Annotated in this window: 63 protein-coding genes, 9 tRNA genes, 5 rRNA genes and 2 other annotated features (2 of these 79 cut by a window edge); all 77 genes read left to right on the forward strand. The window is 45.9% G+C overall.

All coding sequences use genetic code 11. The features are described 5' to 3' along the window. Window positions 1-1446 (forward strand): 23S ribosomal RNA (locus tag CP943_RS00665) (it extends 1484 nt beyond the left edge of the window). Window positions 1447-1579: 133 nt separating this feature from the next. After that, window positions 1580-1695 (forward strand): 5S ribosomal RNA (rrf, locus tag CP943_RS00670). A gap of 20 nt (window positions 1696-1715) precedes the next feature. Next, window positions 1716-1791 (forward strand) — tRNA-Val (locus tag CP943_RS00675). Window positions 1792-1812: 21 nt separating this feature from the next. Then, window positions 1813-1888: transfer RNA gene (locus CP943_RS00680), tRNA-Thr, on the forward strand. 35 nt (window positions 1889-1923) lie between these two features. Further along, window positions 1924-1999: transfer RNA gene (locus tag CP943_RS00685), tRNA-Lys, on the forward strand. Window positions 2000-2005: 6 nt separating this feature from the next. After that, a tRNA-Leu gene (locus tag CP943_RS00690) sits at window positions 2006-2088 on the forward strand. Between the two features lie 15 nt (window positions 2089-2103). Continuing rightward, window positions 2104-2178 (forward strand) — tRNA-Gly (locus CP943_RS00695). Window positions 2179-2187: 9 nt separating this feature from the next. Continuing rightward, window positions 2188-2273: transfer RNA gene (locus CP943_RS00700), tRNA-Leu, on the forward strand. A 9-nt stretch (window positions 2274-2282) separates the two neighbouring features. Further along, window positions 2283-2359 (forward strand) — tRNA-Arg (locus CP943_RS00705). A 10-nt stretch (window positions 2360-2369) separates the two neighbouring features. Next, window positions 2370-2446 (forward strand) — tRNA-Pro (locus tag CP943_RS00710). Window positions 2447-2452: 6 nt separating this feature from the next. After that, window positions 2453-2528 (forward strand) — tRNA-Ala (locus CP943_RS00715). A gap of 154 nt (window positions 2529-2682) precedes the next feature. Beyond that, window positions 2683-4232, forward strand: a 16S ribosomal RNA gene (locus CP943_RS00720). Between the two features lie 171 nt (window positions 4233-4403). Beyond that, window positions 4404-7333 (forward strand): 23S ribosomal RNA (locus CP943_RS00725). Window positions 7334-7465: 132 nt separating this feature from the next. Further along, window positions 7466-7581: ribosomal RNA gene (gene rrf, locus CP943_RS00730) — 5S ribosomal RNA — on the forward strand. The 16S, 23S and 5S rRNA genes sit together here with 9 tRNA genes alongside, the layout of an rRNA operon. A gap of 175 nt (window positions 7582-7756) precedes the next feature. Next, window positions 7757-8221, forward strand: coding sequence for a CtsR family transcriptional regulator (locus CP943_RS00735; RefSeq protein WP_020449835.1), 465 nt, complete (start codon window positions 7757-7759; stop codon window positions 8219-8221). A 14-nt stretch (window positions 8222-8235) separates the two neighbouring features. Further along, the gene (locus CP943_RS00740; protein ID WP_003178271.1) at window positions 8236-8790 is read left to right on the forward strand and encodes a protein-arginine kinase activator protein McsA; all 555 of its coding nucleotides are present in this window, start codon (window positions 8236-8238) and stop codon (window positions 8788-8790) included. Continuing rightward, a complete protein-coding gene (locus tag CP943_RS00745; RefSeq protein ID WP_023855926.1) occupies window positions 8790-9881 on the forward strand; it encodes a protein-arginine kinase McsB in 1092 nt (363 codons plus the stop codon). The genes CP943_RS00740 and CP943_RS00745 overlap by 1 nt, the downstream gene beginning before the upstream one ends. After that, window positions 9878-12310 (forward strand): ATP-dependent protease ATP-binding subunit ClpC, encoded by a 2433-nt coding sequence (clpC, locus tag CP943_RS00750; RefSeq protein WP_020449838.1) that lies wholly within the window; start codon window positions 9878-9880, stop codon window positions 12308-12310. Before CP943_RS00745 ends, clpC begins: the two co-directional genes overlap by 4 nt. A 79-nt stretch (window positions 12311-12389) precedes the next feature. Continuing rightward, complete coding sequence (radA, locus tag CP943_RS00755) at window positions 12390-13769, forward strand: DNA repair protein RadA (RefSeq protein WP_105980626.1); 1380 nt, start codon at window positions 12390-12392, stop codon at window positions 13767-13769. A gap of 3 nt (window positions 13770-13772) precedes the next feature. Then, complete coding sequence (gene disA / locus CP943_RS00760; RefSeq protein ID WP_020449840.1) at window positions 13773-14849, forward strand: DNA integrity scanning diadenylate cyclase DisA; 1077 nt, start codon at window positions 13773-13775, stop codon at window positions 14847-14849. Between the two features lie 131 nt (window positions 14850-14980). Further along, window positions 14981-16069, forward strand: a complete 1089-nt coding sequence (locus CP943_RS00765; protein WP_009330350.1) for a PIN/TRAM domain-containing protein — start codon at window positions 14981-14983, stop codon at window positions 16067-16069. 16 nt (window positions 16070-16085) lie between these two features. Next, a complete protein-coding gene (gene ispD, locus CP943_RS00770; RefSeq protein ID WP_020449841.1) occupies window positions 16086-16781 on the forward strand; it encodes a 2-C-methyl-D-erythritol 4-phosphate cytidylyltransferase in 696 nt (231 codons plus the stop codon). Then, window positions 16774-17250 (forward strand): 2-C-methyl-D-erythritol 2,4-cyclodiphosphate synthase, encoded by a 477-nt coding sequence (gene ispF / locus CP943_RS00775; protein WP_020449842.1) that lies wholly within the window; start codon window positions 16774-16776, stop codon window positions 17248-17250. The genes ispD and ispF overlap by 8 nt, the downstream gene beginning before the upstream one ends. 81 nt (window positions 17251-17331) lie before the next feature. Beyond that, complete coding sequence (gene gltX / locus CP943_RS00780; protein WP_105980627.1) at window positions 17332-18789, forward strand: glutamate--tRNA ligase; 1458 nt, start codon at window positions 17332-17334, stop codon at window positions 18787-18789. Further along, window positions 18790-19020 (forward strand) — a binding site (T-box leader). Window positions 19021-19094: 74 nt separating this feature from the next. Next, a complete protein-coding gene (cysE, locus tag CP943_RS00785; protein WP_020449844.1) occupies window positions 19095-19745 on the forward strand; it encodes a serine O-acetyltransferase in 651 nt (216 codons plus the stop codon). Beyond that, window positions 19742-21145 (forward strand): cysteine--tRNA ligase, encoded by a 1404-nt coding sequence (cysS, locus tag CP943_RS00790; RefSeq protein ID WP_105980628.1) that lies wholly within the window; start codon window positions 19742-19744, stop codon window positions 21143-21145. Before cysE ends, cysS begins: the two co-directional genes overlap by 4 nt. A gap of 2 nt (window positions 21146-21147) precedes the next feature. Then, window positions 21148-21564, forward strand: coding sequence for a Mini-ribonuclease 3 (locus tag CP943_RS00795; RefSeq protein WP_035337471.1), 417 nt, complete (start codon window positions 21148-21150; stop codon window positions 21562-21564). Continuing rightward, window positions 21561-22310: a 23S rRNA (guanosine(2251)-2'-O)-methyltransferase RlmB gene (gene rlmB / locus CP943_RS00800; protein ID WP_023855918.1), complete on the forward strand. Its 750-nt coding sequence runs from the start codon at window positions 21561-21563 to the stop codon at window positions 22308-22310. Before CP943_RS00795 ends, rlmB begins: the two co-directional genes overlap by 4 nt. A gap of 5 nt (window positions 22311-22315) precedes the next feature. Further along, complete coding sequence (gene rae1 / locus CP943_RS00805; RefSeq protein ID WP_020449848.1) at window positions 22316-22828, forward strand: ribosome-dependent mRNA decay endonuclease Rae1/YacP; 513 nt, start codon at window positions 22316-22318, stop codon at window positions 22826-22828. Between the two features lie 63 nt (window positions 22829-22891). Further along, window positions 22892-23563, forward strand: coding sequence for an RNA polymerase sporulation sigma factor SigH (gene sigH, locus CP943_RS00810; RefSeq protein WP_003178288.1), 672 nt, complete (start codon window positions 22892-22894; stop codon window positions 23561-23563). Window positions 23564-23646: 83 nt separating this feature from the next. Continuing rightward, the gene (gene rpmG / locus CP943_RS00815; RefSeq protein WP_020449849.1) at window positions 23647-23796 is read left to right on the forward strand and encodes a 50S ribosomal protein L33; all 150 of its coding nucleotides are present in this window, start codon (window positions 23647-23649) and stop codon (window positions 23794-23796) included. 35 nt (window positions 23797-23831) lie between these two features. Continuing rightward, window positions 23832-24011, forward strand: coding sequence for a preprotein translocase subunit SecE (gene secE, locus CP943_RS00820; RefSeq protein WP_003178291.1), 180 nt, complete (start codon window positions 23832-23834; stop codon window positions 24009-24011). 176 nt (window positions 24012-24187) lie between these two features. Continuing rightward, window positions 24188-24721, forward strand: coding sequence for a transcription termination/antitermination protein NusG (nusG, locus tag CP943_RS00825; RefSeq protein ID WP_003178298.1), 534 nt, complete (start codon window positions 24188-24190; stop codon window positions 24719-24721). A 169-nt stretch (window positions 24722-24890) separates the two neighbouring features. Beyond that, a complete protein-coding gene (gene rplK, locus CP943_RS00830) occupies window positions 24891-25316 on the forward strand; it encodes a 50S ribosomal protein L11 (protein WP_003178300.1) in 426 nt (141 codons plus the stop codon). A gap of 101 nt (window positions 25317-25417) precedes the next feature. After that, window positions 25418-26116, forward strand: coding sequence for a 50S ribosomal protein L1 (gene rplA, locus CP943_RS00835; protein WP_020449850.1), 699 nt, complete (start codon window positions 25418-25420; stop codon window positions 26114-26116). Window positions 26117-26166: 50 nt separating this feature from the next. Further along, window positions 26167-26308, forward strand: a sequence feature (ribosomal protein L10 leader region). 69 nt (window positions 26309-26377) lie between these two features. Next, window positions 26378-26878, forward strand: coding sequence for a 50S ribosomal protein L10 (rplJ, locus tag CP943_RS00840; protein WP_003178304.1), 501 nt, complete (start codon window positions 26378-26380; stop codon window positions 26876-26878). Between the two features lie 44 nt (window positions 26879-26922). Continuing rightward, on the forward strand, window positions 26923-27294 hold the full coding sequence (gene rplL, locus CP943_RS00845) for a 50S ribosomal protein L7/L12 (protein ID WP_003178305.1): 372 nt from the start codon (window positions 26923-26925) through the stop codon (window positions 27292-27294). A 139-nt stretch (window positions 27295-27433) separates the two neighbouring features. After that, window positions 27434-28039 (forward strand): class I SAM-dependent methyltransferase, encoded by a 606-nt coding sequence (locus CP943_RS00850; protein ID WP_035337477.1) that lies wholly within the window; start codon window positions 27434-27436, stop codon window positions 28037-28039. A gap of 250 nt (window positions 28040-28289) precedes the next feature. Beyond that, the gene (gene rpoB, locus CP943_RS00855; RefSeq protein WP_020449852.1) at window positions 28290-31871 is read left to right on the forward strand and encodes a DNA-directed RNA polymerase subunit beta; all 3582 of its coding nucleotides are present in this window, start codon (window positions 28290-28292) and stop codon (window positions 31869-31871) included. A gap of 59 nt (window positions 31872-31930) precedes the next feature. Next, window positions 31931-35530, forward strand: a complete 3600-nt coding sequence (gene rpoC, locus CP943_RS00860; protein ID WP_020449853.1) for a DNA-directed RNA polymerase subunit beta' — start codon at window positions 31931-31933, stop codon at window positions 35528-35530. A 120-nt stretch (window positions 35531-35650) separates the two neighbouring features. Further along, entirely contained in the window at window positions 35651-35899 is a 249-nt protein-coding gene (locus CP943_RS00865) for a 50S ribosomal protein L7ae-like protein (RefSeq protein WP_023855916.1), read from the forward strand. Window positions 35900-36003: 104 nt separating this feature from the next. Further along, entirely contained in the window at window positions 36004-36420 is a 417-nt protein-coding gene (gene rpsL, locus CP943_RS00870; protein ID WP_020449855.1) for a 30S ribosomal protein S12, read from the forward strand. 165 nt (window positions 36421-36585) lie between these two features. Then, window positions 36586-37056, forward strand: coding sequence for a 30S ribosomal protein S7 (gene rpsG / locus CP943_RS00875; RefSeq protein ID WP_003178317.1), 471 nt, complete (start codon window positions 36586-36588; stop codon window positions 37054-37056). Between the two features lie 49 nt (window positions 37057-37105). Beyond that, window positions 37106-39184 carry an elongation factor G gene (fusA, locus tag CP943_RS00880; protein ID WP_023855914.1) on the forward strand — a complete coding sequence of 693 codons (2079 nt, stop codon included), beginning with the start codon at window positions 37106-37108 and terminating at the stop codon, window positions 39182-39184. Window positions 39185-39303: 119 nt separating this feature from the next. After that, window positions 39304-40494 carry an elongation factor Tu gene (tuf, locus tag CP943_RS00885; RefSeq protein ID WP_023855913.1) on the forward strand — a complete coding sequence of 397 codons (1191 nt, stop codon included), beginning with the start codon at window positions 39304-39306 and terminating at the stop codon, window positions 40492-40494. 290 nt (window positions 40495-40784) lie between these two features. After that, entirely contained in the window at window positions 40785-41093 is a 309-nt protein-coding gene (rpsJ, locus tag CP943_RS00890) for a 30S ribosomal protein S10 (protein ID WP_003156464.1), read from the forward strand. Between the two features lie 38 nt (window positions 41094-41131). Next, window positions 41132-41761 (forward strand): 50S ribosomal protein L3, encoded by a 630-nt coding sequence (gene rplC / locus CP943_RS00895; RefSeq protein ID WP_020449858.1) that lies wholly within the window; start codon window positions 41132-41134, stop codon window positions 41759-41761. A gap of 27 nt (window positions 41762-41788) precedes the next feature. Beyond that, the gene (gene rplD / locus CP943_RS00900) at window positions 41789-42412 is read left to right on the forward strand and encodes a 50S ribosomal protein L4 (protein WP_020449859.1); all 624 of its coding nucleotides are present in this window, start codon (window positions 41789-41791) and stop codon (window positions 42410-42412) included. Continuing rightward, window positions 42412-42699, forward strand: a complete 288-nt coding sequence (gene rplW, locus CP943_RS00905) for a 50S ribosomal protein L23 (RefSeq protein ID WP_020449860.1) — start codon at window positions 42412-42414, stop codon at window positions 42697-42699. Before rplD ends, rplW begins: the two co-directional genes overlap by 1 nt. Window positions 42700-42730: 31 nt before the next feature. Next, window positions 42731-43564: a 50S ribosomal protein L2 gene (gene rplB, locus CP943_RS00910; protein ID WP_020449861.1), complete on the forward strand. Its 834-nt coding sequence runs from the start codon at window positions 42731-42733 to the stop codon at window positions 43562-43564. A 57-nt stretch (window positions 43565-43621) separates the two neighbouring features. Next, window positions 43622-43900, forward strand: coding sequence for a 30S ribosomal protein S19 (rpsS, locus tag CP943_RS00915; protein WP_003178334.1), 279 nt, complete (start codon window positions 43622-43624; stop codon window positions 43898-43900). A gap of 17 nt (window positions 43901-43917) precedes the next feature. Further along, window positions 43918-44262 carry a 50S ribosomal protein L22 gene (gene rplV, locus CP943_RS00920; protein WP_020449862.1) on the forward strand — a complete coding sequence of 115 codons (345 nt, stop codon included), beginning with the start codon at window positions 43918-43920 and terminating at the stop codon, window positions 44260-44262. Window positions 44263-44265: 3 nt separating this feature from the next. Continuing rightward, window positions 44266-44922 (forward strand): 30S ribosomal protein S3, encoded by a 657-nt coding sequence (rpsC, locus tag CP943_RS00925; protein WP_023855912.1) that lies wholly within the window; start codon window positions 44266-44268, stop codon window positions 44920-44922. A 1-nt stretch (window position 44923) separates the two neighbouring features. Further along, on the forward strand, window positions 44924-45358 hold the full coding sequence (gene rplP / locus CP943_RS00930) for a 50S ribosomal protein L16 (RefSeq protein ID WP_020449863.1): 435 nt from the start codon (window positions 44924-44926) through the stop codon (window positions 45356-45358). After that, complete coding sequence (gene rpmC, locus CP943_RS00935; protein ID WP_003178343.1) at window positions 45348-45548, forward strand: 50S ribosomal protein L29; 201 nt, start codon at window positions 45348-45350, stop codon at window positions 45546-45548. Before rplP ends, rpmC begins: the two co-directional genes overlap by 11 nt. 24 nt (window positions 45549-45572) lie before the next feature. Then, window positions 45573-45836: a 30S ribosomal protein S17 gene (gene rpsQ, locus CP943_RS00940; RefSeq protein WP_003178345.1), complete on the forward strand. Its 264-nt coding sequence runs from the start codon at window positions 45573-45575 to the stop codon at window positions 45834-45836. 40 nt (window positions 45837-45876) lie between these two features. Continuing rightward, entirely contained in the window at window positions 45877-46245 is a 369-nt protein-coding gene (gene rplN / locus CP943_RS00945) for a 50S ribosomal protein L14 (protein WP_020449864.1), read from the forward strand. Window positions 46246-46280: 35 nt separating this feature from the next. Beyond that, window positions 46281-46592, forward strand: a complete 312-nt coding sequence (rplX, locus tag CP943_RS00950) for a 50S ribosomal protein L24 (protein ID WP_003178350.1) — start codon at window positions 46281-46283, stop codon at window positions 46590-46592. A 25-nt stretch (window positions 46593-46617) separates the two neighbouring features. Continuing rightward, window positions 46618-47157, forward strand: a complete 540-nt coding sequence (gene rplE, locus CP943_RS00955; RefSeq protein WP_020449865.1) for a 50S ribosomal protein L5 — start codon at window positions 46618-46620, stop codon at window positions 47155-47157. A 22-nt stretch (window positions 47158-47179) separates the two neighbouring features. Then, window positions 47180-47365 carry a 30S ribosomal protein S14 gene (gene rpsN, locus CP943_RS00960; protein WP_003178353.1) on the forward strand — a complete coding sequence of 62 codons (186 nt, stop codon included), beginning with the start codon at window positions 47180-47182 and terminating at the stop codon, window positions 47363-47365. 31 nt (window positions 47366-47396) lie between these two features. Next, window positions 47397-47795 (forward strand): 30S ribosomal protein S8, encoded by a 399-nt coding sequence (gene rpsH, locus CP943_RS00965; protein WP_003178355.1) that lies wholly within the window; start codon window positions 47397-47399, stop codon window positions 47793-47795. Window positions 47796-47824: 29 nt separating this feature from the next. Next, entirely contained in the window at window positions 47825-48361 is a 537-nt protein-coding gene (gene rplF, locus CP943_RS00970; RefSeq protein WP_003178356.1) for a 50S ribosomal protein L6, read from the forward strand. 31 nt (window positions 48362-48392) lie between these two features. Continuing rightward, window positions 48393-48755 carry a 50S ribosomal protein L18 gene (gene rplR / locus CP943_RS00975; RefSeq protein WP_020449866.1) on the forward strand — a complete coding sequence of 121 codons (363 nt, stop codon included), beginning with the start codon at window positions 48393-48395 and terminating at the stop codon, window positions 48753-48755. 24 nt (window positions 48756-48779) lie between these two features. Further along, entirely contained in the window at window positions 48780-49280 is a 501-nt protein-coding gene (rpsE, locus tag CP943_RS00980; protein ID WP_023855910.1) for a 30S ribosomal protein S5, read from the forward strand. Window positions 49281-49293: 13 nt separating this feature from the next. Beyond that, window positions 49294-49473, forward strand: coding sequence for a 50S ribosomal protein L30 (rpmD, locus tag CP943_RS00985; protein ID WP_020449868.1), 180 nt, complete (start codon window positions 49294-49296; stop codon window positions 49471-49473). A gap of 30 nt (window positions 49474-49503) precedes the next feature. Then, complete coding sequence (gene rplO / locus CP943_RS00990; RefSeq protein ID WP_020449869.1) at window positions 49504-49944, forward strand: 50S ribosomal protein L15; 441 nt, start codon at window positions 49504-49506, stop codon at window positions 49942-49944. Between the two features lies 1 nt (window position 49945). Further along, complete coding sequence (gene secY / locus CP943_RS00995; protein ID WP_020449870.1) at window positions 49946-51241, forward strand: preprotein translocase subunit SecY; 1296 nt, start codon at window positions 49946-49948, stop codon at window positions 51239-51241. A 53-nt stretch (window positions 51242-51294) separates the two neighbouring features. Further along, complete coding sequence (locus CP943_RS01000; protein ID WP_020449871.1) at window positions 51295-51948, forward strand: adenylate kinase; 654 nt, start codon at window positions 51295-51297, stop codon at window positions 51946-51948. Beyond that, window positions 51945-52691 (forward strand): type I methionyl aminopeptidase, encoded by a 747-nt coding sequence (map, locus tag CP943_RS01005; RefSeq protein WP_023855909.1) that lies wholly within the window; start codon window positions 51945-51947, stop codon window positions 52689-52691. Before CP943_RS01000 ends, map begins: the two co-directional genes overlap by 4 nt. Before the next feature lie 10 nt (window positions 52692-52701). After that, on the forward strand, window positions 52702-53031 hold the full coding sequence (locus tag CP943_RS01010) for a KOW domain-containing RNA-binding protein (RefSeq protein WP_023855908.1): 330 nt from the start codon (window positions 52702-52704) through the stop codon (window positions 53029-53031). Then, window positions 53009-53227 (forward strand): translation initiation factor IF-1, encoded by a 219-nt coding sequence (gene infA / locus CP943_RS01015; protein ID WP_003178377.1) that lies wholly within the window; start codon window positions 53009-53011, stop codon window positions 53225-53227. Before CP943_RS01010 ends, infA begins: the two co-directional genes overlap by 23 nt. A gap of 33 nt (window positions 53228-53260) precedes the next feature. Beyond that, window positions 53261-53374, forward strand: a complete 114-nt coding sequence (rpmJ, locus tag CP943_RS01020; RefSeq protein ID WP_003156543.1) for a 50S ribosomal protein L36 — start codon at window positions 53261-53263, stop codon at window positions 53372-53374. Between the two features lie 22 nt (window positions 53375-53396). After that, window positions 53397-53762 (forward strand): 30S ribosomal protein S13, encoded by a 366-nt coding sequence (gene rpsM, locus CP943_RS01025; protein ID WP_003178378.1) that lies wholly within the window; start codon window positions 53397-53399, stop codon window positions 53760-53762. A 20-nt stretch (window positions 53763-53782) separates the two neighbouring features. Next, window positions 53783-54178: a 30S ribosomal protein S11 gene (gene rpsK, locus CP943_RS01030; RefSeq protein WP_020449874.1), complete on the forward strand. Its 396-nt coding sequence runs from the start codon at window positions 53783-53785 to the stop codon at window positions 54176-54178. A gap of 174 nt (window positions 54179-54352) precedes the next feature. Next, window positions 54353-55297: a DNA-directed RNA polymerase subunit alpha gene (locus CP943_RS01035; RefSeq protein ID WP_020449875.1), complete on the forward strand. Its 945-nt coding sequence runs from the start codon at window positions 54353-54355 to the stop codon at window positions 55295-55297. Between the two features lie 77 nt (window positions 55298-55374). Continuing rightward, window positions 55375-55737 carry a 50S ribosomal protein L17 gene (gene rplQ / locus CP943_RS01040; protein ID WP_020449876.1) on the forward strand — a complete coding sequence of 121 codons (363 nt, stop codon included), beginning with the start codon at window positions 55375-55377 and terminating at the stop codon, window positions 55735-55737. A 141-nt stretch (window positions 55738-55878) separates the two neighbouring features. Then, window positions 55879-56333: the 5' portion of an energy-coupling factor ABC transporter ATP-binding protein gene (locus CP943_RS01045; RefSeq protein ID WP_026578982.1), read on the forward strand. 391 nt of this gene lie beyond the right edge of the window; the window shows 455 of its 846 coding nt (coding positions 1-455); it begins with the start codon at window positions 55879-55881; its stop codon lies off the right edge, out of view.

Below are 56333 nucleotides of genomic sequence, written 5' to 3' on the forward strand. Positions count from 1 at the left end.
ATAGGGTAAGCGCGGTATTGGATATCCGCGTCCAAGCAGTTAGGCTGGGAAATAGGCAAATCCGTTTCCCGTAAGGCTGAGCTGTGATGGCGAGCGAAATATAGTAGCGAAGTTCCTGATTCCACACTGCCAAGAAAAGCCTCTAGCGAGGTGAGAGGTGCCCGTACCGCAAACCGACACAGGTAGGCGAGGAGAGAATCCTAAGGTGATCGAGAGAACTCTCGTTAAGGAACTCGGCAAAATGACCCCGTAACTTCGGGAGAAGGGGTGCTCTGTTAGGGTGCAAGCCCGAGAGAGCCGCAGTGAATAGGCCCAGGCGACTGTTTAGCAAAAACACAGGTCTCTGCGAAGCCGTAAGGCGAAGTATAGGGGCTGACGCCTGCCCGGTGCTGGAAGGTTAAGAGGAGCGCTTAGCGTAAGCGAAGGTGCGAATTGAAGCCCCAGTAAACGGCGGCCGTAACTATAACGGTCCTAAGGTAGCGAAATTCCTTGTCGGGTAAGTTCCGACCCGCACGAAAGGCGCAACGATCTGGGCACTGTCTCAACGAGAGACTCGGTGAAATTATAGTACCTGTGAAGATGCAGGTTACCCGCGACAGGACGGAAAGACCCCGTGGAGCTTTACTGCAGCCTGATATTGAATGTTGGTACAGCTTGTACAGGATAGGTAGGAGCCTTGGAAACCGGAGCGCCAGCTTCGGTGGAGGCATCGGTGGGATACTACCCTGGCTGTATTGACCTTCTAACCCGCCGCCCTTATCGGGCGGGGAGACAGTGTCAGGTGGGCAGTTTGACTGGGGCGGTCGCCTCCTAAAAGGTAACGGAGGCGCCCAAAGGTTCCCTCAGAATGGTTGGAAATCATTCGCAGAGTGTAAAGGCACAAGGGAGCTTGACTGCGAGACCTACAAGTCGAGCAGGGACGAAAGTCGGGCTTAGTGATCCGGTGGTTCCGCATGGAAGGGCCATCGCTCAACGGATAAAAGCTACCCCGGGGATAACAGGCTTATCTCCCCCAAGAGTCCACATCGACGGGGAGGTTTGGCACCTCGATGTCGGCTCATCGCATCCTGGGGCTGTAGTCGGTCCCAAGGGTTGGGCTGTTCGCCCATTAAAGCGGTACGCGAGCTGGGTTCAGAACGTCGTGAGACAGTTCGGTCCCTATCCGTCGCGGGCGCAGGAAATTTGAGAGGAGCTGTCCTTAGTACGAGAGGACCGGGATGGACGCACCGCTGGTGTACCAGTTGTTCTGCCAAGGGCATCGCTGGGTAGCTATGTGCGGACGGGATAAGTGCTGAAAGCATCTAAGCATGAAGCCCCCCTCAAGATGAGATTTCCCATTCCGCAAGGAAGTAAGATCCCTGAAAGATGATCAGGTTGATAGGTCTGAGGTGGAAGTGTGGCGACACATGGAGCTGACAGATACTAATCGATCGAGGACTTAACCTAAATGTTTGTGAATCGTCTGACCGTTATCTAGTTTTGAGAGAATGCTCTCAGAAAGCCAAAGGCAAGGAAACTCGGCTAAAGGCCCTCACATCCTGTGAGGAACGCCCAGTACCTTCGTCCTGAAGGCAAATAGTTTGGTGGCGATAGCGAAGAGGTCACACCCGTTCCCATGCCGAACACGGAAGTTAAGCTCTTCAGCGCCGATGGTAGTTGGGGGCTTCCCCCTGTGAGAGTAGGACGCCGCCAAGCTGTTGCACGCAAGTGCAAACGGAGGATTAGCTCAGCTGGGAGAGCATCTGCCTTACAAGCAGAGGGTCGGCGGTTCGATCCCGTCATCCTCCACCATTATAATATTTTGTTGATTAAGCCGGTGTAGCTCAATTGGTAGAGCAACTGACTTGTAATCAGTAGGTTGGGGGTTCAAGTCCTCTTGCCGGCACCACTTTTTTATGATATAATATTTAAGTCTCTTTTAAAGAGCCATTAGCTCAGTTGGTAGAGCATCTGACTTTTAATCAGAGGGTCGAAGGTTCGAGTCCTTCATGGCTCACCATTTTATGCGGGTGTGGCGGAATTGGCAGACGCGCTAGACTTAGGATCTAGTGTCTTTACGGCGTGGGGGTTCGAGTCCCTTCACCCGCATTATAAAAAAGATTTGCGGAAGTAGTTCAGTGGTAGAACACCACCTTGCCAAGGTGGGGGTCGCGGGTTCGAATCCCGTCTTCCGCTCCAACCATCCACGCCGGGGTGGTGGAATTGGCAGACACACAGGACTTAAAATCCTGCGGTAGGTGACTACCGTGCCGGTTCAAGTCCGGCCCTCGGCATTGACATATGCGCCCGTAGCTCAATTGGATAGAGCGTTTGACTACGGATCAAAAGGTTAGGGGTTCGACTCCTCTCGGGCGCGCCATTATGTGTAACGGGAAGTAGCTCAGCTTGGTAGAGCACATGGTTTGGGACCATGGGGTCGCAGGTTCGAATCCTGTCTTCCCGACCATTCTTTGGGGCCTTAGCTCAGCTGGGAGAGCGCCTGCTTTGCACGCAGGAGGTCAGCGGTTCGATCCCGCTAGGCTCCACCATTTATTTTCAAAAAAGCACTTGACTATTTATCTTAAAAGAGATATAATAATAGAGTTGCTTTAATAATGATCTTTGAAAACTAAACAAGACAAAACGTACCTGTTAATTCATTAAATAAATCGCACATGCGAATGTGCGTAGTCATTATCAAACTTCATGGAGAGTTTGATCCTGGCTCAGGACGAACGCTGGCGGCGTGCCTAATACATGCAAGTCGAGCGGACAGATGGGAGCTTGCTCCCTGATGTCAGCGGCGGACGGGTGAGTAACACGTGGGTAACCTGCCTGTAAGACTGGGATAACTCCGGGAAACCGGGGCTAATACCGGATGCTTGATTGAACCGCATGGTTCAATTATAAAAGGTGGCTTTTAGCTACCACTTACAGATGGACCCGCGGCGCATTAGCTAGTTGGTGAGGTAACGGCTCACCAAGGCAACGATGCGTAGCCGACCTGAGAGGGTGATCGGCCACACTGGGACTGAGACACGGCCCAGACTCCTACGGGAGGCAGCAGTAGGGAATCTTCCGCAATGGACGAAAGTCTGACGGAGCAACGCCGCGTGAGTGATGAAGGTTTTCGGATCGTAAAACTCTGTTGTTAGGGAAGAACAAGTACCGTTCGAATAGGGCGGTACCTTGACGGTACCTAACCAGAAAGCCACGGCTAACTACGTGCCAGCAGCCGCGGTAATACGTAGGTGGCAAGCGTTGTCCGGAATTATTGGGCGTAAAGCGCGCGCAGGCGGTTTCTTAAGTCTGATGTGAAAGCCCCCGGCTCAACCGGGGAGGGTCATTGGAAACTGGGGAACTTGAGTGCAGAAGAGGAGAGTGGAATTCCACGTGTAGCGGTGAAATGCGTAGAGATGTGGAGGAACACCAGTGGCGAAGGCGACTCTCTGGTCTGTAACTGACGCTGAGGCGCGAAAGCGTGGGGAGCGAACAGGATTAGATACCCTGGTAGTCCACGCCGTAAACGATGAGTGCTAAGTGTTAGAGGGTTTCCGCCCTTTAGTGCTGCAGCAAACGCATTAAGCACTCCGCCTGGGGAGTACGGTCGCAAGACTGAAACTCAAAGGAATTGACGGGGGCCCGCACAAGCGGTGGAGCATGTGGTTTAATTCGAAGCAACGCGAAGAACCTTACCAGGTCTTGACATCCTCTGACAACCCTAGAGATAGGGCTTCCCCTTCGGGGGCAGAGTGACAGGTGGTGCATGGTTGTCGTCAGCTCGTGTCGTGAGATGTTGGGTTAAGTCCCGCAACGAGCGCAACCCTTGATCTTAGTTGCCAGCATTCAGTTGGGCACTCTAAGGTGACTGCCGGTGACAAACCGGAGGAAGGTGGGGATGACGTCAAATCATCATGCCCCTTATGACCTGGGCTACACACGTGCTACAATGGGCAGAACAAAGGGCAGCGAAGCCGCGAGGCTAAGCCAATCCCACAAATCTGTTCTCAGTTCGGATCGCAGTCTGCAACTCGACTGCGTGAAGCTGGAATCGCTAGTAATCGCGGATCAGCATGCCGCGGTGAATACGTTCCCGGGCCTTGTACACACCGCCCGTCACACCACGAGAGTTTGTAACACCCGAAGTCGGTGAGGTAACCTTTTGGAGCCAGCCGCCGAAGGTGGGACAGATGATTGGGGTGAAGTCGTAACAAGGTAGCCGTATCGGAAGGTGCGGCTGGATCACCTCCTTTCTAAGGATATTATACGGAATATAAGACCTTGCGGTCTTATAGACAGGTGCGTTTAGATCTTGTTTAGTTTTGAAGGATCATTCCTTCAAAGCGTGTTCTTTGAAAACTAGATAACAGTAGACATCACATTCAATTAGTAATGCAAGATATCACGTAGTGATTCTTTTTAACGGTTAAGTTAGAAAGGGCGCACGGTGGATGCCTTGGCACTAGGAGCCGATGAAGGACGGGACGAACACCGATATGCTTCGGGGAGCTGTAAGCAAGCTTTGATCCGGAGATTTCCGAATGGGGAAACCCACTGCTCGTAATGGAGCAGTATCCATATCTGAATTCATAGGATATGAGAAGGCAGACCCGGGGAACTGAAACATCTAAGTACCCGGAGGAAGAGAAAGCAAATGCGATTCCCTGAGTAGCGGCGAGCGAAACGGGAACAGCCCAAACCAAGAGGCTTGCCTCTTGGGGTTGTAGGACACTCTGTACGGAGTTACAAAGGAACGAGGTAGATGAAGAGGCCTGGAAAGGCCCGCCATAGGAGGTAACAGCCCTGTAGTCAAAACTTCGTTCTCTCCTGAGTGGATCCTGAGTACGGCGGAACACGTGAAATTCCGTCGGAATCCGGGAGGACCATCTCCCAAGGCTAAATACTCCCTAGTGACCGATAGTGAACCAGTACCGTGAGGGAAAGGTGAAAAGCACCCCGGAAGGGGAGTGAAAGAGATCCTGAAACCGTGTGCCTACAAGTAGTCAGAGCCCGTTAACGGGTGATGGCGTGCCTTTTGTAGAATGAACCGGCGAGTTACGATCCCGTGCAAGGTTAAGTTTGAAAAGACGGAGCCGCAGCGAAAGCGAGTCTGAATAGGGCGCATGAGTACGTGGTCGTAGACCCGAAACCAGGTGATCTACCCATGTCCAGGGTGAAGTTCAGGTAACACTGAATGGAGGCCCGAACCCACGCACGTTGAAAAGTGCGGGGATGAGGTGTGGGTAGGGGTGAAATGCCAATCGAACCTGGAGATAGCTGGTTCTCTCCGAAATAGCTTTAGGGCTAGCCTCAAGGTAAGAGTCTTGGAGGTAGAGCACTGATTGGACTAGGGGCCCCTACCGGGTTACCGAATTCAGTCAAACTCCGAATGCCAAAGACTTATCCTTGGGAGTCAGACTGCGAGTGATAAGATCCGTAGTCGAAAGGGAAACAGCCCAGACCGCCAGCTAAGGTCCCAAAGTATACGTTAAGTGGAAAAGGATGTGGAGTTGCTTAGACAACCAGGATGTTGGCTTAGAAGCAGCCATCATTTAAAGAGTGCGTAATAGCTCACTGGTCGAGTGACTCTGCGCCGAAAATGTACCGGGGCTAAACGTATCACCGAAGCTGCGGACTGTTCTTACGAACAGTGGTAGGAGAGCGTTCTAAGGGCTGTGAAGCGAGACCGGAAGGACTCGTGGAGCGCTTAGAAGTGAGAATGCCGGTATGAGTAGCGAAAGAGGGGTGAGAATCCCCTCCACCGAATGCCTAAGGTTTCCTGAGGAAGGCTCGTCCGCTCAGGGTTAGTCGGGACCTAAGCCGAGGCCGAAAGGCGTAGGCGATGGACAACAGGTTGATATTCCTGTACCACCTCCTCACCATTTGAGCAATGGGGGGACGCAGGAGGATAGGGTAAGCGCGGTATTGGATATCCGCGTCCAAGCAGTTAGGCTGGGAAATAGGCAAATCCGTTTCCCGTAAGGCTGAGCTGTGATGGCGAGCGAAATATAGTAGCGAAGTTCCTGATTCCACACTGCCAAGAAAAGCCTCTAGCGAGGTGAGAGGTGCCCGTACCGCAAACCGACACAGGTAGGCGAGGAGAGAATCCTAAGGTGATCGAGAGAACTCTCGTTAAGGAACTCGGCAAAATGACCCCGTAACTTCGGGAGAAGGGGTGCTCTGTTAGGGTGCAAGCCCGAGAGAGCCGCAGTGAATAGGCCCAGGCGACTGTTTAGCAAAAACACAGGTCTCTGCGAAGCCGTAAGGCGAAGTATAGGGGCTGACGCCTGCCCGGTGCTGGAAGGTTAAGAGGAGCGCTTAGCGTAAGCGAAGGTGCGAATTGAAGCCCCAGTAAACGGCGGCCGTAACTATAACGGTCCTAAGGTAGCGAAATTCCTTGTCGGGTAAGTTCCGACCCGCACGAAAGGCGCAACGATCTGGGCACTGTCTCAACGAGAGACTCGGTGAAATTATAGTACCTGTGAAGATGCAGGTTACCCGCGACAGGACGGAAAGACCCCGTGGAGCTTTACTGCAGCCTGATATTGAATGTTGGTACAGCTTGTACAGGATAGGTAGGAGCCTTGGAAACCGGAGCGCCAGCTTCGGTGGAGGCATCGGTGGGATACTACCCTGGCTGTATTGACCTTCTAACCCGCCGCCCTTATCGGGCGGGGAGACAGTGTCAGGTGGGCAGTTTGACTGGGGCGGTCGCCTCCTAAAAGGTAACGGAGGCGCCCAAAGGTTCCCTCAGAATGGTTGGAAATCATTCGCAGAGTGTAAAGGCACAAGGGAGCTTGACTGCGAGACCTACAAGTCGAGCAGGGACGAAAGTCGGGCTTAGTGATCCGGTGGTTCCGCATGGAAGGGCCATCGCTCAACGGATAAAAGCTACCCCGGGGATAACAGGCTTATCTCCCCCAAGAGTCCACATCGACGGGGAGGTTTGGCACCTCGATGTCGGCTCATCGCATCCTGGGGCTGTAGTCGGTCCCAAGGGTTGGGCTGTTCGCCCATTAAAGCGGTACGCGAGCTGGGTTCAGAACGTCGTGAGACAGTTCGGTCCCTATCCGTCGCGGGCGCAGGAAATTTGAGAGGAGCTGTCCTTAGTACGAGAGGACCGGGATGGACGCACCGCTGGTGTACCAGTTGTTCTGCCAAGGGCATCGCTGGGTAGCTATGTGCGGACGGGATAAGTGCTGAAAGCATCTAAGCATGAAGCCCCCCTCAAGATGAGATTTCCCATTCCGCAAGGAAGTAAGATCCCTGAAAGATGATCAGGTTGATAGGTCTGAGGTGGAAGTGTGGCGACACATGGAGCTGACAGATACTAATCGATCGAGGACTTAACCTAAATGTTTGTGAATTGTCTGACCGTTATCTAGTTTTGAGAGAATGCTCTCAGAAAGCCAAAGGCAAGGAAACTCGGCTAAAGGCCCTCACATCCTGTGAGGAACGCCCAGTACCTTCATCCTGAAGGCAATAGTTTGGTGGCGATAGCGAAGAGGTCACACCCGTTCCCATGCCGAACACGGAAGTTAAGCTCTTCAGCGCCGATGGTAGTTGGGGGATTCCCCCTGTGAGAGTAGGACGCCGCCAAGCGATGAAAAAGACCAGCTTATATAAGCTGGTCTTTTTTCTTGTTCCCTAAGGTTTTACGATAGCCAAAAGTGGAAATAATAAAGGACGAAGAGCAATTAGTTGAAAAAAAAGCGAAAACCACTTATAGTAAAGTTAAAGTCAAATATAGTCAAAGTCAAGTGAAGGAGGGGGCTGAGTGGGGAAAAATATTTCTGACATAATCGAACAGTATTTGAAACAAATATTAGAACAGAACGGGAAAGAAATATTAGAGATTAAACGGAGCGAAATAGCCGATAAATTTCAGTGTGTTCCTTCTCAGATCAATTACGTGATCAATACGCGTTTTACGAGTGAGCGCGGATACATCGTCGAAAGCAAAAGAGGCGGCGGCGGTTATATCCGAATTATTAAAATTAAAATGAACGATAAAATTGATTTGATTGACAACATTATGAATCATATCTATACAAGGCTCTCCCAGGCTGCTTCAGACGATATCATTTTAAGGCTTTTAGAAAATGGTGTCATTACAAAAAGTGAAGCAAAATTGATGGTGAGTGTCATGGATCGTTCTGTATTATATATTGATTTGCCTGAACGAGACGAATTAAGAGCAAGAATGATGAAAGCCATGCTTACGTCACTTAAATTTAAGTAAAGCGGGTGAGAAGCGTGATATGTCAAGAGTGTAAAGAAAGACCAGCAACTTTTCACTTTACGAAAGTCATTAATGGCGAAAAAAAAGAAATGCATATCTGTGAACAATGTGCGAAAGAAAACAGTGAGTCATATTCTATGAATGAAAGTGGCGGATTTTCCATCCATAATTTATTATCCGGACTGCTGAATTTTGACTCGTCTTTTACTAACAGCAGCGAGGCTCAGCTTTTTCAACAGCCGGACCAGGTTCTGAGATGCAAAAAATGCAATATGACATTCCCGGAATTTCGAAAAACAGGCCGATTTGGATGTTCGGAATGTTATAAAACCTTCCATTCCTATATCACTCCGGTTTTAAGGAAAGTTCACAGCGGGAACACGGTCCATGCCGGTAAAATACCAAAGCGGATCGGCGGTAACCTGCATGTAAGAAGACAAATTGAAGCATTGAAAAAAGAGCTGAAAGAATTAATTCAGCAGGAGGAATTTGAAAAAGCAGCCAACATTAGAGACCAGATCAGGTCGCTTGAACAAAACCTGAATGCAAACAAGGAGGAGGAGGACTGATGTCACTGCAGCATTTTATTCAGAATGCTTTAAGCAATTGGATGCGGCAGGAAGGCCCTGAAAGTGACATCGTGCTTAGCAGCCGGATCCGTCTTGCTCGCAACTTGGATAAAGTTCGTTTTCCAACGCTTTTTTCAAACGAAGAGGCTTCAGCGATTATTACATTGTTTGAAGAACAATTCACAGGCTATGAAGTGCCAGGTATCGGGAAATTTGAGCTTGTGAAAATGGATCAGGTGCAGCCTTTGGAAAAAAGGGTTCTTGTAGAAAAACATCTGATCAGTCCGCATTTGACGGAAGCTTCCTTTGGCGCATGCCTTCTTTCTGAAAATGAAGAAGTGAGTATTATGCTGAATGAGGAAGATCATATTCGCATTCAATGTCTGTTCCCGGGATTTCAGCTTTCAGAAGCATTAAAAGCAGCAAATCAGGTGGACGATTGGATTGAAGAACGGATTGACTATGCTTTTTCAGAACAAAGAGGCTACTTGACCAGCTGTCCTACAAATGTCGGAACCGGGCTTAGAGCTTCTGTCATGATGCACCTTCCTGCTTTAGTGTTAACTAGACAAATAAACAGAATTATTCCGGCAATTAATCAATTGGGGCTTGTTGTTAGAGGAATTTACGGTGAAGGCAGCGAAGCATTAGGGAATATCTTTCAAATTTCCAACCAAATTACCCTCGGTAAATCGGAACACGACATTGTCGAAGATCTGAACAGCGTCGTTGCTCAGTTGATCGAACAAGAGCGTTCAGCAAGAAAGGCGCTTTATCAGACTTCGCAAATCGAGCTTGAAGACCGCGTCTACAGATCTTACGGCGTACTGTCCAATTGCCGGATGATCGAATCGAAAGAAACAGCAAGATGTCTTTCAGACGTTCGTCTTGGAATTGACCTGGGGATAATAAAAGGTCTTTCCAGCAATATACTTAATGAGCTGATGATCCTCACGCAGCCTGGATTTCTCCAGCAATATTCAGGAGGAGTCTTAAGGCCAAACGAGAGGGACATCAGGCGGGCTGCTCTTATTAGGGAGCGTCTGAAATTAGAAAACAACGGCAATAGACAGGAGGATGAAACGATATGATGTTTGGAAGATTCACAGAAAGAGCACAAAAAGTATTGGCGCTTGCTCAAGAAGAAGCTCTGCGTCTGGGCCATAATAACATTGGAACAGAACATATTCTCCTCGGCCTTGTCCGCGAGGGAGAAGGGATTGCTGCAAAGGCGCTGCAGGCATTAGGACTCAGCCCTGACAAGATTCAAAAAGAAGTTGAAAGCCTCATTGGCCGAGGGCAAGAGATGTCACAATCGATCCATTACACACCGAGAGCCAAAAAAGTGACTGAACTGGCGATGGATGAAGCAAGAAAGCTTGGTCACTCCTACGTTGGAACTGAACACATCCTCCTCGGCTTAATCCGAGAAGGGGAAGGTGTTGCAGCAAGGGTGCTGAATAATTTAGGCGTCAGCTTAAACAAAGCGAGACAGCAAGTATTGCAGCTGTTGGGCAGCAATGAGAGCGGTGGCGCTGCTTCAGGCGCCAACAGCAATGCCAACACACCAACCTTAGACAGTCTTGCCAGGGATCTCACGGCGATTGCAAAAGAAGACAGCCTTGACCCCGTAATCGGCAGAAGCAAAGAAATTCAGCGCGTAATTGAAGTGCTGAGCCGCAGAACGAAAAACAACCCTGTGTTAATTGGGGAGCCCGGTGTCGGTAAGACAGCGATTGCCGAAGGCCTCGCCCAGCAGATCATCAATAACGAAGTACCGGAGATTCTCCGCGATAAGCGAGTTATGACGCTTGATATGGGAACGGTTGTCGCCGGTACGAAATACCGCGGTGAATTTGAAGACCGCCTGAAAAAAGTGATGGACGAAATTCGTCAAGCGGGAAATATCATCCTCTTTATCGATGAGCTGCATACTCTCATCGGAGCCGGGGGAGCGGAAGGGGCCATCGATGCCTCCAATATCCTTAAACCGTCTTTGGCGCGCGGAGAGCTGCAATGTATCGGAGCGACAACCCTTGATGAATACCGCAAATACATTGAAAAAGATGCTGCACTCGAACGGCGTTTTCAGCCGATTCAGGTTGACCAGCCGTCTCCTGAAGAGAGCATTCAAATATTGAGAGGTCTCAGAGACCGCTATGAAGCCCACCACCGCGTATCGATTACGGATGAAGCGATTGAAGCGGCTGTGAAGCTGTCAGACCGGTATATTTCGGACCGTTTTCTGCCTGACAAGGCGATCGACTTAATCGATGAAGCCGGTTCAAAGGTTCGCCTGCGTTCATTTACAACGCCTCCGAACTTAAAAGAGCTTGAACAAAAGCTTGATGAAGTAAGGAAAGAAAAAGATGCCGCTGTCCAAAGCCAGGAATTCGAAAAAGCAGCGTCATTACGGGATACGGAGCAGCGCCTGCGCGAACAGGTCGAAGAAACCAAGAAAACCTGGAAAGAAAAGCAGGGACAGGAAAATTCCGAAGTGACCGTCGACGATATTGCAATGGTTGTTTCAAGCTGGACCGGAGTGCCGGTTTCGAAAATTGCGCAGACTGAAACAGACAAATTACTGAACATGGAGAGCATTCTTCATTCCCGCGTTATCGGCCAAGATGAGGCTGTCGTTGCGGTTGCCAAAGCAGTCAGACGCGCGCGTGCCGGCTTAAAAGATCCAAAACGTCCTATCGGTTCTTTTATTTTCCTCGGCCCTACAGGCGTAGGAAAAACGGAGCTTGCCCGTGCACTTGCCGAGTCCATTTTCGGCGATGAAGAAGCCATGATTCGCATCGATATGTCCGAGTATATGGAAAAACATTCAACATCAAGACTCGTCGGTTCCCCTCCGGGATATGTCGGCTATGATGAAGGCGGACAGCTCACTGAAAAAGTGAGAAGAAAACCGTATTCCGTCGTCTTGCTTGACGAAATCGAAAAAGCGCACCCTGATGTCTTCAATATTTTGCTGCAAGTGCTTGAAGACGGTCGCCTGACTGATTCAAAAGGGCGCACGGTCGACTTTAGAAATACGATTTTGATCATGACATCAAACGTCGGTGCGAGCGAACTGAGAAGAAATAAATACGTCGGGTTTAATGTGCAGGATGAAACCCAGAATTATAAAGATATGAAAGACAAAGTCATGGGCGAATTAAAACGCGCCTTCAGACCTGAATTTATCAACCGGATTGATGAGATTATCGTCTTCCACTCTTTGGAGAAAAAACATTTGAAAGATATTGTATCCCTCATGTCAGAACAATTAACTAAGCGTCTGAAAGAACAGGATCTGTCAATTGAGCTGACTGAAGCAGCTAAAGAAAAAATTGCCGATGAAGGCGTGGATCTCGAATACGGGGCGCGCCCTCTCAGAAGAGCAATCCAAAAACACGTGGAGGACCGGCTGTCTGAAGAGCTCCTGAAAGGCCATATTGAAAAAGGCCAGCATATTGTTTTGGATGTAGAAGGCGGAGAATTTGTCGTAAAAACCGAAGCTAAAACGAACTAATATAGAGACAAAAGAAAGAGGCATACGATGTTCATCAGTATGCCTCACTTTCTTATAAAGGGAGCGTTTTGAAAAATCAATGGCTAAAACAAAGACTAAATTCATTTGTCACTCATGCGGTTACGAATCCGCCAAGTGGATGGGGAAGTGCCCCGGATGCGGCACATGGAATACCATGGTGGAAGAAACGATAAAAAAACCCGCCGCCAACAGAAGAACCGCTTTTTCACATTCCGTTCAAACGGTGCAAAAGCCTTCACCTCTCACTTCAATCGAAACAACAGAAGAGCCGCGAATTAAAACGAAACTGGGCGAATTCAACCGCGTCTTGGGAAACGGTATTGTCAAAGGTTCACTCGTTTTAATCGGAGGCGATCCCGGCATCGGGAAATCAACCTTGCTGCTTCAAGTATCTGCCCAGCTCGCTGATTCAAAAGAAAATGTCCTGTACATCTCAGGTGAAGAATCGGTCAAGCAGACAAAGCTGAGAGCAGACCGTCTAGGCATCAACAGTCCCACTCTTCACGTTTTATCTGAAACCGATATGGAGTATATTACGTCTTCTATAGAAGAGATGAATCCATCATTCGTGGTGGTTGATTCGATTCAAACCGTTTACCAAAGTGATATTACATCTGCTCCAGGCAGCGTGTCCCAGGTCAGGGAATGCACCGCTGAGCTGATGAGAATTGCAAAAACAAAAGGGATTCCGATATTTATCGTCGGGCATGTCACAAAAGAAGGTTCGATTGCCGGACCGAGACTTCTGGAACATATGGTCGACACCGTCCTTTATTTTGAAGGTGAGCGGCATCATACATTTCGGATTTTAAGAGCCGTCAAAAACCGGTTTGGATCAACGAATGAAATGGGAATCTTTGAAATGAGGGAAGAGGGCCTTACAGAAGTGCTGAATCCGTCGGAGATCTTTCTCGAAGAGCGCTCGGCTGGAGCAGCCGGCTCGAGTGTCGTGGCTTCAATGGAAGGCACGAGGCCGGTCTTAGTAGAGATTCAGGCGCTGATTTCCCCGACGAGTTTTGGAAATCCGCGCAGGATGGCAACCGGAATTGATCATAACCGCGTCTCATTGCTGATAGCGGTTTTAGAGAAAAGGGTTGGGCTGCTGCTGCAAAATCAAGACGCCTATTTAAAAGTCGCCGGCGGCGTCAAGCTGGACGAGCCGGCGATCGACCTCGCCGTTGCTGTGAGCATCGCCTCAAGCTTCAGAGACACCCCGCCTCATCCGACGGATTGTTTTATCGGCGAAGTCGGCTTGACAGGGGAAGTCCGCAGAGTATCAAGGATAGAACAGAGGGTGCAGGAAGCGGCGAAGCTTGGTTTTAAAAGAATGATTATTCCTTCTGCAAATGTGGAAGGATGGACAAAGCCGAAAGGAATTGAAGTCGTCGGCGTTGAAAATGTAGCTGAGGCCCTTCGAGCTTCATTAGGAGGATCATAATATATGGAAAAAGACAAAAAAGGAGCGAAACAGGATCTTTCAGAAATATTGCAGTTTGTCGCCCCCGGCACACCTCTTCGCGAGGGAATCGAAAACGTCCTTCGGGCCAAAACAGGCGGATTAATCGTGGTCGGCTTCAATGATAAAGTGAAAGAAGTGGTTGATGGAGGGTTCCACATTAATTCTTCTTTCTCTCCGGCTCATCTGTACGAGCTGGCTAAAATGGACGGGGCGATTATTCTCAGCGATTCAGGGCAGAAAATTTTATATGCCAATACGCAGCTTATGCCTGAGGCGACGATACCATCCTCTGAGACGGGCATGAGGCACAGAACGGCCGAGCGTGTGGCCAAGCAGACCGGCTGTCTGATCATTGCGATTTCTGAAAGGCGGAATGTGATTACGCTCTATCAGGAAAATATGAAATATATACTCAAAGATATCGGCTTTATCTTAACAAAAGCCAATCAGGCGATTCAGACACTCGAAAAATACAAACTCATTTTGGACCATGCGATTTCCAATTTGAATGCGCTGGAGTTTGAAGAGCTTGTGACATTTGGGGATGTCATCTCTGTTCTGCATCGATATGAAATGGTGCTCAGAATCAAAAATGAAATTAATATGTATATTAAAGAGCTTGGAACAGAAGGCCATCTCATCAGGCTCCAGGTTAGTGAACTGATCACTGATATGGAGCAGGAAGCGGCGCTGTTCGTTAAAGATTATGTGAAAGAAAAAATCAAAGACCCGTTTGTCCTGCTGAAGCAGCTACAGGATATGTCGAGTTTCGAATTGCTGGATGACTCGATTCTCCTTAAGCTTTTAGGCTATTCTGCAACTACGAATATGGAGGAATACGTTTTCCCGAGAGGCTACAGGCTCCTTCACAAAATCCCCCGTCTCCCGATGCCGATCGTAGAAAATGTTGTCGAAGCATTCGGCCATTTAAAGCTTATTATCGAAGCGGATGTAAAAGAATTGGATGAAGTGGAAGGAATTGGGGCGGTCCGTGCCCAAAAGATAAAGAAAGGGTTAAAGAGACTTCAGGAGAAACATTATACTGACAGGCAGCTGTGAGAAAAATTTCTAAAAGTGATTAAAATTTGCAATTTATGGGTATATTATTCTTACTTTTTGTTTTCCCTTTTTCCGGTTGAAACAGCTGCATTCATAAAAATTAAAACGATTATTTTAAAGGAGGTGAAGGTATGTTGAAACGAATAGTTCAAGCGTTCTTTGCGATTTTGGGAGGCGTTATCGGTATTTTTCTCATACCGGAATTGTTTGTGCTGTTAAATGTACAGGACATACCTTTAGTAACAAACCCGTATGCGTCCGCTTGTTTAGGAGCTATCATCTTTTTTCTTCTGGGCATCTGGTGTGCGGATCATGTCATCAACTGGGTGAAACAAATTGAGGATTCCTTGATCAAAGCACCTGTCTCAGATTTATTGTTCGGCTCTTTGGGATTAATCTTCGGACTTATGCTCGCTTATCTTATCGTCAATGTCATTCCGTTAAAAGACATCCCTTATCAGTTGATCAGCACGGTCATTCCGATTGTGTTGGCCGCATTTCTCGGCTATCTCGGATTCCGTGTAGGTTTCAAGAAGAAGGATGAAATGCTGACACTTTTCACATCGAGAAAGAAAAAAGGTTCTGCTGAGGAAGAGCGTCCCGAAGAAGACAAAAAGCTGAAAATTTTAGACACAAGTGTTATTATAGATGGGAGAATTGCTGATATTTGTCAGACCGGATTTCTTGAAGGCGTCATTGTGATTCCTCAGTTTGTGCTTGAGGAGCTGCAGCATATCGCCGACTCTTCAGACGTCCTCAAACGAAACAGAGGACGGAGAGGACTGGATATTTTAAATCGGATCCAGAAAGAGCTCGATATCAAAGTTGAAATTTATGAAGGCGATTTTGAAGATATTCAAGAGGTCGACAGCAAGCTTGTCAAACTGGCGAAATTGACCTCAGGCGTTGTCGTTACCAACGATTTCAATTTGAACAAAGTATGCGAGCTCCAAAAGGTTGCCGTATTGAACATCAACGACCTTGCCAACGCCGTCAAACCTGTCGTGCTTCCGGGAGAAGAAATGAAGGTGCAGGTCATCAAAGACGGGAAAGAACATAATCAGGGCGTGGCTTATCTGGACGACGGCACGATGATTGTTGTGGAAGAAGGACGAAATTATATCGGCAAACATATCGACGTGCTCGTGACCAGCGTGCTGCAGACAGCGGCTGGCAGAATGATATTCGCCAAGCCAAAACTGCTGGAAAAGGCGCTTTGAAAAAGGGAGAAATAAAATGAATTACGAAGTCGTCATTCCTGCCGCCGGACAAGGTAAACGAATGAATGCCGGGAAAAACAAACTGTTTATCGAGGCGAAAGGAATACCTGTGATTATTCATACATTAAAGGTGTTTGAAAACCATGATGCCTGCAAAAGGATCATTCTTGTCATCAATGAACAGGAATTCGGTGAATTCAGCACCCTTTTAAAAACCTATCATTTTACAACTCCGATCGAGATGGTTCCGGGCGGAAGAGAACGCCAGCAAAGCGTATTTGCGGGTATTAAAGCGGCCGGCAAAGAGGAAACGGTCCTCGTCCATGACGGAGCAAGACCCTTTATTAAACGGGAATATATCGAACAGCTTGTCGAGAAAGCGAAGGAAACAGGGGCTGCTATCGTTGCCGTACCTGTTAAAGACACGATCAAACGCGTTCAAGACGGTGAAGTAGCCGGAACGATTGAACGTTCAAGCTTGTGGGCCGCTCAAACCCCACAAGCTTTTCGTCTTTCTATTCTGATGAATGCTCACCTTGAGGCTGAAACAAAAGGTTTCCTCGGTACGGACGACGCCAGTCTGGTCGAGGAAGCCGGAGGTACGGTTGCAATCATTCAAGGGGATTATCAAAACATCAAACTGACGACCCCGGATGACTTGCTTGTCGCAGAAGCGATATTAGAAGCGGAAAAGAGGAATGAACATGTTTAGAATAGGCCAAGGATTTGACGTCCATCAACTAGTGGAAGGCAGGCCGCTCATTATCGGGGGAATTACGATTCCTTACGAAAAAGGCCTGCTCGGACATTCGGATGCCGATGTGCTTTTGCACACGATTGCGGATGCGTGTCTCGGCGCCGTCGGCGAGGGCGATATCGGAAAACACTTTCCGGATACCGACCCTGAGTTCAAAGATGCCGACTCCTTCAAACTCCTTCGTCACGTCTGGATGATTGTGAAGGAAAAAGGCTATACGCTCGGGAACCTGGATTGTACAATCATCGCCCAAAAGCCTAAAATGGCGCCGTATATCGAAGACATGAGAGCCAGAATTGCCGAAGGGCTTGAGGCGGAAATGTCCCAAATTAACGTAAAAGCGACCACAACCGAAAAGCTTGGATTTACGGGAAGAGCCGAAGGAATCGCCGCTCAGGCTTCCGTTCTGCTCCAAAAGGTATAATTCATTTTGAAGACAGGTTCATTTGATGATAGAATAGGAAATAAATTTGAACTCTGTTAGAGACGAAAGGAAGTTAGACAGATGGGAAACGAAGTTCGGGTTCGTTATGCGCCGAGCCCAACAGGCCATTTACATATCGGAAATGCCAGAACCGCTCTCTTTAATTATTTGTTTGCCCGGAGCCAAGGCGGAAAATTCATCATCCGCATTGAAGATACGGACCGGAAGCGTAACATTGAAGGCGGAGAGCAAAGCCAGCTGAACTATTTAAAATGGCTGGGCATCGACTGGGATGAAAGCGTGGATGTCGGCGGAGAATACGGACCATACCGCCAATCCGAAAGAAACGACATTTACAAAACATATTACGAGGAGCTTCTTGAAAAAGGGCTTGCCTACAAATGTTACTGCACGGAAGAAGAGCTTGAGAAAGAGCGCGAGGAACAGGCTGCCCGCGGAGAAATGCCGCGCTACTCAGGCAAGTGCCGCAATTTAACTAAAGAAGAGCAGGAAAAGCTCGAAGCTGAAGGAAGACAGCCGAGCATCCGCTTTAAAGTCCCTCAAGGAGAAGTCATCAGCTTCAATGACATCGTCAAAGGAGAAATTTCTTTTGAAACAGACGGCATCGGCGACTTCGTTATCGTGAAGAAAGACGGAACGCCTACTTACAACTTTGCCGTAGCTGTCGATGACTATTTAATGAAAATGACGCATGTCCTGCGCGGCGAAGACCACATTTCCAATACGCCGAAGCAGATCATGATTTACAACGCCCTTGGCTGGGACATCCCGGCATTTGGACATATGACATTAATCGTCAATGAAAACCGTAAAAAACTGAGCAAACGGGATGAGTCCATCATTCAGTTTATCGAACAGTACGAAGAGCTCGGCTATTTGCCGGAAGCATTGTTTAACTTCATCACTCTTCTCGGCTGGTCGCCGGTCGGAGAAGAAGAACTGTTTACAAAAGAACAGTTTATTGAGATATTTGATGTACACCGTTTGTCAAAATCACCAGCGGTGTTTGATACGCATAAACTGAAATGGGTCAACAACCAGTATGTGAAAAAACTTGATCTTGATCAGGTGATCGAATTGACCGTTCCGCATTTGCAAAAAGCGGGCAAGGTTTCAGAAGAGCTAACTGGCAGCGAACAGGAATGGGTTCGCAAGCTGATTTCTCTATATCAGGAACAGTTGAGCTACGGCGCTGAAATCGTCGAGTTAACAGAGTTGTTCTTTAAAGACGATATCCAGTATAATCGTGAAGCAAGAACAGTTTTAGAAGAAGAGCAGGTTCCGGAAGTGCTTCATGTATTTGCCGAAAAGCTTGAGCAGCTTGACTCGTTTACGGCAGATGAGATCAAGGCATCCATCAAAGCCGTTCAAAAAGAAACAGGACATAAAGGGAAAAAGCTGTTTATGCCGATCCGCGTAGCGACGACAGGCCAGACCCACGGTCCTGAACTGCCTCAGTCCATTGAATTATTGGGGAAAGACACCGTTTTAAAACGGCTGAATAACATTATTCAATAAGATAAATCGTTGACAGGGATAAGTATAAAGCCAGGGCCTTTAAAGAGAGAGTCTTCATCGGCTGGAAAAGACTTAAGCGCCGGGCTTTAGAAATGCACCTCTTGAGACCTTTGAAGAACGTTTTTACACAAGTATTCAAAGGCGGTATCCGCCGTTATGGATGAGAGTTGAGAAAACAGCTGTGCTGTTTTCTAAACAGAGTGGAACCGCGCGTCAAAAAGCGTCTCTGTCATTAGACAGAGGCGTTTTTTTATATGGTTTGACAATAGATAGAGACAAAGGAAGCGGGGAACGGGGGGAATCATGTGTTCTTTAAAATGCTGAAAGAAGATGTAGATGTCGTATTTGATCAAGATCCAGCTGCGAGAAGCTACATTGAAGTCATCTTAACTTATTCAGGTTTGCATGCTATATGGGCGCATCGAATTGCACATGCTTTATATAAAAGAAAAAGGTTTTTCATCGCCAGAACGATCTCTCAAATCGCCCGCTTCTTTACAGGAATCGAAATTCACCCGGGTGCCAAGATCGGCAGGAGGTTTTTCATCGATCACGGCATGGGGGTTGTGATCGGCGAAACCTGTGAGATCGGAAACAATGTCACGGTTTTTCAGGGCGTAACGCTAGGAGGAACTGGAAAAGAAAAAGGCAAAAGGCATCCGACAATCGAGGATCATGCCCTGATCTCAACAGGGGCAAAAGTGCTTGGATCCATTACAATCGGAAGAGGGGCGAAAATCGGCGCCGGCTCCGTCGTCCTGCATGATGTGCCTGAATGCTCCACCGTTGTCGGCATCCCGGGCCGCGTCGTCGTACAAAACGGAAAGAAAATCAGACGCGACTTGAACCACCAGGACTTGCCGGATCCGGTGGCTGACCGCTTCAGAGAATTGGAAAACGAAATCAGGCAGCTGAAACAAGAGCTCCGGAGAAAAGAAAGGGAAGATGAGCTGTGACACTAACACTGTATAATACTCTCACACGAAAAAAAGAGCCGTTTGTGCCTCTTGAAGAAGGCAAGGTCAAAATGTATGTGTGCGGTCCGACCGTATATAACTACATTCACATCGGAAACGCGAGGCCGGCGATCGTCTATGACACGGTCAGAAAGTATTTGGAGTATAAAGGCTATGACGTCCAATACGTCTCCAATTTTACAGATGTCGATGACAAATTAATTAAAGCGGCAAATGAGCTTGGAGAGGAAGTGCCGGTCATCGCCGAACGCTTTATTAAGGCGTACTTCGAAGATGTCGGTTCACTGGGCTGCACAAAAGCGGACTGCCATCCGCGCGTCACTGAAAACATGGATGAAATCATCGATTTTATTCGAACGCTGATCGATAAGGGCTATGCTTATGAGGCAGACGGGGATGTTTATTATAAAACAAGATCGTTTGAAGGCTATGGAAAGCTGTCGCATCAATCAGTCGATGAGCTGAGATCAGGCGCCCGGATTCAAGTGGGCGAGAAAAAAGAAGATGCGCTCGATTTCGCATTATGGAAAGCGGCGAAAGATAACGAAATCTCCTGGGATAGCCCTTGGGGAAAAGGCCGTCCCGGCTGGCATATCGAGTGCTCTGCGATGGCGAAAAAATATTTGGGCGATTCGATCGACATTCACGCCGGCGGCCAGGATTTGACCTTCCCGCATCACGAAAACGAAATTGCCCAATCGGAAGCATTGACAGGGAAGCCTTTCGCGAAATATTGGCTTCATAACGGCTACATTAATATCGATAATGAGAAAATGTCAAAATCGCTCGGTAACTTTGTGCTTGTGCATGACATTATTAAAGAGCATGATCCCCAAGTGCTGCGGTTTTTCATGCTGTCTGTTCATTACAGACATCCGATCAACTATTCGGTCGAACTTCTTGAAAACACAAAAAATGCTTTTGGGCGTCTAAAAACAGCTTATAGCAATTTGCAGTATCGCCTGAAAAGCAGTACAAATTTAACAGAGGGCGATTCAGAATGGCTCGGAAAAATTGAAGAGCAGCGAAAAGCCTTTGAAACGGAAATGGATGATGATTTTAATACAGCGAATGCAATTTCCGTCCTGTTTGATCTGGCCAAACACGCCAACTACTATCTGCAGGAAAAGAATACTTCAGAACATGTCATTCAGGCATTTCTACAGCTGTTTGACGAGATCTGCTCAGTTCTCGGCTTCTCCCTCAAGGAACAGGAACTTTTGGATAAGGACATTGAAGAACTGATCGAGAAGCGGAATGAAGCCCGCAGAAACCGTGACTTCGCAACATCTGACCAGATTCGCGACCAGCTGAAAAGCATGAACATTATCCTGGAGGACACTCCACAGGGTACACGCTGGAAAAGAGGAGAATCGTAAACATGAATTTGGAAACCATTAAAGACGCCAAACAGCTGAATGGTTTGGCGCTTGCTTACATGGGTGATGCCGTATTAGAGGTATACGTCAGGCATCACCTCTTAAAGCAAGGCATGACAAGGCCCAATGATCTGCACAGGCAGTCGAGGCGCTATGTCTCTGCCAAGTCGCAGGCAAGCATGCTGTTTGCGCTAGAGGAGCAGGGATTTTTCACCGAGGAAGAACAGGCTGTGCTGAGAAGAGGACGGAATGCCAAATCCGGAACGGTACCGAAAAATACGGATGTTCAAACATATCGTTACAGTACGGCTTTTGAGGCGGTCATCGGGTATCTTTTTCTTGAGAACAGGGAAGATAGGCTTAATGAACTCATCAAAGCAGCGCTGGAAAAACGGGATGGCAGGGAGGAAGTCAAATGAGTGAGCAGCATGATTACGTCATAGGAAAAAACGCGGTCATCGAAACATTAAAGTCAGGCCGGGAATTGTATAAGCTGTGGATGGCGGAAAACACAGTGAAGGGACAGGCTCAGCAAGTCGTTGAACTTGCCGCCAAAAAAGGCATCACAATTCATTATGTCCCAAGAAAAAAACTCGATCAAATGGTTTCCGGACAGCATCAAGGCGTCGTCGCTCAGGTCGCGGCTTACGAGTATGCCGAACTGGATGATCTTTTTCAAAAGGCCGAAGACAGAAATGAACAGCCGTTTATCCTCGTTTTAGACGAGATTGAGGATCCGCACAATCTGGGCTCTATTATGCGCACCGCAGACGCGGTAGGGGCTCATGGCATCATCATCCCGAAGAGGCGCGCGGTCGGCCTTACGACGACTGTCGCCAAAGCCTCGACAGGAGCCATCGAACATATCCCGGTCGTCAAAGTGACCAACCTGTCGCGAACCCTGGAAGAAATGAAGCAACGGGGCATTTGGGTAGTCGGTACCGATGCGTCTGGAAAACAGGACTACAGGTCGCTTGATGGAAATATGCCGCTGGCGCTTGTCATCGGCAGCGAAGGAAAAGGCATGGGAAGGCTTGTAAAAGAGAAATGTGATTTTCTCATCCGCCTGCCGATGGCGGGAAAAGTTACGTCCCTGAACGCCTCAGTCGCAGCCGGCCTCCTGATGTATGAAGTGTACCGGAAACGAAGCCCTCTGGGAGAATAGACGGAATGGACATCCTGTTGGTCGACGGTTATAACATGATTGGGGCATGGCCTCAGTTGAAAGATTTAAAAGAAAACAGTTTTGAAGAAGCAAGGGATCTGTTGATACAGAAGATGGCGGAATATCAATCGTATACTGGGTTCCGGGTAATCGTTGTCTTTGATGCGCATCTCGTTAAAGGAATCGAGAAAAAGAAGGTCAATCATCGCGTAGAAGTGATATTCACAAGGGAAAATGAAACGGCTGATGAACGGATCGAAAAACTGGTGTCAGACTTGAATAATATTCAGACGCAACTCCATGTTGCCACATCCGACTACACAGAGCAATGGGCGATTTTCGGCCAAGGGGCCCTGCGCAAATCAGCCAGGGAGCTGCTCAGGGAAGTCGAAGCGATCGAAAGGCAAATCGAAAAAAGGGTGAAACAAATCACCTCAGAACGTCCCGCGGGGAAAATTCCATTGTCAGAAGACGTCTTGAAGATCTTCGAAAAATGGCGGCGTGGCGACTTGGATTAGGTTGACGCTTTTTTGTCCATTACTGTATAATATTTCTATCTACGTGCGGTCGGGGGGATCGGAGTGAACTTACAAAACAACCAGGGAAAATTCAGCAAAGAACAGTTCAGCAAAGAACGTTTTTGCCAGTTGGAAGACGAGCAGGTCATTGAAATGGTTCATGTCGGAGACAGTGATGCGTTAGATTACTTGATTACAAAGTACCGTAATTTTGTAAGGGCAAAAGCAAGATCCTACTTCTTAATCGGGGCTGATCGGGAAGATATCGTTCAGGAAGGCATGATTGGACTCTACAAATCTATCCGTGATTTTAGAGAGGACAAGCTGACTTCATTCAAAGCTTTTGCAGAATTATGCATTACCCGCCAAATTATTACCGCTATCAAAACAGCTACTCGCCAGAAACATATTCCGCTCAATTCTTATGTGTCGCTGGACAAGCCCATTTATGACGAGGAATCAGACCGGACGCTTCTCGATGTGATTTCCGGAGCCAAGGTCATGAATCCTGAAGAGCTGATCATCAATCAGGAAGAATTCGATGATATCGAGCTGAAAATGGGAGAATTGCTTAGTGATTTAGAAAGAAAAGTTCTTGCGCTCTATCTCGACGGAAGATCCTATCAGGAAATATCCGAAGAACTAAACCGCCATGTAAAATCGATCGATAATGCGCTCCAGCGTGTCAAAAGAAAGCTTGAAAAGTACCTGGAGCTCCGCGAAATCAGCTTGTAGCCAATGCTTATGGCATATTGACAGTCATTTTATGACTGTGATATGTTACTTAGGAAAATGATCGTCCAGAAAAAGGTGTAAACATGAAGAAAAAAGTAACGTTAGCCTGCAAAAATTGCGGAAGTCGTAATTATACGACAATGAAAAGCTCCGCAGCTTTGGCTGAACGGCTCGAAGTAAAGAAATACTGCAATAACTGCAATTCACATACAGTACATCTGGAAACAAAATAGGCGTTTTTGTTTTTAGGTTGTGGAGGTTTCTTACCATGGGTATTATCAAATTTTTAAAGAATGTCGGAAAAGAAATGAAAAAGGTCACCTGGCCTAAAGGAAAAGAACTAACGCGCTATACGATCACTGTTATCACCACCGTTATCTTTTTCGCTATCTTTTTTGCACTCATCGATTCGGGTATTACGCAATTAATTCGTTTAATAGTTGAATAATGATCAGCATAACGTGTTATAATAGATCTAAATATGACTTGCCAAAAAACCCGTTTAACGGGTTTTTTCATTGTTTCAAAATATGAGGCTCGTATAAAAGAAAGTGTCAGTTTCCCGGTACGGCCAAAAACTTTTAAGGTGTGGGGAGGGAAGGACTGAAAGGGTCCTGAATGAGAATGGAAAAGAAATGGTATGTGGTTCATACGTATTCCGGCTATGAAAATAAAGTAAAGGCGAATTTGGAAAAACGGGTGGAATCGATGGGGATGCAGGATAAGATATTCCGCGTCGTTGTACCTGAAGAGGAAGAAACCGATATTAAAAACGGCAAGAAAAAAGTCGTTAAAAAGAAAGTATTCCCTGGGTATGTACTTGTCGAACTAGTCATGACGGATGATTCCTGGTATGTTGTTCGAAATACGCCTGGCGTGACCGGGTTTGTCGGTTCAGCCGGATCAGGTTCAAAGCCGACTGCGCTGCTTCCGGGCGAAGCGGAAAAAATTCTGAAGCGGATGGGGCTTGAAGAAAGAAAAACAGAAATCGACTTTGAATTAAAAGAAACCGTCAAGGTGATCGACGGCCCGTTTGCTGATTTCACAGGGACGATCGAAGAGATCGACCACGACAAAAATAAAGTCAAAGTATTCGTTAATATGTTCGGAAGAGAGACCCCGGTTGAGCTCGAATTTACTCAAGTTGACAAATTGTAATGGAAAAGCGCTTGAAATCACTATATAAAAGTGATAATATACAAAGGTGCGTCTTGGCAAAAAGGTCAAGGCAGCTAGCTTGATATTTTCATCATTCATATAAAGAATGAGACCTTGAGTGGGAGGGTTCACCCTATTACCACATCACGGACTTAAGGAGGTGTGTCTCGTGGCTAAAAAAGTAGTTAAAGTTGTAAAATTGCAAATTCCTGCTGGAAAAGCGAATCCAGCTCCGCCAGTTGGTCCTGCATTGGGTCAAGCCGGTGTTAACATCATGGGATTCTGTAAGGAGTTTAACGCTCGTACATCTGACCAAGCTGGTCTGATCATTCCTGTAGAAATTTCGGTTTACGAAGACCGTTCATTTACATTTATCACAAAAACTCCGCCTGCTGCTGTATTGCTTAAAAAAGCGGCTGGAATTGAGTCAGGTTCTGGTGAGCCTAACCGTAATAAAGTCGCAACCGTTAAACGCGATAAAGTACGTGAAATCGCCGAAACAAAAATGCCTGACTTAAATGCGGCAGATGTTGAAGCGGCTATGCGTATGGTTGAAGGAACTGCCCGCAGTATGGGTATTGTGATCGAAGACTAATTTTTGTCTCTTTGCTGGGTTGCGAGTTTGGATCAGACAAGTTCGCAACCCTTATTCGTGGGAGGTTATTCCGCTAAAACCACTAAGGAGGAAATTTTAAAATGGCTAAAAAAGGTAAAAAATACGTCGAAGCTGCCAAGCTTGTAGAGCGTACAAAAGCTTACGACGTAAACGAAGCGATTGAGCTTGTGAAAAAAACAAACACAGCTAAATTCGATGCCACTGTTGAAGCGGCATTCCGTTTAGGTGTTGACCCTCGTAAAAACGACCAGCAAATCCGCGGTGCAGTTGTACTTCCAAACGGAACAGGCAAAACTCAGCGCGTTCTTGTTTTCGCTAAGGGCGAAAAAGCGAAAGAAGCAGAAGCTGCTGGTGCAGACTACGTAGGCGATTCTGATTACATCAACAAAATTCAGCAAGGCTGGTTTGATTTTGATGTAATCGTTGCGACTCCTGATATGATGGGTGAAGTCGGTAAAATCGGACGCGTGCTTGGACCAAAAGGTCTTATGCCAAACCCTAAAACAGGAACGGTTACTTTCGAAGTTGAAAAAGCAGTCAACGAAATCAAAGCTGGTAAAGTTGAATACCGCGTTGATAAAGCAGGAAACATCCACGTTCCAATCGGAAAAGTGTCATTCGAAGAAGGCAAGCTTGTAGAAAACTTCGCGACAATGTACGACACAATTTTGAAAGCGAAACCTGCTGCTGCTAAAGGTGTATACGTGAAAAACGTTTCTGTTACATCTACAATGGGACCTGGAATCAAAGTGGACCCATCAACTTTCAACGTAAAATAATATTGACTTTTGATAAGACGTTCTGATATAATTCAAAACGTTGTAAAAATAAAATATGTCCATTTATACCGTAGACAGTAGGTGCCCATAAGGCTTAATCTCCTACCGAGGTGTATATATATCACAGCTCTAGCGTTACGTATGCTTGTATATACAGCCTCCATGTCGAATGGAGGCTTTTTATATGGAACATGTCGTTAAAGAACGTGATCACCGAACGGTATAAGTGTTACACAGATGAATCTTACAGGAGGTGTAACCATGAGCAGCGCAATTGAAACAAAAAAAGTTGTTGTTGAAGAAATTACTTCTAAACTGAAAGAAAGTAAATCAACGATCATCGTTGACTATCGCGGCCTTAACGTAGCTGAAGTAACAGAACTTCGTAAACAGCTTCGCGAAGCTAACGTTGAGTTCAAAGTGTACAAAAACACGATGACTCGCCGTGCGGTTGAACAAGCTGAACTTGATGGTTTGAACGATTTCTTAACAGGACCGAATGCGATTGCATTCAGCACTGAAGATGTTGTCGCTCCAGCTAAAGTTCTTAACGAGTTTGCTAAAAAGCACGAAGCTCTTGAAATCAAAGCGGGCGTAATCGAAGGCAAAGTATCTACAGTTGAAGAAGTGAAAGCTCTTGCTGAACTTCCATCTCGCGAAGGCTTGCTTTCTATGTTGCTTAGCGTACTTCAAGCTCCAGTTCGCAACCTTGCTCTTGCAACTAAAGCTGTTGCAGAACAAAAGGAAGAACAAGGCGCTTAATAGCATCAGTATCTAAAAAATAAAACAAAATGGAGGAATTACAAATGGCTTTAAATATCGAAGAAATCATTGCTTCCGTTAAAGAAGCAACTGTACTTGAATTGAACGACTTAGTAAAAGCAATCGAAGAAGAATTTGGCGTAACTGCTGCTGCTCCTGTAGCTGTAGCTGGCGGAGCTGCTGCAGGCGGTGCTGCTGAAGAAAAAACTGAATTTGATCTTGTTCTTGCTGGTGCAGGAGATCAAAAAATCAAAGTTATCAAAGTTGTTCGTGAAATCACTGGTCTTGGCTTGAAAGAAGCTAAAGAACTTGTTGACAACACTCCAAAACCTCTTAAAGAAGGTATTGCGAAAGAAGAAGCTGAAGAGCTTAAAGCTAAACTTGAAGAAGTTGGCGCTTCTGTAGAAGTTAAGTAATCTTCACCTAATCTTTAGGGGAAAGCTCGCTTTTAAAAGCGGGCTTTTTCTTTGCTAATTAATTGTAGTCCCTTCCGCATAAGATACGCCATCTTGTTTCAAGATATCTGGAGAGTTCACCAACTGAGGAGGTTCTGTGATGACTGACCATTATTATTCGGAAAAACCTTCAGCAAAAAGCAGCAGATCAACGTGGGAATTTCGCTTGAGAAACCGGACGTTTACTTTTATCAGCGACAGCGGAGTTTTTTCAAAAAAAGAAGTGGACTTTGGCTCAAGGCTGCTGATTGAAGCTTTCCGGGAACCGGATACAGAAGGTGATTTTTTGGATGTAGGCTGCGGCTATGGCCCGATTGGTCTTTCGCTTGCTGCGGATTTCGAAGATCGAATGGTTCATATGATCGATGTTAATGAAAGAGCTGTCGAACTTTCGAAGGAAAACGCGTTAAATAATCAGATCGACAACACAAAGATCTATCAGAGTGATCTGTTTGCCAACGTCGAACCTGCAAAAAAATTCGCTTCTATTATTACTAATCCCCCCATACGCGCCGGGAAAAAAACTGTGCACGCCATCTTTGAAAAAAGCGCTGAACATTTGCGGCCTTCAGGAGAGCTGTGGGTCGTCATTCAGAAAAAACAAGGCGGGCCTTCTGCCATTGAAAAATTAAAAGAACTTTTTGCGGACGTTGAAGTCGTTCACAAAAAGAAAGGGTACTATATCATCAAAGCAAAAAAAGTTTGACTCGGATTTTCAGCTATGTTAATATTATAAAATGCCAATGTATATATTTTGCTGCTGTTTTTAAGAAACGCCTAGGTTTGTATAAAATATACATTTTTGGGAACACTAATAAAATCGGTATTTTGTTTTTGGATGTGGTTTTCTAAATTAGAAACCCTTTTTTCTTTTGTCTTGTAAAAGTATTTCTTACATATTTGCGGAAGAAATGCTTGTTACACATATATTACGCATGATTTGAGGGGTGAATCAGTTGACAGGTCAACTAGTTCAGTATGGACGACACCGCCAGCGCAGAAGCTATGCACGCATTAGCGAAGTGTTAGAATTACCAAATCTCATTGAAATTCAAACCTCTTCTTATCAGTGGTTTCTTGATGAGGGTCTTAGAGAGATGTTTCAAGACATATCGCCAATTGAGGATTTCACTGGTAACCTCTCTCTGGAATTTATCGACTACAGCTTGGGCGAGCCTAAGTATCCGGTAGAAGAATCAAAAGAGCGCGACGTGACCTACTCAGCTCCGCTGCGTGTTAAAGTCCGCTTAATCAACAAAGAGACCGGTGAAGTAAAGGATCAGGATGTCTTCATGGGTGATTTCCCTATTATGACAGACACTGGAACCTTTATTATCAACGGTGCGGAACGGGTCATTGTATCTCAGCTCGTTCGTTCTCCAAGTGTATATTTTAGTGGTAAAGTAGACAAAAACGGTAAGAAAGGTTTTACCGCGACTGTCATTCCAAACCGTGGCGCATGGTTAGAATACGAGACTGATGCGAAAGATGTTGTTTATGTACGCATCGATCGCACACGTAAGTTGCCGGTTACGGTTCTTTTGCGTGCTCTTGGCTTCGGATCTGACCAAGAGATCATTGATCTCATCGGTGAAAACGAGTATTTGCGCAATACGCTTGATAAAGATAATACGGAAAACACCGATAAAGCGCTTCTTGAAATCTACGAGCGTCTTCGTCCAGGAGAGCCGCCTACAGTAGAAAACGCAAAAAGCCTGCTTGATTCAAGGTTCTTTGATCCGAAAAGATATGACCTTGCAAGTGTAGGACGTTATAAAATTAATAAAAAGCTTCACATCAAAAACAGACTGTTTAATCAGCGGCTTGCTGAAACGCTGATCGATCCTGAAACAGGCGAAATTCTTGCCGAAAAAGGCGCGATTTTAGACAGAAGAACGCTTGACAAAGTCCTTCCGTACCTTGAAAACGGAATCGGTTTTAAAAAGCTGTATCCGAACGGCGGAGTTGTCGAAGATGAAGTGACGCTTCAGTCTATTAAAATCTATGCCCCGACAGATCAAGAAGGGGAGCAGACAATCAATGTGATTGGAAATGCTTATATTGAAGAAGGCGTTAAAAATATTACACCTTCTGATATTATCTCTTCCATCAGCTATTTCTTTAACCTGCTTCACGGAGTGGGCGATACCGACGATATCGACCATTTAGGAAACCGCCGTCTCCGTTCAGTGGGAGAGCTTCTGCAAAACCAATTCCGTATCGGTTTAAGCAGAATGGAGCGTGTTGTTCGTGAAAGAATGTCTATTCAAGATACAAACACGATCACGCCACAGCAGCTGATCAATATTCGCCCTGTCATCGCATCAATCAAAGAGTTTTTCGGAAGCTCGCAGCTTTCTCAGTTTATGGATCAGACGAATCCGCTTGCTGAGCTGACGCATAAGCGCCGTCTGTCAGCGCTCGGACCGGGCGGTTTGACCCGTGAGCGCGCCGGAATGGAAGTCCGTGACGTTCACTATTCCCACTACGGCCGGATGTGTCCGATTGAAACTCCTGAGGGTCCAAACATCGGTTTGATCAACTCGCTTTCTTCATTCGCGAAAGTGAACCGTTTCGGCTTCATCGAAACGCCGTATCGCCGCGTTGACCCTGAGACTGGAAAAGTAACGCCGAGAATCGATTACTTGACAGCAGATGAAGAAGACAACTATGTCGTTGCCCAGGCTAACGCACGTCTGAATGATGACGGATCTTTTGTGGATGACAGCATCGTCGCCCGTTTCAGAGGGGAGAACACCGTTGTTCCGAAAGACCGCGTCGACTATATGGACGTTTCGCCTAAACAGGTTGTCTCTGCCGCGACTGCATGTATTCCTTTCTTGGAAAACGATGACTCAAACCGCGCCCTAATGGGAGCGAACATGCAACGGCAGGCTGTACCTCTTATGCAGCCTGAATCTCCGATCGTCGGAACCGGAATGGAGTATGTATCTGCAAAAGACTCCGGTGCCGCTGTTATTTGCCGCCATCCTGGAATCGTTGAACGGGTGGAAGCGAAAAACATCTGGGTGCGCCGCTATGAAGAAGTCGACGGCCAGAAAGTCAAAGGAAACCTTGATAAATACAGCCTGCTGAAGTTTGTTCGTTCCAACCAGGGAACTTGCTACAACCAGCGTCCGATCGTAAGCGTCGGTGATGAGGTTGTAAAAGGTGAAATTTTAGCTGACGGTCCGTCTATGGAAAAAGGTGAGCTTGCCCTTGGACGCAACGTCATGGTCGGCTTTATGACATGGGATGGCTACAACTACGAGGATGCCATCATCATGAGCGAACGCCTTGTAAAAGACGACGTATACACGTCTATTCATATTGAGGAATACGAATCAGAGGCCCGGGATACAAAACTCGGACCTGAAGAAATTACACGCGATATTCCAAACGTCGGTGAAGACGCTCTTCGCAATCTCGATGAACGCGGAATTATCCGTGTCGGTGCTGAAGTAAAAGACGGAGATCTTCTTGTTGGTAAAGTAACGCCTAAAGGTGTTACAGAGCTTACTGCAGAAGAGCGCCTGCTTCACGCCATCTTCGGCGAAAAAGCGCGTGAAGTCCGCGATACGTCGCTGCGTGTGCCTCACGGAGGCGGCGGTATCATCCTTGATGTAAAAGTGTTCAACCGCGAAGACGGAGACGAACTGCCTCCGGGCGTTAACCAGCTCGTCCGCGTTTACATCGTTCAGAAACGTAAAATTTCTGAAGGGGACAAAATGGCCGGACGCCACGGGAACAAAGGTGTTATTTCGAAAATCCTTCCGGAGGAAGATATGCCGTATCTGCCTGACGGAACACCGATTGACATCATGTTAAACCCGCTGGGCGTACCATCGCGTATGAACATCGGGCAGGTGTTGGAGCTGCACCTTGGTATGGCTGCACGCCGTCTCGGTCTGCATGTCGCGTCGCCGGTATTTGACGGTGCCCGCGAAGAAGATGTGTGGGAAACGCTTGAAGAAGCCGGCATGTCAAGGGACGCAAAGACAGTCCTTTACGACGGCCGAACTGGAGAGCCGTTTGACAACCGGGTGTCTGTCGGCATCATGTACATGATCAAATTGGCTCACATGGTTGACGACAAATTGCACGCGCGTTCTACAGGTCCTTACTCACTCGTTACCCAGCAGCCTCTTGGAGGTAAAGCGCAGTTCGGTGGACAGCGTTTTGGAGAGATGGAAGTTTGGGCGCTTGAAGCTTACGGCGCAGCATATACACTTCAAGAAATCCTGACTGTTAAATCGGATGATGTCGTAGGCCGTGTGAAAACATACGAAGCCATCGTAAAAGGCGACAATGTTCCAGAACCTGGTGTTCCGGAATCGTTCAAAGTATTGATCAAAGAGCTTCAAAGCTTAGGTATGGACGTCAAAATCCTATCAAGCGACGAAGAAGAAATCGAAATGAGAGACTTGGAAGACGACGAAGACGCGAAACAAAACGAAGGGCTTTCTCTGCCGAATGATGAAGAGTCCGAAGAATTCGTTTCTGCTGACGCAGAGCGCGATGTCGTCACAAAAGAATAAACGAATTTTATACGCAAGTGACAGGGTATAACCCGAAGATAAAAAGGGAGGTAGGCCCCTTGCTGGATGTGAACAATTTTGAGTATATGAACATCGGTCTCGCTTCACCTGACAAAATCCGTTCATGGTCTTACGGAGAAGTGAAAAAGCCTGAAACAATCAACTATCGTACTTTGAAACCTGAAAAAGATGGTCTATTCTGCGAGCGCATTTTCGGTCCTCAAAAGGACTGGGAATGCCACTGCGGAAAGTACAAGCGGGTTCGTTATAAAGGCGTAGTCTGCGACCGTTGTGGAGTTGAAGTAACCCGGGCTAAAGTCCGTCGTGAGAGAATGGGGCATATCGAGCTGGCAGCCCCTGTTTCTCACATCTGGTATTTTAAAGGAATCCCGAGCCGTATGGGTCTTGTGCTGGATATGTCTCCGCGCGCATTGGAAGAAGTCATTTACTTTGCTTCTTATGTCGTAACAGATCCGGCCAATACACCGCTTGAGAAAAAACAGCTTCTTTCTGAAAAAGAGTACCGGGCGTACCTTGATAAATACGGAAATAAATTCCAGGCATCAATGGGTGCTGAAGCGATTCATAAGCTCCTTCAAGATATCGACCTCGATAAAGAAGTGGATATGCTGAAAGAAGAGCTTAAAACGTCACAAGGACAGCGCCGCACACGTGCGATCAAACGCTTGGAAGTATTGGAAGCATTCCGCAACTCCGGAAATAAGCCGTCCTGGATGATCCTCGACGTTCTTCCGGTCATTCCGCCTGAGCTGAGACCGATGGTACAGCTTGACGGTGGACGTTTTGCAACTTCCGATCTGAACGATTTGTACCGCCGTGTCATCAACCGTAACAATCGTTTAAAACGTCTTTTGGATCTTGGAGCGCCAAGCATTATCGTTCAAAACGAAAAGCGCATGCTTCAAGAAGCCGTGGACGCGCTGATCGATAACGGACGCAGAGGCCGTCCTGTTACAGGTCCGGGAAACAGACCGTTAAAATCCCTTTCTCACATGCTGAAAGGTAAACAAGGCCGTTTCCGTCAAAACCTTCTCGGTAAACGTGTTGACTACTCAGGCCGTTCGGTTATCGTCGTAGGTCCGAACCTGAAAATGTATCAATGCGGTCTTCCGAAAGAAATGGCGCTGGAACTGTTCAAGCCATTCGTCATGAAAGAGCTTGTTGAAAAAGGTCTTGCCCACAACATTAAGAGTGCGAAGCGTAAAATTGAGCGCGTTCAGCCGGAAGTCTGGGATGTCCTTGAATCAGTTATCAAAGAACACCCTGTGCTTCTCAACCGTGCACCTACGCTTCACAGATTAGGTATTCAAGCGTTTGAACCAACGCTTGTCGAAGGCCGTGCCATCCGTCTTCATCCGCTTGTATGTACGGCATACAACGCTGACTTTGACGGTGACCAAATGGCGGTTCACGTTCCTTTATCAGCAGAAGCGCAAGCTGAGGCGCGCATCTTGATGCTTGCCGCACAAAACATCCTGAACCCTAAAGACGGAAAACCGGTCGTTACGCCGTCTCAGGATATGGTGCTTGGAAACTACTATCTGACGCTAGAACGCCCAGGCGCAGTCGGCGAAGGTATGGTTTTCAAAGATACGGATGAAGCGCTTCTTGCGTATCAAAACGGATATGTTCATTTGCATACGAGAGTAGCCGTTGCGGTTAACTCCCTGAAAAATGAAACATTTACCGAAGAACAGCGTTCCAAGCTGCTCGTTACAACTGTCGGAAAACTGATCTTCAACGAGATTCTTCCGCCGTCGTTCCCATACATGAACGAACCGACGAAGAGCAACATTGAAGAAAAAACACCTGACCGTTTCTTCTTGGATTACGGTGCAGATGTTAAAGAAGCCATTAAGAACCAGGAAATCAACCAGCCGTTCAAAAAAGGCATTTTGGGTAAAATCATTGCGGAGATCTTCAAAAGATTCCATATTACAGAAACATCAAAAATGCTTGACCGCATGAAAAACCTTGGATTTAAATATTCGACAAAAGCCGGAATTACGGTCGGTGTTTCCGATATCGTCGTATTGGACGACAAACAGGAAATCCTTGAAGAAGCGCAAGGAAAAGTTGATAACGTCATGAAGCAGTTCAGACGTGGTCTGATTACTGAAGAAGAGCGTTATGAACGGGTCATTTCCATCTGGAGTGCAGCTAAAGATACGATCCAAGGCAAGCTGATGAAATCCCTGGATGAAATCAACCCGATCTACATGATGAGTGATTCCGGAGCCCGGGGTAACGCATCAAACTTTACGCAGCTTGCGGGTATGCGCGGTCTGATGGCCAACCCGGCTGGACGGATCATCGAACTTCCGATCAAGTCAAGCTTCCGCGAAGGTTTAACGGTACTCGAGTACTTTATCTCTACTCACGGTGCGCGTAAAGGTCTTGCGGATACGGCTCTGAAGACAGCCGACTCAGGTTACCTGACACGCCGTCTCGTAGACGTAGCCCAAGACGTCATCATTCGTGAGACTGACTGCGGCACAGACCGAGGTATTCTTGCCAAAGCCATCACGGAAGGCACAGAAGTGATCGAGCGTCTTGAAGAGCGTCTTGTCGGCCGATTCGCGAGAAAACCTGTTAAACATCCGGAAACAGGTGAAGTGCTTGTGGATGAAAACGAGCTGATCGACGAAGATAAAGCGCTCGAAATTGTCGAAGCAGGCATTGAAGAAGTGTGGATCCGCTCCGCATTTACATGTAATACGTCACATGGTGTATGTAAACGATGCTACGGCCGCAACCTGGCAACAGGAACCGACGTCGAAGTCGGGGAAGCAGTCGGAATCATCGCTGCCCAGTCCATTGGTGAGCCGGGTACACAGTTAACAATGCGTACCTTCCATACGGGCGGGGTTGCCGGAGACGATATTACACAAGGTTTGCCGCGTATCCAGGAATTGTTTGAAGCGCGAAACCCTAAAGGTCAAGCGACGATCTCTGAAATTGACGGTGTCGTAGCTGAAATCAATGAAGTGCGTGACAAACAGCAGGAAATCGTCGTTCAGGGCGAAGTCGAAAGCCGTTCATATACGGCGCCTTACAACGCGCGCCTGAAAGTCACTGAAGGAGAGAAAATTTCCCGTGGCCAGGTGCTGACAGAAGGTTCGGTTGATCCGAAAGAGCTTCTGAAAGTTACTGACATCACGACGGTGCAAGAATACCTCCTTCATGAAGTGCAGAAGGTTTATCGTATGCAAGGGGTTGAAATCGGGGATAAGCACGTCGAGGTTATGGTTCGCCAGATGCTTCGCAAAGTGCGTGTCATCGATGCCGGCGACACGGAAGTGCTGCCAGGCACGCTGCTCGATATTCACCAGTTTACCGAAGCGAACAAAAAAGTTCTGCTCGGAGGCAAACGCCCTGCAACAGGCCGTCCGGTGCTTCTCGGTATCACCAAAGCATCGCTTGAAACGGATTCCTTCCTGTCTGCCGCGTCATTCCAGGAAACAACACGTGTCCTGACAGATGCAGCAATCAAAGGAAAACGCGATGAGCTTCTCGGCCTGAAAGAGAATGTTATCATCGGTAAGCTTGTTCCTGCTGGAACGGGTATGCTGAACTACCGTAAAGTGAAGCCGGTATTGCAAGTCCAATCATCTGATGAAATGGTTCCGGCTGAATAAATGAAAAAATCCTAAAGAAGGATGTCACTAAAAATTGTCATCATGTGTTGACATCCTTCTTTCAGGATGATAATATAACCAAGGTGCTCAATTTAAACCTGTTACTTTGGAGGATATATGATGTCTTATGATAAAGTATCACAGGCTCAATCTATTATTATCGGTACGAAGCAGACAGTCAAAGCGCTGAAGCGCAATTCTGTTAAGGAAGTCGTCGTAGCAAAAGACGCTGATCCTTTTCTGACGTCAGATGTTATTAACCTGGCAAATGAACAAGGGATTCCCGTCTCAATGGCAGAGTCCATGAAAAAGCTCGGCAAAGCCTGCGGAATTGAAGTCGGAGCTGCAGCTGTTGCCATTATTCAATAACGTACTCGTTGTTTTTGCTTTTATGCAAAGGCATTGTTTTTTGCTTTTAAATGAACCACCTGGGTATGTGGGTTATAAAACATGATGAAGGGAGGAATTACAAAATGCCTACAATTAATCAGCTAGTCCGCAAAGGACGCGTAAGCAAAGTTGAAAATTCTAAGTCTCCAGCACTTAACAAAGGATACAACAGCTTCAAGAAAGAGCACACTAACGTATCTTCACCACAAAAACGCGGAGTATGTACCCGTGTCGGTACAATGACACCGAAGAAGCCGAACTCGGCGCTTCGTAAATATGCCCGTGTTCGTTTAACTAACGGAATCGAGGTTACGGCCTACATTCCTGGTATCGGACACAACCTGCAAGAGCACAGTGTCGTATTGATCCGCGGTGGACGTGTAAAAGACTTACCGGGGGTACGCTACCACATCGTGCGTGGCGCGCTTGATACTGCCGGAGTTGAAAACCGTGCACAAGGCCGTTCTAAATACGGTACAAAACGTCCTAAGAAAAAATAATTCCGTTTAAATACAAATAAAAGGGTTTTTAAAAGCAAGGAGTTCTGGCAATGCTGTTAAGGGCATCAGGCTTTTCGCGCCTAGCGCTGGTTTGATCCCGGCAGCTGAACCGTGAAATCCCTCTGCTTACTGTAAACCCGTAACAAGAGAAGGGAGGATAATCAGATGCCACGTAAAGGTCCTGTAGCAAAAAGAGATGTTTTACCTGATCCGCTTTATAACTCTAAACTGGTTACTCGTTTGATCAACAAAATGATGATCGACGGTAAAAAAGGTAAAGCTCAAACAATCCTATACAAGTCATTCGATATTATTAAAGAACGTACCGGCAACGATGCAATGGAGGTTTTCGAACAAGCATTGAAGAACATTATGCCAGTGCTTGAAGTTAAAGCACGCCGTGTAGGTGGTGCAAACTACCAAGTACCTGTAGAGGTTCGTCCTGAACGCCGTACGACTCTTGGACTTCGCTGGTTAGTAAACTACGCTCGTCTTCGCGGAGAAAAAACGATGGAAGAGCGTTTAGCTAACGAAATCCTTGATGCAGCTAACAACACTGGTGCAGCTGTTAAGAAACGTGAAGATACTCATAAGATGGCTGAAGCAAACAAAGCGTTCGCTCACTATCGCTGGTAATCTCACACGACAAAATATTATTCCCTAAGAAGGAAGGAGAAAAGACCCAATGGCAAGAGAGTTCTCCTTAGAAAAAACTCGTAATATCGGAATCATGGCTCACATCGATGCCGGTAAAACGACAACAACTGAACGTATCTTGTTCTACACAGGCCGTATCCATAAAATTGGTGAAACTCATGAAGGGGCTTCCCAAATGGACTGGATGGAGCAGGAACAAGAACGCGGTATCACAATCACATCCGCTGCAACAACTGCACAGTGGAAAGGTTACCGCGTAAACATCATCGACACACCAGGACACGTAGACTTCACAGTTGAGGTTGAACGTTCCCTGCGCGTACTTGATGGTGCCGTTGCCGTTCTTGACGCACAATCAGGCGTTGAGCCGCAAACTGAAACAGTTTGGCGTCAGGCAACAACTTACGGAGTACCTCGTATCGTATTTGTCAACAAGATGGACAAAACGGGTGCGGACTTCCTTTACTCTGTAGGAACTCTTAAAGACCGTCTTGAGGCGAACGCTCACGCGATCCAATTACCGATTGGTGCCGAAGACAATTTCGAAGGGATCATCGACCTTGTAGAAAACGTTGCGTACTACTATGAAGATGATCTTGGAACACGCTCTGATGCGCGTGAAATCCCTGCCGAGTACAAAGACAAAGCTGAAGAGCTTCGCGCCAGCTTGATTGAAGCTGTTGCTGAGCTTGATGAAGAGCTTATGATGAAGTACTTGGAAGGCGAAGAAATCACGGTTGACGAGCTGAAAGCGGCAATCCGCAAAGGAACTTGTAACGTGGAGTTCTATCCGGTTCTTTGTGGATCAGCTTTCAAAAACAAAGGTGTTCAATTAGTGCTTGACGCAGTTCTTGACTACCTGCCAGCTCCAACTGACGTACCGGCAATCAAAGGTACTCTGCCTGATTCTGAGGAAGAGGTTACTCGTGAGTCTTCTGACGACGCACCTTTCTCAGCGCTTGCATTTAAAGTTATGACTGACCCTTACGTTGGTAAATTGACGTTCTTCCGTGTGTACTCAGGAACACTTGATTCCGGTTCATACGTAAGAAACTCAACAAAAGGCAAACGTGAGCGCGTCGGACGTATCCTGCAAATGCACGCCAACAGCCGTGAAGAAATCTCTACTGTGTACGCAGGGGATATCGCTGCTGCTGTAGGTTTGAAAGACACGACTACAGGGGACACGCTTTGCGACGAGAAAAACCTTGTTATTCTTGAATCTATGGAATTCCCTGAGCCTGTTATCCACGTTGCAATCGAGCCTAAATCTAAGGCTGACCAAGACAAAATGTCTACTGCACTGGCTAAATTGGCTGAAGAGGATCCAACATTCCGTGCGCATACTGACCCTGAAACAGGTCAAACGATTATCGGCGGTATGGGTGAGCTTCACCTTGATATCATCGTTGACCGTATGAAACGCGAATTTAAAGTTGAAGCCAACGTTGGTGCTCCTCAAGTTGCGTATCGTGAAACATTCCGTGCGAGCGCGCAAGTTGAAGGTAAATTCGTACGTCAGTCTGGTGGACGCGGACAGTTCGGACACGTTTGGATCGAATTCTCTCCAAACGAAGAAGGAAAAGGCTTTGAGTTCGAAAACGCAATCGTCGGTGGTGTCGTTCCTCGTGAATACATTCCGGCTGTTCAAGCAGGACTTGAAGATTCACTTCAAAACGGTGTAGTCGCAGGTTACCCTGTTATCGACATCAAAGCGAAATTGTTTGACGGTTCTTACCATGACGTCGACTCAAACGAAATGGCGTTTAAAATCGCTGCTTCAATGGCGCTTAAAAACGCGGCAAGCAAGTGTAACCCGGTTATTCTTGAGCCGATCTCCAAAGTTGAAGTCGTTATCCCAGAAGAATACATGGGAGACATCATGGGTGATATTACATCACGCCGCGGTCGTGTAGAAGGTATGGAAGGACGCGGAAACGCTCAAGTCGTTCGCGCGATGGTTCCACTTTCTGAAATGTTCGGTTACGCTACGGCTCTCCGTTCAAACACACAAGGACGCGGTACGTTCACAATGGTCTTTGACCATTACGAAGAAGTGCCTAAGAGCATTGCTGATGAGATCATCAAAAAAAATCAAGGTGAATAATTGATTTTGCCTCTTCATTAAAGTATAAATACTATTGTAAGATGAGAAAGTGAAACATCGCTTTCACTTTCTATCACTCTATATAACAAAAACTAACCTTTTTAAGGAGGATTTTCAGAATGGCTAAAGAAAAATTCGACCGTTCCAAATCACATGCCAACATTGGTACAATTGGACACGTTGACCATGGTAAAACTACATTAACAGCTGCTATCACAACTGTGCTTCATAAGAAATCTGGTAAAGGTACTGCTATGGCATACGACCAAATCGACGGTGCTCCAGAAGAGCGTGAGCGCGGTATCACAATCTCTACTGCACACGTTGAGTACGAAACAGAAACTCGTCACTATGCACACGTTGACTGCCCAGGACACGCTGACTATGTTAAAAACATGATCACTGGTGCTGCGCAAATGGACGGAGCGATCCTTGTTGTATCTGCTGCTGACGGTCCAATGCCACAAACTCGTGAGCACATCCTTCTTTCTCGTAACGTAGGTGTGCCTTACATCGTAGTATTCTTGAACAAATGCGACATGGTAGACGACGAAGAGCTTCTTGAGCTAGTTGAAATGGAAGTTCGCGATCTTCTTTCTGAGTATGAGTTCCCTGGTGACGATGTACCAGTTATCAAAGGTTCTGCACTTAAAGCTCTTGAAGGTGACGCTGAATACGAAGCTAAAATCTTCGAACTGATGGATGCAGTTGACGAATACATCCCAACTCCAGAGCGCGATACTGAAAAGCCATTCATGATGCCTGTTGAGGACGTATTCTCAATCACAGGTCGTGGAACAGTTGCTACTGGACGCGTAGAGCGCGGACAAGTTAAAGTCGGTGACGAAGTTGAAATCATCGGTCTTCAAGAAGAAAACAGCAAAACAACTGTTACAGGTGTTGAAATGTTCCGTAAGCTTCTTGACTATGCAGAAGCTGGAGACAACATCGGTGCACTTCTTCGCGGTGTATCTCGTGAAGATATCCAACGTGGTCAAGTACTTGCTAAACCAGGTACAATCACTCCACATAAAAAGTTCAAAGCTGAAGTTTACGTTCTTTCTAAAGAAGAGGGTGGACGTCACACTCCATTCTTCTCTAACTACCGTCCTCAGTTCTACTTCCGTACAACTGACGTAACGGGTATCATTCAGCTTCCAGAAGGCGTAGAAATGGTTATGCCTGGAGACAACATCGAAATGACTGTTGAATTGATTTCAACAATCGCGATCGAAGACGGAACTCGCTTCTCTATCCGTGAAGGCGGACGTACAGTTGGTTCTGGCGTAGTATCTTCTATCACTGAATAATACTTATAAAATAAAAAACGAGATCCGACCGGGTCTCGTTTTTTATTTGTCCTGAAGTCCTTGATTATCCTTGCTGGAATCTGTATAATAAAAAAAGTGTGCAAAAGCCGGTAATATTCAATATTACCTTGCATCATGCCTATAAATTTTGTATAATAGTGCATGTTGGTCTTTGACTGCGATGAAGTGAGAGGTTGCTGACACACCCGGCCGCTTTGCCATGGCAAGGTGATTCAGGTTTTTCTCACGGAGAATTGTCTAATGTAAGTAGGCGAAAAGGAGGGAAAATAATGGCAAAACAAAAAATTCGTATTCGTTTAAAAGCGTATGATCATAGAATCCTTGATCAATCTGCTGAGAAGATTGTTGAAACGGCTAAACGTTCCGGAGCCAGCGTTTCTGGTCCGATTCCGTTGCCAACTGAGAAATCAGTTTACACAATCCTTCGTGCGGTGCACAAATACAAAGATTCTCGTGAGCAATTCGAAATGCGTACACATAAACGTTTGATCGACATTGTGAACCCAACACCACAAACTGTCGATGCTCTAATGCGATTAGATTTACCATCTGGTGTCGATATCGAAATTAAACTTTAATCTAAAATATAGAATGATTTTTATAGGAGGTGTGACGAATGACCAAAGGAATCTTAGGAAGAAAAATTGGTATGACGCAAGTTTTCGCAGAAAACGGTGATCTTATTCCGGTAACTGTTATCGAAGCTGCTCCTAACGTTGTACTTCAGAAGAAAACTTCTGAAAACGACGGCTATGAAGCGATTCAGATCGGTTTTGACGACAAGCGTGAGAAGCTTGCCAATAAACCAGAAAAAGGACACGTTGCAAAAGCGGAAACTGCTCCTAAGCGCTTCGTTAAAGAATTACGCGGAGTGGATATGGATGCGTATGAAGTTGGTCAGGAAGTCAAAGTTGATATTTTCTCTAACGGAGAAGTCGTAGATGTAACAGGAACATCGAAAGGTAAAGGTTTCCAAGGCGCTATCAAACGCCACGGACAATCTCGCGGACCTATGTCTCACGGTTCACGCTACCATCGCCGTCCTGGTTCAATGGGACCGGTAGACCCTAACCGTGTATTCAAAGGAAAGCTGTTGCCTGGACGTATGGGCGGAGAGCAAATCACTGTTCAAAACCTTGAAATCGTAAAAGTGGATGCAGAGCGCAACCTTCTTTTAGTTAAAGGTAACGTTCCTGGTGCGAAAAAATCATTAGTCGCTGTTAAAAGCGCTGTTAAATCTAAATAATTCTCTTAGGAAAGGAGGAAATTGATCATGCCAAAAGTAGCTTTATATAACCAAAACGGTTCTACTGCTGGTGATATCGAATTAAACGACTCTGTATTTGGAATCGAGCCAAATGAGAGCGTAGTATTCGACGCTATTCTTATGCAAAGAGCTTCCTTACGTCAAGGAACTCATAAAGTAAAAAATCGTTCGGAAGTACGTGGCGGAGGTCGCAAACCTTGGCGTCAAAAAGGTACCGGCCGTGCTCGTCAGGGATCTATCCGTTCACCGCAATGGCGCGGAGGTGGTATCGTATTCGGTCCTACACCACGCAGCTATGCATATAAATTACCGAAAAAAGTTCGCCGCTTGGCTATCAAATCAGCATTGTCTTCTAAAGTGAATGACAACAACTTGATCGTTCTTGAAGATCTTAATCTTGATGCGGTTAAAACAAAAGAAATGGCAGCTATCCTTAAAGGTCTGTCTATCGAGAAGAAAGCTTTAATCGTAACTGCGGATGCAAACGAGACAGTTGAACTATCTGCTCGTAACCTTCCAGGAGTTACTGTTGTTGAAGCTAACGGAATCAACGTCCTCGATGTTGTCGGTCATGAGAAGCTTGTGATCACGAAAGCAGCGGTTGAAAAAGTAGAGGAGGTGCTTGCATAATGAAAGATCCTCGTGATGTTCTAAAGCGCCCCGTCATTACTGAACGTTCTGCTGATTTAATGACTGAGAAAAAATATACGTTTGAAGTAGACGTAAGAGCTAACAAAACAGAAGTGAAAGACGCTGTTGAGCAAATCTTTGGAGTGAAAGTTGAAAAAGTCAACATCATGAACTACAAAGGGAAATTCAAACGTGTCGGCCGCTACTCTGGTATGACAAACAAACGCAGAAAAGCGATTGTTAAGCTTACTGAAGACAGCAAAGAAATCGAAATTTTTGAAGCTTAATCACTTGTAAAAAGAAGGAGGGAAATTCAAAATGGCGATTAAAAAGTACAAACCGACCTCTAACGGACGTCGCGGCATGACTACGTCTGATTTCGCGGAAATCACGACAGATCAGCCGGAAAAATCCTTGCTTGCCCCGCTTCACAAAAAAGGCGGACGCAACAACCAAGGTAAATTAACTGTACGTCATCAAGGCGGCGGACATAAACGCCAATACCGTATTATCGACTTCAAACGCGATAAAGATGGTATACCTGGACGCGTTGCTACAGTTGAGTACGATCCAAACCGTTCAGCTAACATTGCTCTAATTAACTATGTAGACGGAGAAAAACGCTACATCCTGGCTCCTAAGGGCCTTCAAGTAGGAACTGAAATCATGTCAGGACCAGAAGCTGACATTAAAGTAGGTAACGCACTTCCACTGATCAACATCCCTGTTGGTACAGTCGTGCACAACATTGAATTGAAACCTGGAAAAGGCGGACAGCTTGTACGTTCAGCTGGTACATCTGCTCAAGTTCTTGGTAAAGAAGGAAAATACGTTCTTGTACGTCTGAACTCCGGTGAAGTTCGCATGATTCTTTCTGCTTGCCGTGCTTCTATCGGTCAAGTAGGTAACGAACAACACGAACTGATCAATATCGGTAAAGCAGGACGTTCACGCTGGAAAGGCATCCGTCCTACAGTTCGCGGTTCTGTTATGAACCCTAACGATCACCCGCACGGTGGTGGTGAAGGACGCGCTCCGATCGGACGTAAATCACCTATGTCTCCATGGGGTAAACCAACTCTTGGATTCAAAACTCGTAAGAAAAAGAACAAATCAGATAAATTCATCGTACGTCGTCGTAAAAATAAATAACGGGGTTGTCTACGGTTCATATCGGACCGTAGTGCAATCACGAAGGGAGGTTCCAAAATGGCTCGCAGCTTAAAAAAAGGACCATTTGTCGATGATCATCTAATGACAAAAATCGAGAAATTAAATGAAGCGGATAAGAAACAAGTTGTGAAAACTTGGTCTCGCCGTTCTACTATTTTCCCGCAATTTATCGGTCACACAATCGCAGTCTATGATGGACGCAAACATGTGCCTGTTTACATCTCTGAAGATATGGTAGGTCACAAGTTGGGTGAATTCGCACCGACGCGCACTTACAAAGGTCATGCTAGTGATGACAAAAAAACAAGACGCTAATGAGAGGAGGCTTTTAAATGCAACAAGCTAAAGCTGTCGCAAGAACAGTCCGTATTGCTCCTCGTAAGGCACGTCTAGTAATGGACCTGATTCGAGGCAAGCAAGTAGGTGAAGCAGTATCGATCTTAAACCTTACGCCAAAAGCTGCTTCCCCGATTATTGAAAAAGTTTTAAAATCTGCTATCGCTAACGCTGAGCACAACTACGAAATGGATGCAAACAACCTGGTTGTTACTCAAGCTTACGTGAACGAAGGCCCTACGTTGAAAAGATTCCGTCCGCGCGCTATGGGACGTGCAAGCCAAATCAACAAACGTACGAGCCACATTACTATCGTTGTATCAGAAAAGAAGGAGGGATAACTCGTGGGTCAAAAGGTAAATCCAGTCGGTCTTCGTATTGGTGTTATACGTGATTGGGAATCTAAGTGGTACGCTGGCAAAGATTACGCTGACTTCCTTCACGAAGATCTAAAAATCCGTGAATTTATTAATCAACGCCTGTCTGACGCTTCTGTTTCTAAAGTGGAAATCGAGCGTGCGGCAAACCGTGTAAATATTACGATCCACACAGCTAAGCCTGGTATGGTTATCGGTAAAGGCGGTTCTGAAGTCGAAGCGCTTCGCAAAGCCCTTAACAGCCTTACTGGCAAGCGTGTACACATTAACATTCTTGAAATCAAAAGAGCTGATCTTGATGCTCAGCTAGTTGCTGATAACATCGCTCGTCAATTGGAAAACCGTATCTCTTTCCGTCGTGCGCAAAAGCAACAAATCCAACGCACAATGCGCGCTGGTGCACAAGGAGTTAAAACAATGGTTTCCGGTCGTCTTGGCGGTGCAGACATCGCTCGTTCTGAATACTACAGTGAAGGAACTGTTCCATTGCACACACTTCGTGCAGACATCGACTATGCTACATCTGAAGCTGACACAACTTACGGCAAGCTTGGTGTAAAAGTCTGGATCTATCGTGGAGAGGTTCTTCCTACTAAGAAGAAAACTGAGGAAGGAGGAAAATAATATGTTAATGCCAAAACGCGTTAAATATCGCAGAGAGCATCGCGGAAAAATGCGCGGCCGTGCAAAAGGCGGCTCTGAAGTGCATTTCGGTGAATACGGCATCCAGGCTCAAGAAGCTTCTTGGATTACAAACCGTCAAATCGAAGCTGCGCGTATCGCAATGACTCGTTACATGAAACGTGGCGGTAAAGTTTGGATCAAAATTTTCCCTTCTAAGCCTTATACAGCTAAGCCTCTAGAGGTTCGGATGGGTTCCGGTAAAGGTGCTCCTGAAGGATGGGTAGCTGTTGTAAAACCGGGCAAAGTTTTATTTGAAATTTCTGGTGTGTCTGAGGAAGTCGCTCGTGAAGCTCTTCGTCTTGCATCTCACAAATTGCCAATTAAAACGAAGTTCGTAAAACGTGAAGAAATTGGTGGTGAATCAAATGAAAGCTAATGAAATTCGTGACCTTACCACTGCTGAAATTGAACAAAAAGTAAAGTCTCTTAAAGAAGAACTTTTCAATCTTCGCTTTCAATTAGCGACAGGACAACTTGAAAACACTGCTCGCATTCGTGAAGTGCGCAAGTCAATCGCGCGCATGAAAACTGTGATTCGGGAAAGAGAAATTGCTGCCAACAAATAATTCCGGAGGGAGGTTCTCTAAAACATGAGCGAACGCAATCAGCGCAAAGTCTACCAAGGACGTGTTGTTTCTGACAAAATGGATAAAACCATTACTGTTGTTGTAGAAACTTACAAAAAACATTCACTCTACGGTAAACGCGTAAAGTACTCTAAAAAATTCAAAGCACATGATGAAAATAACCAAGCTAAAATCGGAGACATCGTAAAGATCATGGAAACTCGTCCATTATCTGCGACTAAACGTTTTCGTCTAGTTGAAGTTGTCGAAGAAGCTGTTATTATCTAATAAAGTTCGGAAACCTTTTTCCGAAGGGAGGTAACAAATAATGATTCAACAAGAGACTCGTTTAAAAGTAGCTGATAACTCTGGTGCCCGTGAAGTATTAACAATCAAGGTGCTTGGTGGTTCTGGACGCAAAACAGCTAACATTGGTGATGTCATTGTTTGCACGGTTAAACAAGCAACACCAGGAGGCGTTGTCAAAAAAGGTGAGGTCGTAAGAGCTGTAATCGTACGTTCTAAGAGCGGCGCGCGCAGAAATGACGGATCTTACATCAAATTCGATGAAAATGCATGTGTTATCATCCGTGACGACAAAAGCCCGCGCGGAACTCGTATCTTCGGACCTGTAGCACGTGAACTTCGTGATAACAACTTCATGAAAATTGTTTCTCTAGCTCCAGAAGTACTTTAATGATATCAATGCCGGACTAAGGAGGTGCGATCAGGATGCATGTTAAAAAAGGCGATAAAGTAATGGTTATCTCTGGTAAAGACAAAGGAAAACAAGGTGTGATCCTTGCAGCTTTCCCTAAAAAAGACCGCGTAATCGTTGAGGGTGTCAACATGGTGAAGAAGCACTCAAAGCCGACTCAAGCTAACCCTCAAGGCGGAATTTTAAATCAAGAGGCGCCAATTCATGTGTCAAACGTAATGCCGCTCGATCCTAAAACAGGTGAAGTGACTCGCGTAGGATACAAAGTGGAAAATGGCAAAAAAGTTCGTATTGCAAAAAAATCTGGGCAAGTTCTAGATAACTAGTAATAAAGGAAGGGAGGTCTATCTCATGAACCGCCTTAAAGAAAAGTACAATAAAGACATTACACCTGCATTAATGAAAAAGTTCGAATACAAATCTGTGATGCAAGTGCCTAAAATTGAAAAAATCGTAATCAACATGGGTGTTGGTGACGCTGTTCAAAACGCTAAAGCTATCGATAGCGCTGTTGAAGAACTAACGTTTATCGCTGGTCAGAAACCTGTCGTTACTCGTGCGAAGAAATCTATTGCTGGATTCCGTCTTCGTGAAGGAATGCCAATCGGTGCGAAAGTAACTCTTCGCGGAGAGCGCATGTACGATTTCCTTGATAAACTAATTTCTGTTTCTTTACCACGTGTTCGTGACTTCCGCGGAATTTCAAAAAAATCTTTTGACGGTCGCGGAAACTACACACTAGGAATCAAAGAACAGCTGATCTTCCCTGAAATTGACTATGATAAGGTAACTAAAGTTCGCGGTATGGACATCGTTATCGTAACGACTGCCAACACTGATGAAGAAGCTCGTGAACTGTTAACTCAATTAGGTATGCCATTCCAGAAATAATCAATGAAAGGGAGGCGAAATCGTGGCTAAAAAGTCAATGATTGCGAAACAAAAACGCACACCGAAGTTTAAAGTACAAGAGTACACTCGCTGCGAACGCTGCGGCCGTCCGCACTCTGTTATTCGTAAATTTAAACTTTGCCGTATTTGTTTCCGTGAACTTGCATATAAAGGACAAATTCCTGGCGTTAAAAAAGCCAGCTGGTAATCCCCGTTTATGGGAAGGAGGTTATTAAATAATGGTTATGACAGATCCGATTGCAGATATGCTGACTCGAATTCGTAATGCAAACATGGTACGTCATGAGAAGCTCGAAATTCCTGCTTCGAAGTTGAAAAGAGAAATCGCTGAAATCTTGAAAAGAGAAGGTTTCATCCGTGACGTAGAATTCATTGAAGATAACAAGCAAGGTATCATCCGTGTTTTCTTGAAATACGGACAAAACAACGAGCGTGTCATCACTGGCCTTAAGAGAATCAGCAAACCAGGTCTGCGCGTTTACGCTAAGTCAAACGAAGTGCCTCGCGTACTGAACGGACTTGGAATCGCAATTCTTTCTACATCACAAGGTGTGTTAACAGATAAAGAAGCCCGCGCTAAACAGGCTGGCGGAGAAGTATTAGCATACGTTTGGTAAGAAGTTTAACATGAATGGAGGTGTTTGGTATGTCTCGTGTAGGTAAGAAGCTACTTGAGATTCCTTCAGGCGTTACAGTTACTCTGAACGACAACACTGTAACCGTGAAAGGACCAAAAGGAGAATTAACTCGTACGTTTCATCCTGATATGAAGATTAAAATTGAGGACAATGTACTTACTGTAGAGCGTCCTTCAGATAATAAAGAACACCGTGCGCTGCATGGCACAACTCGCAGCATTATCGGAAACATGGTTGAAGGTGTATCTAAAGGTTTTGAAAGAGGTTTGGAATTAGTCGGTGTCGGTTACCGTGCTTCTAAATCCGGAAACAAACTTGTTTTGAACGTTGGATACTCTCACCCTGTAGAAATCGTTCCTGAAAACGGAATTGAAATCGAAGTTCCATCTCAAACAAAAGTGGTTGTAAAAGGTACAGATAAAGAGCGTGTTGGAGCTACTGCTGCAAACATTCGCGCTGTACGTTCTCCAGAACCTTACAAAGGCAAAGGGATCCGCTATGAAGGAGAAATGGTTCGTCGTAAAGAAGGTAAATCTGCTAAGTAAAACCGCTTAATGTGAGAAAGGAGTGACCCAGATGATTACGAAAACAAGCAAGAATGCTGCACGTCTTAAAAGACACGGTCGTGTTCGCGCGAAGCTTTCAGGAACCCCTGAGAGACCTCGTCTAAATGTTTTCCGTTCAAACAAACATATTTACGCACAAGTGATCGATGACGTGAACGGTGTTACACTTGTGAGTGCATCAACTCTTGATAAAGACTTTAACGCTGAAAATGGCAGCGATACGTCTGCGGCTGCAAAAGTTGGCGAGCTTGTTGCAAAACGCGCTTCTGAAAAAGGTATTACAAATGTCGTGTTCGACCGTGGCGGTTACCTTTATCATGGACGTGTAAAAGCATTGGCTGATGCTGCACGCGAAGCTGGATTAGAATTTTAATAAAAGAAGGAGGGACATATGAATATGCGTCGTATTGACCCAAGCAAATTAGAGTTAGAAGAACGCTTAGTTACCGTTAACCGCGTAGCGAAAGTTGTTAAAGGTGGTCGTCGTTTCCGCTTCGCAGCTCTAGTCGTTGTCGGTGACAAAAACGGACACGTAGGATTCGGTACTGGTAAAGCACAAGAAGTACCAGAAGCGATCCGCAAAGCTGTTGAAGATGCGAAAAAGAATTTGATCGAAGTACCAATGGTTGGAACTACAATTCCACACGAAATCATCGGACGTTTCGGTGCAGGAAACATCTTGTTAAAACCTGCTTCTGAAGGTACGGGAGTTATCGCTGGAGGCCCAGTACGTGCGGTACTTGAGCTTGCAGGTGTAGCTGATATCCTTTCTAAGTCTTTAGGTTCTAACACACCGATCAACATGATCCGTGCAACAGTCCAAGGTTTAAGCGAGCTGAAACGCGCTGAGGACGTTGCGAAGCTTCGTGGAAAATCTGTAGAAGAACTGTTAGGATAAGGAGGGAACATTAATGGCTAAATTAGAAATTACCCTCAAACGCAGTGTAATCGGACGCCCGGAAGATCAGCGTATTACTGTAAGAACGCTCGGTTTAAAGAAAACAAACCAAACTGTCGTTCATGAAGACAACGCTGCAATCCGCGGTATGGTTAACAAAGTATCTCATTTAGTTTCTGTTAAAGAACTTTAAAAATAAACGATAGGCTAAGGAGGTGTCCAAATGAAACTTCATGAATTAAAGCCCGCAGAAGGTTCACGTAAAACGCGCAACCGCGTAGGTCGTGGTATTGGTTCTGGTAACGGTAAAACAGCAGGTAAAGGTCATAAAGGTCAAAACGCTCGTTCTGGCGGCGGTGTACGTCCTGGATTCGAGGGTGGACAAATGCCTTTGTTCCAACGTCTTCCTAAACGCGGTTTCACAAACATCAACCGCAAGGATTTCGCTGTAGTCAACCTAGACAAACTCAACAGCTTTGCAGAAGGGACGGAAGTTACTCCTGAACTTCTTTTAGAAACAGGTGTAATCAGCAAGTTGAAATCTGGAGTGAAAATTCTTGGCGACGGTCAATTAGAAAAGAAATTAACTGTTAAAGCCAATAAATTCTCCGCTTCTGCTAAACAAGCAATTGAGGCTGCTGGCGGTACAGCTGAGGTGATCTAACTTGTTTAAGACAATCTCCAATTTTATGCGTGTGAAGGATATTCGGAATAAGATTATCTTCACTCTTTTAATGCTTATCGTCTTTCGTCTCGGTTCGTTCATTCCTGTGCCGCATGTAAACACAGAAGTTTTAAAGGCACAGGATCAAATGAGCGTATTTGGGATTCTAAACACATTTGGCGGCGGTGCATTGTTCAACTTCTCCATTCTTGCGATGGGAATCATGCCTTACATCACAGCTTCAATCATCATTCAGCTCCTGCAGATGGATGTTGTGCCGAAGTTTACCGAATGGTCTAAGCAAGGAGAAGTTGGTCGCCGAAAACTAGCACAGTTCACAAGGTACTTCACAATCGTTCTTGGATTTATCCAGGCTTTAGGTATGTCTTACGGGTTTAACAACATGGCCGGCGGCGCGTTGATTACAAACCCTGGAGTCGGTACTTATTTGCTTATTGCGGTTGTACTAACTGCTGGAACTGCTTTTTTAATGTGGCTGGGAGAACAAATTACGTCTCATGGAGTTGGTAACGGAATATCCATTATCATCTTCGCCGGTATCGTTGCCGGCATTCCGCAGACGATTAATCAGATCTACGCTCAGCAGTTTGTAGATGCTGGAGATCAGTTATTCTTGCAAATCATAAAGGTTGTCGTTATATTGGTTGCGATTTTGGCGATTGTCGTTGGCGTTATTTTCATCCAACAGGCAGTTAGAAAAATCTCAATTCAATATGCGAAAGGTTCAGGCCGTTCACCGGTTCCTGGCGGCCAGTCTACACACTTGCCGCTGAAGGTTAACCCGGCGGGAGTTATTCCGGTTATCTTTGCAGTAGCATTTATCACCACTCCGCGGACCGTGGCAACATTTTTTGGTACCAATGACGTCACGAATTGGATTCAAAAAACGTTTGATTACACGCATCCGGTCGGAATGGGAGTTTATGCGGCGTTGATCATCGCCTTTACCTATTTCTATGCATTTGTGCAGGTAAACCCTGAGCAAATGGCCGATAATCTTAAAAAACAAGGTGGCTATATTCCGGGAGTTCGTCCAGGAAAAATGACTCAAGATAGAATTACGAGCATTTTGTATCGACTTACATTTGTAGGCTCCATATTCTTGGCCGTGATTGCCATTCTTCCTGTCTTGTTCGTTAATATTGCTGGGCTGCCTTCATCTGCACAAATTGGTGGAACAAGTTTGCTGATTGTCATCGGGGTTGCACTTGAAACAATGAAGCAGCTTGAAAGCCAGCTGGTAAAACGAAACTATCGTGGATTTATGAAGCACTAGAGGAAATGGGGCGCGCCCATTCCCTCTAAAATAGAGAGGACGGGGAATCCGAAATGAACTTAGTCTTAATGGGACTGCCTGGGGCCGGTAAAGGGACACAGGCTGAACGGATTGTTGAAGATTTTGGGATACCTCATATCTCAACAGGAGACATGTTCCGCGCTGCGATGAAAGAAGAAACGGATCTGGGACTCGAAGCCAAATCATACATTGATAAAGGTGAGCTTGTTCCGGATGAAGTGACAATTGGTATTGTCAGGGAGAGACTTGGCAAGAATGATTGTGACGGAGGTTTTCTTCTGGACGGATTTCCGAGAACAGTCGCTCAAGCTGAAGCACTTGAGGAAATTCTTAAAGGACTTGGCAAGTCGATTGACCATGTCATCAACATTCAAGTCGATAAAGATGCATTGATGGAACGTCTGACAGGACGCAGAATCTGCAGAAACTGCGGTGCAACTTATCATTTAGTCTTTAATCCGCCTGCGAAAGAAAATGTATGCGACAAGTGTGGAGGAGAGCTTTATCAGCGTGAAGACGATAATGAAGCTACTGTATCTACACGGTTAGAGGTCAACATGAAGCAAACCCAGCCTTTACTCGATTTCTATGCGGATAAAGGATATCTCGTAAACATTGACGGGCAGAAGCACATCAATGAAGTTTACGCTGATATAAAGGAGCTTCTCGGAGGCCTGGACAAATGATTATTTGTAAAACTCCCCGAGAAATCGAAATCATGCGGGAAGCCGGAAGAATTGTCGCTTTAACTCATCAGGAGCTGAAAAAGCACATTAAACCCGGCATCTCGACAAAAGAACTGGATCAAATTGCCGAACGTTTTATTACAAAGCAAGGTGCAATCCCGTCTTTTAAAGGGTATAATGGTTTTCGCGGGAGCATTTGCGTTTCGGTCAACGAAGAACTCGTGCACGGTATTCCGGGAAAACGGGTCCTTCGCGACGGAGACATCATCAGCATCGATATCGGTGCGAAGCTGAACGGTTATCATGGTGACTCTGCATGGACTTATCCAGTGGGTACGATTAGCGATGATGATCAAAAGCTGCTGGATGTGACAGAGGAGTCTTTATATAGAGGCTTGAAGGAAGCAAAACCGGGAGAACGTTTGTCGAATATTTCCCACGCAATTCAAACGTATGTCGAAAGCGAACAATTTTCAGTCGTCAGGGAATATGTAGGACACGGGGTAGGGCAGGATCTTCATGAGGATCCGCAAATTCCTCACTACGGTCCGCCGAACAAAGGCCCGCGTTTAAAGCCTGGCATGGTCCTGGCCATTGAGCCGATGGTCAATGCAGGCACACGCTATGTCAAAACATTGGCTGACAACTGGACGGTTGTAACTGTGGACGGGAAGAAGTGTGCTCACTTTGAACACACGATTGCCATAACGGAAGCCGGTTTTGAGATACTGACAAAAGCCTAGGTGAAATGAGATGTATCGGAAAACACCTGAAATTGGACAGTTCGTACGCATAGCAAGAGGCCGCGAAATGAACCAATACGCAGTTGTTATTGATATAGTCGATCATCATCATGTGCTGGTAGCAGACGGAGAAAAGCGTAAATTTCATTCTCCTAAGAAAAAGAATATCAATCATTTAACCTTTTATGATTGCGTATCTCCGGAAGTTCAGAACAGTATAAACGAAACAGGGCGTGTGACAAACGGAAAATTGAGATTTTCTCTTTTGAAATTTGTCAGAGAGCAAGTTACTGATTTGAAGAAGGGAGAACACTTGAATGGCGAAAGACGATGTAATTGAAGTGGAAGGTACTGTAGTCGAAACGCTGCCAAACGCAATGTTCAAAGTTGAACTTGAGAATGGCCATACGGTTTTGGCTCACGTATCTGGTAAAATCCGCATGCACTTCATTCGCATTTTACCTGGAGACAAAGTTACGGTAGAATTATCTCCATATGACTTAACTCGTGGTAGAATTACGTACCGTTACAAATAAAGCACTCCGGAAATTGAAGGAGGTTGGAAACACATGAAAGTGAGACCATCAGTTAAACCGATCTGTGAAAAATGTAAGGTCATTCGCAGAAAAGGAAAAGTAATGGTGATCTGTGAAAATCCAAAGCATAAACAAAAACAAGGATAATTTTTAAGGAGGTGCGAGAGAGATGGCTCGTATTGCTGGTGTAGATATCCCACGTGATAAACGTGTTGTTATTTCATTAACATACATCTTTGGAATCGGTCGTACAACGGCTCAGCAAATCTTAAAAGAAGCTGGAGTTTCTGAAGATACTCGCGTTCGTGATTTGACTGAAGAAGAACTTGGTAAAATCCGTGACGTGATTGACAAATTGAAAGTTGAAGGTGACCTTCGCCGTGAAGTGTCTCTTAACATCAAACGTCTGATCGAAATCGGAAGCTACCGCGGAATTCGTCATCGTCGCGGATTGCCTGTTCGCGGTCAAAATACTAAAAATAACGCGCGTACTCGTAAAGGTCCGCGTCGTACTGTAGCTAACAAGAAAAAATAAGCAAGGGAGGTAATTAAACAATGGCTGCTGCTCGTAAAACAAACACGCGTAAACGCCGCGTGAAAAAGAATATTGAATCTGGAATTGCTCATATCCGTTCAACTTTCAACAACACGATTGTTACTATCACAGATGTTCATGGTAATGCTCTTTCTTGGTCAAGCGCCGGATCTCTTGGATTTAAAGGTTCTAAAAAATCCACTCCGTTCGCTGCGCAAATGGCCGCTGAAACAGCTGCTAAAGGTTCTATCGAACATGGACTTAAAACTCTTGAAGTTACTGTAAAAGGACCTGGTTCTGGCCGTGAAGCTGCAATTCGTGCACTTCAAGCTGCTGGACTGGAAGTTACAGCAATCAGAGACGTAACGCCTGTTCCTCATAACGGATGCCGTCCGCCAAAACGTCGCCGCGTGTAATTTGTTTGTATAGATTTTGTGTCCCTGTCAATAATGGGTTATGATACAGTTAATTTATAAAACGAATGCACACTCGTTGCCTGAGCACATACGGGACTAAACAATGGGGAATTTCGGATAGAATCAGAGAAATTCTTTCCGGGGTTTCGACGTTTTGAAGGAGGGTTTTATGAAATGATCGAGATTGAAAAACCAAAAATCGAAACGGTTGAAATCAGCGACGATGCCAAGTATGGTAAATTTGTCGTAGAGCCACTTGAGCGTGGATATGGTACAACTTTGGGTAACTCCTTACGTCGTATCCTTTTATCCTCACTCCCTGGTGCCGCTGTAACATCGATCCAAATAGATGGTGTACTGCATGAATTCTCGACGATCGAAGGCGTCGTTGAAGATGTTACAACGATTATCTTAAACATTAAAAAACTTGCACTGAAAATCTACTCTGAAGAAGAGAAGACGCTTGAGATTGATGTACAGGGTGAAGGAGTTGTAACAGCTGCTGATATTACCCACGACAGTGATGTTGAGATTTTGAATCCTGATCTTCACATTGCGACTCTTGGCCAAAATGCGAGTTTTCGAGTTCGCTTAACCGCTCAAAGAGGTCGCGGGTATACACCAGCTGACTCGAATAAGAGAGACGATCAGCCAATTGGGGTCATCCCGATTGATTCCATCTTTACACCTGTTTCTCGTGTAACATATCAAGTTGAGAATACTCGTGTGGGTCAGATTACAAACTATGACAAACTTACGCTTGACGTATGGACAGATGGAAGCACTGGACCAAAAGAAGCAATTGCGCTTGGTTCAAAGATTTTGACTGAACACCTTAATATTTTTGTCGGTTTGACCGACGAAGCTCAGCATGCTGAAATCATGGTTGAAAAAGAAGAGGACCAAAAAGAAAAAGTTCTTGAAATGACTATTGAAGAGCTCGATCTTTCAGTCCGTTCTTACAACTGCTTGAAGCGTGCGGGAATCAATACAGTTCAAGAACTTGCGAACAAAACTGAAGAAGATATGATGAAAGTTCGCAACCTGGGTCGCAAGTCGCTTGAAGAAGTAAAAGCGAAACTTGAAGAACTTGGACTTGGCCTTCGCAAAGACGATTGACTAGTTTCCATGTGAACTAGGATTTTCGTGTGTTTTTTATTTCAGATCGAGTATTTCAATAAAGGAGGGGACACCACATGTCATACAGAAAACTAGGACGCACTAGTGCACAGCGTAAAGCAATGCTGCGTGATCTTACAACAGACTTGATCATCAACGAGAGAATCGAAACAACAGAAGCTCGCGCGAAAGAACTTCGCTCTGTTGTAGAAAAAATGATTACACTTGGCAAGCGCGGAGATTTACACGCACGCCGCCAAGCAGCTGCATACATCCGCAATGAGGTTGCAGATGCAGAGAAAGACCAAGATGCACTCCAAAAACTTTTCTCTGATGTAGCACCTCGTTATGAAGAGCGCCAAGGCGGATACACACGTATTATGAAGCTTGGTCCTCGCCGTGGTGACGGAGCACCAATGGCTATCATCGAATTGGTTTAATCACATATTTTGTGTGTCTAAAGAAGGGCGGGACAGTTTTTAACTGGATCTATGCCCTTTTTTTAGATACCGGGGAATTTTCTATGATAAAAGAATAGTCAGAAAAGCAGAGCTTTAGAGGAGAGGAGGCCGGACGGGCAAATGAATCAAGATCGATTAATCGCTGCAGAGGATATCACGTTTCGCTACCAGAAAGATGCGGACAGGCCTGCGCTTGATCATGTATCTTTCCATGTGTCGAAAGGAGAATGGCTTGCGATCGTAGGTCACAACGGCTCAGGGAAGTCGACGCTCGCCCGTGCTTTAAACGGACTGATCCTGCCTGACGAAGGATCGATTGATGTCGGCGGTATTCAGCTGACGGAAGAGACGGTCTGGGATGTCCGAAAAAAAATCGGCATGGTGTTTCAAAATCCGGATAACCAATTTGTCGGGACAACCGTCCGCGATGATGTGGCTTTTGGTTTAGAAAACAACGGAGTTCCAAGAGAAGACATGGTGGAAAGGGTGGATTGGGCCGTTCAACAGGTGAACATGCAAGAATTTCTCGATCAAGAGCCGCACCATCTCTCTGGAGGGCAAAAGCAGCGTGTTGC

Source organism: Bacillus paralicheniformis, from assembly GCF_002993925.1.
GTDB classification, from domain to species: Bacteria; Bacillota; Bacilli; order Bacillales; family Bacillaceae; genus Bacillus; species Bacillus paralicheniformis.

Bases quoted from the DNA above. Each gene is read 5' to 3' on its own strand.
- CP943_RS00745 (WP_023855926.1), top strand. From the start codon at position 8,790: ATGTCACTGCAGCATTTTATTCAGAATGCTTTAAGCAATTGGATGCGG.
- clpC (WP_020449838.1), top strand. From the start codon at position 9,878: ATGATGTTTGGAAGATTCACAGAAAGAGCACAAAAAGTATTGGCGCTT.
- radA (WP_105980626.1), top strand. From the start codon at position 12,390: ATGGCTAAAACAAAGACTAAATTCATTTGTCACTCATGCGGTTACGAA.
- disA (WP_020449840.1), top strand. From the start codon at position 13,773: ATGGAAAAAGACAAAAAAGGAGCGAAACAGGATCTTTCAGAAATATTG.
- CP943_RS00765 (WP_009330350.1), top strand. From the start codon at position 14,981: ATGTTGAAACGAATAGTTCAAGCGTTCTTTGCGATTTTGGGAGGCGTT.
- ispD (WP_020449841.1), top strand. From the start codon at position 16,086: ATGAATTACGAAGTCGTCATTCCTGCCGCCGGACAAGGTAAACGAATG.
- ispF (WP_020449842.1), top strand. From the start codon at position 16,774: ATGTTTAGAATAGGCCAAGGATTTGACGTCCATCAACTAGTGGAAGGC.
- gltX (WP_105980627.1), top strand. From the start codon at position 17,332: ATGGGAAACGAAGTTCGGGTTCGTTATGCGCCGAGCCCAACAGGCCAT.
- CP943_RS00795 (WP_035337471.1), top strand. From the start codon at position 21,148: ATGAATTTGGAAACCATTAAAGACGCCAAACAGCTGAATGGTTTGGCG.
- rlmB (WP_023855918.1), top strand. From the start codon at position 21,561: ATGAGTGAGCAGCATGATTACGTCATAGGAAAAAACGCGGTCATCGAA.
- rae1 (WP_020449848.1), top strand. From the start codon at position 22,316: ATGGACATCCTGTTGGTCGACGGTTATAACATGATTGGGGCATGGCCT.
- rpmG (WP_020449849.1), top strand. From the start codon at position 23,647: ATGAAGAAAAAAGTAACGTTAGCCTGCAAAAATTGCGGAAGTCGTAAT.
- secE (WP_003178291.1), top strand. From the start codon at position 23,832: ATGGGTATTATCAAATTTTTAAAGAATGTCGGAAAAGAAATGAAAAAG.
- nusG (WP_003178298.1), top strand. From the start codon at position 24,188: ATGGAAAAGAAATGGTATGTGGTTCATACGTATTCCGGCTATGAAAAT.
- rplA (WP_020449850.1), top strand. From the start codon at position 25,418: ATGGCTAAAAAAGGTAAAAAATACGTCGAAGCTGCCAAGCTTGTAGAG.
- rplJ (WP_003178304.1), top strand. From the start codon at position 26,378: ATGAGCAGCGCAATTGAAACAAAAAAAGTTGTTGTTGAAGAAATTACT.
- rplL (WP_003178305.1), top strand. From the start codon at position 26,923: ATGGCTTTAAATATCGAAGAAATCATTGCTTCCGTTAAAGAAGCAACT.
- CP943_RS00850 (WP_035337477.1), top strand. From the start codon at position 27,434: ATGACTGACCATTATTATTCGGAAAAACCTTCAGCAAAAAGCAGCAGA.
- CP943_RS00865 (WP_023855916.1), top strand. From the start codon at position 35,651: ATGTCTTATGATAAAGTATCACAGGCTCAATCTATTATTATCGGTACG.
- rpsL (WP_020449855.1), top strand. From the start codon at position 36,004: ATGCCTACAATTAATCAGCTAGTCCGCAAAGGACGCGTAAGCAAAGTT.
- rpsG (WP_003178317.1), top strand. From the start codon at position 36,586: ATGCCACGTAAAGGTCCTGTAGCAAAAAGAGATGTTTTACCTGATCCG.
- fusA (WP_023855914.1), top strand. From the start codon at position 37,106: ATGGCAAGAGAGTTCTCCTTAGAAAAAACTCGTAATATCGGAATCATG.
- tuf (WP_023855913.1), top strand. From the start codon at position 39,304: ATGGCTAAAGAAAAATTCGACCGTTCCAAATCACATGCCAACATTGGT.
- rpsJ (WP_003156464.1), top strand. From the start codon at position 40,785: ATGGCAAAACAAAAAATTCGTATTCGTTTAAAAGCGTATGATCATAGA.
- rplC (WP_020449858.1), top strand. From the start codon at position 41,132: ATGACCAAAGGAATCTTAGGAAGAAAAATTGGTATGACGCAAGTTTTC.
- rplD (WP_020449859.1), top strand. From the start codon at position 41,789: ATGCCAAAAGTAGCTTTATATAACCAAAACGGTTCTACTGCTGGTGAT.
- rplW (WP_020449860.1), top strand. From the start codon at position 42,412: ATGAAAGATCCTCGTGATGTTCTAAAGCGCCCCGTCATTACTGAACGT.
- rplB (WP_020449861.1), top strand. From the start codon at position 42,731: ATGGCGATTAAAAAGTACAAACCGACCTCTAACGGACGTCGCGGCATG.
- rpsS (WP_003178334.1), top strand. From the start codon at position 43,622: ATGGCTCGCAGCTTAAAAAAAGGACCATTTGTCGATGATCATCTAATG.
- rplV (WP_020449862.1), top strand. From the start codon at position 43,918: ATGCAACAAGCTAAAGCTGTCGCAAGAACAGTCCGTATTGCTCCTCGT.
- rplP (WP_020449863.1), top strand. From the start codon at position 44,924: ATGTTAATGCCAAAACGCGTTAAATATCGCAGAGAGCATCGCGGAAAA.
- rpmC (WP_003178343.1), top strand. From the start codon at position 45,348: ATGAAAGCTAATGAAATTCGTGACCTTACCACTGCTGAAATTGAACAA.
- rpsQ (WP_003178345.1), top strand. From the start codon at position 45,573: ATGAGCGAACGCAATCAGCGCAAAGTCTACCAAGGACGTGTTGTTTCT.
- rplN (WP_020449864.1), top strand. From the start codon at position 45,877: ATGATTCAACAAGAGACTCGTTTAAAAGTAGCTGATAACTCTGGTGCC.
- rplX (WP_003178350.1), top strand. From the start codon at position 46,281: ATGCATGTTAAAAAAGGCGATAAAGTAATGGTTATCTCTGGTAAAGAC.
- rplE (WP_020449865.1), top strand. From the start codon at position 46,618: ATGAACCGCCTTAAAGAAAAGTACAATAAAGACATTACACCTGCATTA.
- rpsH (WP_003178355.1), top strand. From the start codon at position 47,397: ATGGTTATGACAGATCCGATTGCAGATATGCTGACTCGAATTCGTAAT.
- rplF (WP_003178356.1), top strand. From the start codon at position 47,825: ATGTCTCGTGTAGGTAAGAAGCTACTTGAGATTCCTTCAGGCGTTACA.
- rplR (WP_020449866.1), top strand. From the start codon at position 48,393: ATGATTACGAAAACAAGCAAGAATGCTGCACGTCTTAAAAGACACGGT.
- rpsE (WP_023855910.1), top strand. From the start codon at position 48,780: ATGCGTCGTATTGACCCAAGCAAATTAGAGTTAGAAGAACGCTTAGTT.
- rpmD (WP_020449868.1), top strand. From the start codon at position 49,294: ATGGCTAAATTAGAAATTACCCTCAAACGCAGTGTAATCGGACGCCCG.
- rplO (WP_020449869.1), top strand. From the start codon at position 49,504: ATGAAACTTCATGAATTAAAGCCCGCAGAAGGTTCACGTAAAACGCGC.
- CP943_RS01000 (WP_020449871.1), top strand. From the start codon at position 51,295: ATGAACTTAGTCTTAATGGGACTGCCTGGGGCCGGTAAAGGGACACAG.
- map (WP_023855909.1), top strand. From the start codon at position 51,945: ATGATTATTTGTAAAACTCCCCGAGAAATCGAAATCATGCGGGAAGCC.
- CP943_RS01010 (WP_023855908.1), top strand. From the start codon at position 52,702: ATGTATCGGAAAACACCTGAAATTGGACAGTTCGTACGCATAGCAAGA.
- infA (WP_003178377.1), top strand. From the start codon at position 53,009: ATGGCGAAAGACGATGTAATTGAAGTGGAAGGTACTGTAGTCGAAACG.
- rpmJ (WP_003156543.1), top strand. From the start codon at position 53,261: ATGAAAGTGAGACCATCAGTTAAACCGATCTGTGAAAAATGTAAGGTC.
- rpsM (WP_003178378.1), top strand. From the start codon at position 53,397: ATGGCTCGTATTGCTGGTGTAGATATCCCACGTGATAAACGTGTTGTT.
- rpsK (WP_020449874.1), top strand. From the start codon at position 53,783: ATGGCTGCTGCTCGTAAAACAAACACGCGTAAACGCCGCGTGAAAAAG.
- CP943_RS01035 (WP_020449875.1), top strand. From the start codon at position 54,353: ATGATCGAGATTGAAAAACCAAAAATCGAAACGGTTGAAATCAGCGAC.
- rplQ (WP_020449876.1), top strand. From the start codon at position 55,375: ATGTCATACAGAAAACTAGGACGCACTAGTGCACAGCGTAAAGCAATG.